Annotated in this window: 50 protein-coding genes (2 of these 50 only partly in view); 22 read left to right on the plus strand and 28 right to left on the minus strand. The window is 54.9% G+C overall.

What is annotated here, in order from left to right:
- Nucleotides 1-196: the 5' portion of a hypothetical protein gene (locus tag HCX89_RS14380; protein WP_044735148.1), read on the minus strand. The gene continues 224 nt to the left of window position 1, outside the view; only the first 196 of its 420 coding nucleotides appear in the window; the start codon lies at nt 194-196; the stop codon falls past the left edge of the window.
- Between the two features lie 509 nt (nt 197-705).
- Nucleotides 706-1,122, minus strand: a complete 417-nt coding sequence (locus HCX89_RS14385) for an organic hydroperoxide resistance protein (RefSeq protein ID WP_025008945.1) — start codon at nt 1,120-1,122, stop codon at nt 706-708.
- Nucleotides 1,123-1,235: 113 nt separating this feature from the next.
- Between HCX89_RS14385 and HCX89_RS14390 the strand changes: the two genes are divergently transcribed.
- The 3 genes from HCX89_RS14390 to rlmC all read left to right on the plus strand — a co-directional run bounded on the left by HCX89_RS14390 (nt 1,236) and on the right by rlmC (nt 4,075).
- On the plus strand, nt 1,236-1,667 hold the full coding sequence (locus HCX89_RS14390) for a MarR family winged helix-turn-helix transcriptional regulator (protein ID WP_101058621.1): 432 nt from the start codon (nt 1,236-1,238) through the stop codon (nt 1,665-1,667).
- A gap of 13 nt (nt 1,668-1,680) precedes the next feature.
- On the plus strand, nt 1,681-2,868 hold the full coding sequence (locus HCX89_RS14395) for an FAD-dependent oxidoreductase (protein WP_167716516.1): 1,188 nt from the start codon (nt 1,681-1,683) through the stop codon (nt 2,866-2,868).
- 73 nt (nt 2,869-2,941) lie between these two features.
- Nucleotides 2,942-4,075 carry a 23S rRNA (uracil(747)-C(5))-methyltransferase RlmC gene (gene rlmC, locus HCX89_RS14400; RefSeq protein WP_096140973.1) on the plus strand — a complete coding sequence of 378 codons (1,134 nt, stop codon included), beginning with the start codon at nt 2,942-2,944 and terminating at the stop codon, nt 4,073-4,075.
- A gap of 11 nt (nt 4,076-4,086) precedes the next feature.
- On the opposite strand, the gene HCX89_RS14405 is transcribed toward rlmC, so the two are convergent.
- From HCX89_RS14405 to HCX89_RS14420, 4 genes are read right to left on the minus strand one after another with little or no spacing between them, the layout of a single operon-like run.
- A complete protein-coding gene (locus HCX89_RS14405) occupies nt 4,087-5,280 on the minus strand; it encodes an ATP-binding protein (protein WP_096140972.1) in 1,194 nt (397 codons plus the stop codon).
- Nucleotides 5,277-5,987 carry a response regulator transcription factor gene (locus tag HCX89_RS14410; RefSeq protein ID WP_107005068.1) on the minus strand — a complete coding sequence of 237 codons (711 nt, stop codon included), beginning with the start codon at nt 5,985-5,987 and terminating at the stop codon, nt 5,277-5,279. Before HCX89_RS14410 ends, HCX89_RS14405 begins: the two co-directional genes overlap by 4 nt.
- Nucleotides 5,984-6,358, minus strand: a complete 375-nt coding sequence (locus HCX89_RS14415; RefSeq protein ID WP_037436155.1) for a DUF3019 domain-containing protein — start codon at nt 6,356-6,358, stop codon at nt 5,984-5,986. Before HCX89_RS14415 ends, HCX89_RS14410 begins: the two co-directional genes overlap by 4 nt.
- A 7-nt stretch (nt 6,359-6,365) precedes the next feature.
- Nucleotides 6,366-7,217, minus strand: coding sequence for a MipA/OmpV family protein (locus tag HCX89_RS14420; protein WP_167716518.1), 852 nt, complete (start codon nt 7,215-7,217; stop codon nt 6,366-6,368).
- 676 nt (nt 7,218-7,893) lie between these two features.
- On the opposite strand from HCX89_RS14420, the gene chrA reads away from it, so the two are divergent.
- The 3 genes from chrA (at nt 7,894) to HCX89_RS14435 (ending at nt 12,750) form a co-directional block, all read left to right on the plus strand.
- The gene (gene chrA / locus HCX89_RS14425; protein ID WP_144133310.1) at nt 7,894-9,042 is read left to right on the plus strand and encodes a chromate efflux transporter; all 1,149 of its coding nucleotides are present in this window, start codon (nt 7,894-7,896) and stop codon (nt 9,040-9,042) included.
- A 101-nt stretch (nt 9,043-9,143) separates the two neighbouring features.
- Nucleotides 9,144-10,802 carry a methyl-accepting chemotaxis protein gene (locus tag HCX89_RS14430; RefSeq protein WP_028779443.1) on the plus strand — a complete coding sequence of 553 codons (1,659 nt, stop codon included), beginning with the start codon at nt 9,144-9,146 and terminating at the stop codon, nt 10,800-10,802.
- A gap of 283 nt (nt 10,803-11,085) precedes the next feature.
- Nucleotides 11,086-12,750: a methyl-accepting chemotaxis protein gene (locus HCX89_RS14435; protein ID WP_044735949.1), complete on the plus strand. Its 1,665-nt coding sequence runs from the start codon at nt 11,086-11,088 to the stop codon at nt 12,748-12,750.
- Between the two features lie 87 nt (nt 12,751-12,837).
- Here HCX89_RS14435 and fdhF read toward each other — a convergent pair whose 3' ends face one another.
- Both fdhF and HCX89_RS14445 read right to left on the minus strand, forming a co-directional pair.
- A complete protein-coding gene (fdhF, locus tag HCX89_RS14440; RefSeq protein ID WP_167716519.1) occupies nt 12,838-17,091 on the minus strand; it encodes a formate dehydrogenase subunit alpha in 4,254 nt (1,417 codons plus the stop codon).
- Nucleotides 17,092-17,278: 187 nt separating this feature from the next.
- Nucleotides 17,279-18,253, minus strand: coding sequence for an ion channel (locus tag HCX89_RS14445; RefSeq protein ID WP_167716521.1), 975 nt, complete (start codon nt 18,251-18,253; stop codon nt 17,279-17,281).
- A 272-nt stretch (nt 18,254-18,525) separates the two neighbouring features.
- Between HCX89_RS14445 and prfB the strand changes: the two genes are divergently transcribed.
- Nucleotides 18,526-19,624 (plus strand): peptide chain release factor 2 gene (prfB, locus tag HCX89_RS14450; protein WP_162173410.1). Its coding sequence is split into 2 segments (ribosomal slippage): nt 18,526-18,600 and nt 18,602-19,624, totalling 1,098 coding nucleotides; the frame shifts between segments, so codons are not numbered across the junction.
- Nucleotides 19,625-19,641: 17 nt separating this feature from the next.
- Nucleotides 19,642-21,144: a lysine--tRNA ligase gene (gene lysS, locus HCX89_RS14455; RefSeq protein ID WP_025008954.1), complete on the plus strand. Its 1,503-nt coding sequence runs from the start codon at nt 19,642-19,644 to the stop codon at nt 21,142-21,144.
- Between the two features lie 77 nt (nt 21,145-21,221).
- Here the strand turns inward: lysS and HCX89_RS14460 are convergent, their stop codons facing one another.
- Nucleotides 21,222-22,151, minus strand: a complete 930-nt coding sequence (locus HCX89_RS14460; protein ID WP_025888702.1) for a sensor domain-containing diguanylate cyclase — start codon at nt 22,149-22,151, stop codon at nt 21,222-21,224.
- A gap of 136 nt (nt 22,152-22,287) precedes the next feature.
- On the opposite strand from HCX89_RS14460, the gene HCX89_RS22885 reads away from it, so the two are divergent.
- Nucleotides 22,288-22,560 carry a hypothetical protein gene (locus tag HCX89_RS22885; RefSeq protein ID WP_243756796.1) on the plus strand — a complete coding sequence of 91 codons (273 nt, stop codon included), beginning with the start codon at nt 22,288-22,290 and terminating at the stop codon, nt 22,558-22,560.
- A complete protein-coding gene (locus HCX89_RS22890; RefSeq protein ID WP_243756795.1) occupies nt 22,561-22,827 on the plus strand; it encodes a hypothetical protein in 267 nt (88 codons plus the stop codon). It abuts the gene before it with no gap.
- Nucleotides 22,828-22,863: 36 nt separating this feature from the next.
- On the opposite strand, the gene HCX89_RS14470 is transcribed toward HCX89_RS22890, so the two are convergent.
- Both HCX89_RS14470 and HCX89_RS14475 read right to left on the minus strand, forming a co-directional pair.
- Nucleotides 22,864-24,030, minus strand: a complete 1,167-nt coding sequence (locus HCX89_RS14470; protein ID WP_096140965.1) for an AAA family ATPase — start codon at nt 24,028-24,030, stop codon at nt 22,864-22,866.
- A gap of 31 nt (nt 24,031-24,061) precedes the next feature.
- Entirely contained in the window at nt 24,062-24,919 is an 858-nt protein-coding gene (locus HCX89_RS14475; protein WP_096141191.1) for a DUF72 domain-containing protein, read from the minus strand.
- 333 nt (nt 24,920-25,252) lie between these two features.
- Here HCX89_RS14475 and HCX89_RS14480 point away from each other — a divergent pair, with 333 nt between their 5' ends.
- Nucleotides 25,253-25,690: a hypothetical protein gene (locus HCX89_RS14480; RefSeq protein WP_025008957.1), complete on the plus strand. Its 438-nt coding sequence runs from the start codon at nt 25,253-25,255 to the stop codon at nt 25,688-25,690.
- 90 nt (nt 25,691-25,780) lie between these two features.
- Here HCX89_RS14480 and HCX89_RS14485 read toward each other — a convergent pair whose 3' ends face one another.
- Both HCX89_RS14485 and HCX89_RS14490 read right to left on the minus strand, forming a co-directional pair.
- Nucleotides 25,781-26,986 carry an aromatic amino acid transport family protein gene (locus HCX89_RS14485; RefSeq protein ID WP_028779434.1) on the minus strand — a complete coding sequence of 402 codons (1,206 nt, stop codon included), beginning with the start codon at nt 26,984-26,986 and terminating at the stop codon, nt 25,781-25,783.
- Between the two features lie 369 nt (nt 26,987-27,355).
- A complete protein-coding gene (locus tag HCX89_RS14490) occupies nt 27,356-28,246 on the minus strand; it encodes a LysR family transcriptional regulator (protein ID WP_044735137.1) in 891 nt (296 codons plus the stop codon).
- Nucleotides 28,247-28,345: 99 nt separating this feature from the next.
- Here HCX89_RS14490 and HCX89_RS14495 point away from each other — a divergent pair, with 99 nt between their 5' ends.
- A complete protein-coding gene (locus tag HCX89_RS14495; protein ID WP_025008958.1) occupies nt 28,346-28,813 on the plus strand; it encodes a CidA/LrgA family protein in 468 nt (155 codons plus the stop codon).
- A gap of 4 nt (nt 28,814-28,817) precedes the next feature.
- The gene (locus tag HCX89_RS14500; RefSeq protein WP_025008959.1) at nt 28,818-29,507 is read left to right on the plus strand and encodes an LrgB family protein; all 690 of its coding nucleotides are present in this window, start codon (nt 28,818-28,820) and stop codon (nt 29,505-29,507) included.
- Nucleotides 29,508-29,771: 264 nt separating this feature from the next.
- Here HCX89_RS14500 and HCX89_RS14505 read toward each other — a convergent pair whose 3' ends face one another.
- Complete coding sequence (locus tag HCX89_RS14505; RefSeq protein WP_141250868.1) at nt 29,772-29,969, minus strand: hypothetical protein; 198 nt, start codon at nt 29,967-29,969, stop codon at nt 29,772-29,774.
- 271 nt (nt 29,970-30,240) lie between these two features.
- Between HCX89_RS14505 and HCX89_RS14510 the strand changes: the two genes are divergently transcribed.
- A complete protein-coding gene (locus tag HCX89_RS14510; protein WP_167716556.1) occupies nt 30,241-31,485 on the plus strand; it encodes a dicarboxylate/amino acid:cation symporter in 1,245 nt (414 codons plus the stop codon).
- Between the two features lie 30 nt (nt 31,486-31,515).
- On the opposite strand, the gene HCX89_RS14515 is transcribed toward HCX89_RS14510, so the two are convergent.
- The 3 genes from HCX89_RS14515 to HCX89_RS14525 form a co-directional block, all read right to left on the minus strand.
- A complete protein-coding gene (locus HCX89_RS14515; RefSeq protein ID WP_045283010.1) occupies nt 31,516-31,962 on the minus strand; it encodes a hypothetical protein in 447 nt (148 codons plus the stop codon).
- 421 nt (nt 31,963-32,383) lie between these two features.
- The gene (gene ppa, locus HCX89_RS14520) at nt 32,384-32,911 is read right to left on the minus strand and encodes an inorganic diphosphatase (protein ID WP_044735135.1); all 528 of its coding nucleotides are present in this window, start codon (nt 32,909-32,911) and stop codon (nt 32,384-32,386) included.
- Nucleotides 32,912-33,118: 207 nt separating this feature from the next.
- Nucleotides 33,119-34,108, minus strand: a complete 990-nt coding sequence (locus HCX89_RS14525; protein ID WP_096140963.1) for a class 1 fructose-bisphosphatase — start codon at nt 34,106-34,108, stop codon at nt 33,119-33,121.
- 184 nt (nt 34,109-34,292) lie between these two features.
- Here HCX89_RS14525 and HCX89_RS14530 point away from each other — a divergent pair, with 184 nt between their 5' ends.
- Nucleotides 34,293-36,530, plus strand: coding sequence for a S9 family peptidase (locus tag HCX89_RS14530; protein WP_096140962.1), 2,238 nt, complete (start codon nt 34,293-34,295; stop codon nt 36,528-36,530).
- 63 nt (nt 36,531-36,593) lie between these two features.
- On the opposite strand, the gene HCX89_RS14535 is transcribed toward HCX89_RS14530, so the two are convergent.
- The gene (locus HCX89_RS14535) at nt 36,594-37,790 is read right to left on the minus strand and encodes a cation:proton antiporter (RefSeq protein ID WP_044735132.1); all 1,197 of its coding nucleotides are present in this window, start codon (nt 37,788-37,790) and stop codon (nt 36,594-36,596) included.
- 108 nt (nt 37,791-37,898) lie between these two features.
- Between HCX89_RS14535 and HCX89_RS14540 the strand changes: the two genes are divergently transcribed.
- Nucleotides 37,899-38,768 carry a universal stress protein gene (locus tag HCX89_RS14540; RefSeq protein WP_025008964.1) on the plus strand — a complete coding sequence of 290 codons (870 nt, stop codon included), beginning with the start codon at nt 37,899-37,901 and terminating at the stop codon, nt 38,766-38,768.
- Between the two features lie 12 nt (nt 38,769-38,780).
- Here the strand turns inward: HCX89_RS14540 and HCX89_RS14545 are convergent, their stop codons facing one another.
- A complete protein-coding gene (locus HCX89_RS14545) occupies nt 38,781-39,662 on the minus strand; it encodes a LysR family transcriptional regulator (RefSeq protein WP_167716523.1) in 882 nt (293 codons plus the stop codon).
- Between the two features lie 95 nt (nt 39,663-39,757).
- On the opposite strand from HCX89_RS14545, the gene HCX89_RS14550 reads away from it, so the two are divergent.
- Nucleotides 39,758-39,898 (plus strand): hypothetical protein, encoded by a 141-nt coding sequence (locus HCX89_RS14550; RefSeq protein ID WP_156018842.1) that lies wholly within the window; start codon nt 39,758-39,760, stop codon nt 39,896-39,898.
- Nucleotides 39,899-40,008: 110 nt separating this feature from the next.
- The gene (locus HCX89_RS23100; protein WP_093982325.1) at nt 40,009-41,037 is read left to right on the plus strand and encodes a GGDEF domain-containing protein; all 1,029 of its coding nucleotides are present in this window, start codon (nt 40,009-40,011) and stop codon (nt 41,035-41,037) included.
- Nucleotides 41,038-41,046: 9 nt separating this feature from the next.
- Here the strand turns inward: HCX89_RS23100 and HCX89_RS14560 are convergent, their stop codons facing one another.
- Entirely contained in the window at nt 41,047-41,307 is a 261-nt protein-coding gene (locus HCX89_RS14560; RefSeq protein ID WP_025008966.1) for a DUF5062 family protein, read from the minus strand.
- 338 nt (nt 41,308-41,645) lie between these two features.
- On the opposite strand from HCX89_RS14560, the gene acnA reads away from it, so the two are divergent.
- Nucleotides 41,646-44,318 carry an aconitate hydratase AcnA gene (gene acnA / locus HCX89_RS14565; protein ID WP_071238472.1) on the plus strand — a complete coding sequence of 891 codons (2,673 nt, stop codon included), beginning with the start codon at nt 41,646-41,648 and terminating at the stop codon, nt 44,316-44,318.
- A gap of 120 nt (nt 44,319-44,438) precedes the next feature.
- A complete protein-coding gene (locus HCX89_RS14570) occupies nt 44,439-44,912 on the plus strand; it encodes a hypothetical protein (protein WP_025889971.1) in 474 nt (157 codons plus the stop codon).
- Between the two features lie 63 nt (nt 44,913-44,975).
- Here the strand turns inward: HCX89_RS14570 and HCX89_RS14575 are convergent, their stop codons facing one another.
- On the minus strand, nt 44,976-45,908 hold the full coding sequence (locus HCX89_RS14575) for a LysR family transcriptional regulator (protein WP_028779422.1): 933 nt from the start codon (nt 45,906-45,908) through the stop codon (nt 44,976-44,978).
- Between the two features lie 96 nt (nt 45,909-46,004).
- Between HCX89_RS14575 and HCX89_RS14580 the strand changes: the two genes are divergently transcribed.
- Together HCX89_RS14580 and HCX89_RS14585 are read left to right on the plus strand one after the other, a co-directional pair.
- On the plus strand, nt 46,005-46,997 hold the full coding sequence (locus tag HCX89_RS14580; protein WP_025889972.1) for an aldo/keto reductase: 993 nt from the start codon (nt 46,005-46,007) through the stop codon (nt 46,995-46,997).
- A 968-nt stretch (nt 46,998-47,965) separates the two neighbouring features.
- A complete protein-coding gene (locus tag HCX89_RS14585; protein WP_025889973.1) occupies nt 47,966-48,601 on the plus strand; it encodes a class I SAM-dependent methyltransferase in 636 nt (211 codons plus the stop codon).
- Between the two features lie 107 nt (nt 48,602-48,708).
- Here the strand turns inward: HCX89_RS14585 and HCX89_RS14590 are convergent, their stop codons facing one another.
- The 7 genes from HCX89_RS14590 to HCX89_RS14620 form a co-directional block, all read right to left on the minus strand.
- Nucleotides 48,709-49,149: a nitrate reductase cytochrome c-type subunit gene (locus tag HCX89_RS14590; RefSeq protein ID WP_025889974.1), complete on the minus strand. Its 441-nt coding sequence runs from the start codon at nt 49,147-49,149 to the stop codon at nt 48,709-48,711.
- Nucleotides 49,146-50,084 (minus strand): quinol dehydrogenase ferredoxin subunit NapH, encoded by a 939-nt coding sequence (napH, locus tag HCX89_RS14595; RefSeq protein ID WP_025889975.1) that lies wholly within the window; start codon nt 50,082-50,084, stop codon nt 49,146-49,148. Before napH ends, HCX89_RS14590 begins: the two co-directional genes overlap by 4 nt.
- Nucleotides 50,081-50,824, minus strand: a complete 744-nt coding sequence (napG, locus tag HCX89_RS14600) for a ferredoxin-type protein NapG (protein ID WP_045283007.1) — start codon at nt 50,822-50,824, stop codon at nt 50,081-50,083. Before napG ends, napH begins: the two co-directional genes overlap by 4 nt.
- Before the next feature lie 10 nt (nt 50,825-50,834).
- Complete coding sequence (gene napA / locus HCX89_RS14605) at nt 50,835-53,318, minus strand: nitrate reductase catalytic subunit NapA (protein ID WP_045283006.1); 2,484 nt, start codon at nt 53,316-53,318, stop codon at nt 50,835-50,837.
- A complete protein-coding gene (locus HCX89_RS14610; RefSeq protein WP_025889977.1) occupies nt 53,315-53,614 on the minus strand; it encodes a chaperone NapD in 300 nt (99 codons plus the stop codon). The genes napA and HCX89_RS14610 overlap by 4 nt, the downstream gene beginning before the upstream one ends.
- A gap of 257 nt (nt 53,615-53,871) precedes the next feature.
- A complete protein-coding gene (locus HCX89_RS14615; protein ID WP_167716528.1) occupies nt 53,872-55,062 on the minus strand; it encodes a lipocalin-like domain-containing protein in 1,191 nt (396 codons plus the stop codon).
- On the minus strand, nt 55,062-57,671 hold the 3' portion of the coding sequence (locus HCX89_RS14620) for an FtsX-like permease family protein (protein WP_167716530.1). 12 nt of this gene lie beyond the right edge of the window; 2,610 of the gene's 2,622 nt are visible here — the last part of the coding sequence; its start codon lies off the right edge, out of view — the gene reads right to left on this strand; it ends in the stop codon at nt 55,062-55,064. The genes HCX89_RS14615 and HCX89_RS14620 overlap by 1 nt, the downstream gene beginning before the upstream one ends.

A 57,671-nucleotide genomic window follows, 5' to 3' on the forward strand; every position in this document is an offset into this window, starting at 1 on the left:
TATTGAATTCCAATAACAGATAGCCGCTTGAATTATCGCTATTATCAGCAACAATTTTATCCAGTTGCAAAGAATCCTGGGTACTGAAATAAGAGCTGTTCTTGGCATAATCGACATTGCCAAGCAAAACGCTTTTCTCACAGGTGGCTTGGGTCGCGCCGGTAAACAGCAGTAACCCCAGAATCAGGGCGCGCATATCATTCTCCTTTGACTATGACTTTATTATTGCTCACGTCCACTTTTGAGGCGCAAATTTAATCGATTGTCCAGGAAAAATCAATTTTATATGAATATCAACCTTTGCTGAATGATAGCGTCATAATACAGAATGAATGACGGAAAAATGTCGCAACAAATATAATTTCAATTGTTGCGACATTTATTTATATTCTTGCCAATAAATTGACTGAATATTAGGGAAGGTGCGAATAAGTCCTCGTGGCACTCTGGCTTACACAGCAATTGGCGTTCAAGGCATCTGACTGAAGGCATGCCGGGGCCTGTCGAAGTCGGATAACGCAGAGAGCCGGTTGCTGTGAAAGCCCCGAAGGGCGTGGCTTACGGGCCAGCCTGCTGTGTTGTGCTTCTTGCAAAGGACTAGAGCCATTTGCTGCGAATCACGCCTTGCATCCAGGCCTGTAAGCCGACGCAGAGCACACATGGGACTTGTTCGCACCTTCCTTAGCTCTAAATAATATCAGAGCTTCAGTTGATCTTAATATCATTCACAGTGAGCCCCACATCAAGGTTGTTGCGGGTGGCATTGGAGTAGGGGCAAACACTGTGGGCCTTGAGCACCAAGGCTTCGGCCTCGGCCTGCGCGAGCGGCAGAGTGACAGCCAGAGATACCTGCAGCGCAAACCCACCATCTTGACTGACCAAGCCGACATCGGCGGTGACAGGAGCACTGGCAAGCTTAATTTTGCCCAGGCGCGCCACATGTAAAATGGCGTTGGAGAAACAGGCGGCGTAACCGGCGGCAAACAACTGTTCCGGATTGGCCCCGGCTCCTGTCCCGCCCATCTCCTTGGGATAGCTTAGGGTCAATGACAGGGCACCGTCATGAGTGGCTACTTCGCCGTTGCGGCCGGCTTTGGCTGTGGCTTGAGTGTGATAGAGCATAGTAGTTTCCTTAATTTAAATTGTGCGCAATCTAATTGCTGGCAATGATAGATCGATATTTGTTACAAAAGCAAGTATATTGTGCGCAATTAAATTGTGTTTAGGGTTTGCATATGTCAAACGAGCCCCTGTGCCTGGAAAACCAGGTTTGCTTTTCGCTATACAGCGCTGCCAATGCTATGGTGCGGGCCTACCGGCCTGTGCTGGATGCCCTGGATCTTACCTATCCGCAATATCTGGCCATGCTGGTGCTTTGGCAACACAAGGGCATCAGTGTCAAGGCGCTGGGTGAGCGTTTGCATCTGGACTCAGGCACCTTGACCCCCTTGCTCAAACGCCTGGAAACTAAAGGCTTGCTGTTAAGAGGCCGCAGTGAACAGGACGAGCGGGTGCGAGTATTGACGCTCACCGATGCCGGGCTGGCTTTGCAAGCGCGCGCCGCCGATGTGCCCGAGCAGATGCTGTGTCGCAGCGCCATGCCGCAGGCGGAGCTGCAACAACTGAAAAGCTTGTGTGACACCCTGTGGCAGCAATTGGAACGTTAACGGAAAGAGGCTGATGGAACAGGTCGATCTGGCAATCATAGGTGGTGGCATCTCCGGCGTGGCGGTGGCGCAGTGCGCGGCGGCGGCCGGTTATTCCGTGGTGCTATTGGAAAAGTCCACTCTGGCGGCAGGTACCTCCTCCCAGTCCAGCAAACTGATCCATGGCGGCTTACGTTATCTCGAATCCGGGCAGCTGGATCTGGTGCGTGAATCGCTGCGGGCCCGGCGCGAGTTATTGCGTCTGGCGCCAACCCTGGTCAAGGCCGTCCCTTTCTTTATCCCGGTTTATCGTGACAGTCGCCGCGGCGCCTTGACCCTCAGGGCCGGCCTCAGCCTCTACGGCTTGCTGAGCGAGTTTGACCGCCTGGGGCGTTTTCGTAGCCTGCCCGCCAGGGCTTGGGGGAGCTTTCCCGGACTCAAGCTGGCGGGAATGACCCATATGTTCCAATACTGGGATGCCCAGACGGATGATGCCTTGCTGACCAAGGCGGTGGCCGACAGCGCCAGGCTGCTCGGTGCCGATATCCGCGAGGGCGCCGAGTGTTTGACAATAGAGCATGAGCCTCAGGGATGTAAGCTGAGTTACCGGGATGCGGATGGCGACAAAATGCTGCACTGCCGTTTTCTGGTCAACGCCGCCGGCGCTTTTGTCAACAAACTGCTGGCGCGGGTGACACCGCCCATAGCCCAGACGGCAATAGACTGGGTGCAGGGGAGTCATTTGCTTCTGGATATTCCAGCGCCGCCCGGGGTGCTCTATCTGGAATCCTGCTTCGATGAGCGGGTGGTATTCGTGATGCCTTGGTACGGCAAGACGCTGATAGGCACCACGGAAACCCTCTGCCAGGGACCGGTTCCGCAGATCACCCGAGAGGAGATAGCTTATCTGCTGGGGATCTATCGGCACTATTTTGGAGGCTCTGGCAGTTTCACGGGTGCTGTCACTACAGAGGCGCTTGAAGCCAAGGTATTGGCGCATTTCAGTGGCATGCGAGTGCTGCCCAAGGGCGATGGCGATGCCTTTGGTCGGCCGCGGGAGGTACAGTTGTACCAGCGTTATTCCCATCCCAGGTTGCTGACGCTCTACGGCGGCAAGTTAACCACCTTTCGTGCTACCGCCAAAGCGGTGACGGCAGAGATAAGCAAGGTGCTTGGCAAACGCAGTCCCAAAGCGGATGTCGACAAGCTGATGCTGGGATGATTTTTAGGGTGAAACAGGCTAAAGTGTGCCGCTTTTGCCGCCGGGCTGAATTGGAAACTTGGGATATATCAGAGTGAGATGTGATTTTTTTGCGCAGGGCAAGTGCCGCTCCTGTACTCACATAGAAACGCCAATGGTGCAACAACTGGCCGCCAAGAGTGAGCAGTTGGCGCAGTTGCTCAGCCCCTTTACGCCCTTTGAACTCTTGGTCCCGGTCAGCGGGCCGTCCCTGGGTTTTCGCAACAAGGCCAAGATGGTGGCTCTCGGGGCCGCCCATCAACCCATTCTGGGGATAGTTTCCCCGAGTGGTGAGGCCGTGAGCCTGTGCGATTGTCCTCTTTATCCTGCCGATATGCAGGCCTTGCTGCATCGGCTTGAGCTGTTTGTGCGTCAGGCCGGGATCCCACCCTATCGGGTAGATAAGGCCAAGGGCGAACTCAAGTTTGTGTTGTTGACCCGCGCCGAGACAAGCGGCGACTTTATGCTCAGGTTTGTGTTGCGCTCCAGGCAATCCATCGAACGGATTGAGCGTGAACTGCCAAAGCTGCTGGCCGAGTTTCCTGCCATCAAGCTGGTATCTGTGAATCTGCAGCCGATTCATATGGCCAGGCTCGAAGGTGAACAGGAGATTTTTCTCACCGAGGCGCAGCGTCTGGAGGAGTCCTTCAATGGCGTGCCTCTCTATATCCGCCCCAAGAGCTTCTTTCAAACCAACCCACAAGTGGCGGCGGCCCTTTATCAGAGCGCCAAAGACTGGGTCAGTGAGCTGAAGCCTGAGTCGATTTGGGATCTCTTCTGTGGTGTCGGCGGTTTTGGGCTGCACTGTGCCAATAAAGACACAGAGCTTACAGGGATCGAAATCGAGGCTGAAGCCATCGCCTGCGCCAAGTTATCCGCCGAAAAGCTGGGGCTTGAGCGGGTGAACTTCAAGGCGCTGGATTCGGGCAGTTTTGCCGCGGCGCAGTCGGCAGGCCAGGTACCGGATCTTATGATAGTCAATCCGCCGAGACGCGGCATAGGCGCCGAGCTTTGCCAGGCCATTTCGACCTTTGCGCCGCCGCATCTGCTCTATTCCAGCTGTAACCCTGAATCTTTGGCCAAAGATCTGGCGGCTATCAGTGGTTATCGTGTGCGCAAGGTGCAGCTGTTCGATATGTTTCCGCACACGGATCACTATGAGGTATTGGTGCTGCTGAGTCGCGGCTAAGACAGTGGCTTCTATGCTCTTGGCCAACACAGGCTGATGGCGGCGCCGCCCAGCGATTGCGAGTGGCTCAGCTCCAGCCTGCCGCCGTGCCAGATGGCAATCTTGCGCACTATATAAAGCCCCAGGCCAAAGCCGCTGCCATCACTCTGTTTGGCATCTCTGGCAAAGGCCGCCAGTAGTTTTTTGCCTTTATCTTCAAAGCCTGGGCCATCATCCTCGACTCTGAGGCAGTTATGGTTTTCACTTTGCTCGAAACTCACCTGTATCTCTTTTTCGGCAAAACGCATGGCATTTTGGATCAGGTTCTGGCAGGCCACATTCATTGCCGTCTTATCGAATTGTGCCTGGCCCGGCACAGAGTGAAATCCTATCTGGAAGTCACGGCTATAAAGGCTGTATTTCTGCTCAAGCGCCTGAATAAAGTCAGCGATGGATTGAGGCGAATGGCATAGTTCTCCCTGTTTATGTTCCAGGCGGGCAAAAGAGAGATAGTTGGCCGCCAACTGTTCTATCTCATCTATGTCCTGGGCCAGGCGCGTTGCGTATTGAGGCTCCATCTGCTGCTTGCTCAGCTCAAGGGCAAAGCGCATCCGCGCGAGCGGAGTGCGTACTTCGTGGGAGATGGTATGGGATAACTCTTTATGCATCTGGACAAAACTCACTATCTGGTGGCTCATGCTATAAAGCGCCTGAGCCAAGGGAAAGATAGCCGAGCTTTTACGTATGGTTAGCGGTTGCAGCGAAGGCTGACGGCCAAAGCGAATGGCGCTCTGTTGCAGGGTATGGAGATCGCGAAACACAGGCCAGATAAGCAAGATGGCGACCAGGGCTAGGCTGGAATAGAAACCGAGCAAGATCAAACTGGTGACATCCTCCCTGTCTTGCTTCTCTGTTACCGGGCCAAATCTGAGTAGCTCAGTGCCTGAGCCTTGCTTGTAGTAATAGAGCTCGCCGCTGGAGTGACGCAGCGCCAAGGTCTGCCCCTCATTGAGTAGCTGTCTCAGGCTAGTGGGCAGTGCCAGACTGCCGGCGGCAAGAGTTGAGAGATGCGCGCCCTGTCCCCGGGTTTGCAATAAGTCGTCCACCGAGATCAAATAGCTGGCCTCTTCGCTGCGATATTGATCTGTCAGTTGGCCAAAGCTCCACAGCAGCAGGGAGCAGGACAGCAGCAGAAACCCAAACAGTCGGTAAAACTGAAACTTCATGCCTGAATCCTGATCATGGCTTGATTGGGCTGGTAGTTGAACAGATAGCCCTTGCCGTGCACTGTGGTGATCTGGAGGCCGCTTATCTCCAGCTCATCCAGGCGTTTGCGCAGCCTGCTGACCTTGAGATCTATGGCTCTGTCCAGGCCATCATAGGCGCGGCCGATAAACTGCTCGAATAGATACTCCCGTGACAATACCCGACCGGCGTTGATCACAAACACCCACAGGAGTTCAAACTCCTTGGTGGTAAAGGCCAATGCCGAGCCCGCCAGAAGCACCTGCTGCTGATTGGGATCAAGCTGCAGATCGTGCAGACACAAAGTTTTGCGTCCGGGCCGCTGTTGCCTGTTACGAAGTTGAGTACGTATTCGTGCCAGCAGCAAGGGGGGGACCACAGGCTTGAGCAGGTAATCACAGGCGCCCAGCTCCAACCCCAGGATCTGATCGCCTTCACTGTCGCGGGCGGTGAGGAAGATAAGCGGGCAGGGATAACAGGCCGCCAAACGGGGATAGATACCAAAGCCATCTTCACCGGGCAGCATCACATCGCAGAGGATCAGGCTGAAACTGTCACTGTCCTGACGGGCAAGCGCGGCTTCGGCATTGTCCAGATGAACCAGCTCGAAGCCTTCATTGGCCAGATAAGTGCAAATAAGTTCCGCCAGCGGCAGATCATCCTCAATCAGGAGTATTTTTTCTTTCATAGCAGATCCCAACTCAGGCCCCGCCGTCTGCGACTGACGGGCTCGTAGATAGCCACTCTGAGCAAGCGGCTGGCAACTGTGCGGTTTTGCTGATCCCTGAGCTCGATAAGCGTATCCCTGACCAGGCTTAATTGCAGCTTGTAACTGAAGTCACGGCGTTGATGAAAACAGGTCAAAGGCGCTGCGCTGTTAGCCAGCCAAAGGCACAGAGAGCGAGGCTGTTGGCTGTGAAACTCGAGTTGCAGTTGCAGCTTGCATTCCGATTCCTGATTGGTCATGGCGCAGGTATCCGGCGCCAGCCAAAGCTCTTCTCCCAAGGCGCTTGCCCAGGGACTTATCAGCATGAGTAACCACAGTAGCCATCGATTCATAGAGCCCTCAAAACCGATAACTCAAGCCGATGAAACCTGAGAGATAGCCATCCTTGTCTATCATGGGACTGTTGGTGATCCCCGAGTCAAGCCAGGTGTATTCGGTTACCATCACCAGGTTGATATCCTGCCACAGTGGCAGATTAACCAGCAGGCGGGCGTGATAGTTGATACTGGCCGAGGGGGTGTAACTCAGTCTCAGCGGTCCGCTTTCTTCCGGCGTAAGCTGATAGTAGTAACGCACCAGGGATTCACTCTTGCGAATTGCGCCTAGCTCAAATCCTAAAGCACCCCAGGAGTAGAGCAGGCTCTTTTTCAATCTGAGCTGCAGCTCATTGCCGTCATGTACTCCGGAAATGTCCTGAAACAAGCCCAGATTGATATCCGTGTAGGGCGTGACCCAAGTGACGGAAACTCCGCCCAGATAGGAGATGTGACGCTGGATTTCATCAAGGATAGGTTCGCTGTTACCGTTGGGGCGTATGACCTGTCCCTTATAGGGGGAGAAGCCTATGATGTCGCTCAAAAACAATTTGTGGAGGCCATCAAACTCGAAAAAGAATCCATCTTCATTGAGCTTGGTTTGCAGATCGAATAACCAGTTGTCCGACTCATAGAGGCTGTAGCCCAGAGTAAAGTTTTCCAGATAGAAGCGTTCTGAGTAGTAGCTCCAGGATGGCAGCAGGAAGGTTTCTATGGGCTTGGCATGCACTCTGGGATTATCCAGGCGGCCATATCCCAGGGCGAGGGCAAGTCTGAACTCATCCACAGGGACAGTTTCCGTCGCATTTTCTTCAGCTGCCGCAGTCAGGGGCAACTGAAGGCCAAGCATCAATATCGCGTACCACCATAGCTTCATAGCTTACTTCTTACTTCCTGCGAACTCTCAGTGAATCTAAACAAACACTTGTTAAAAGTCTGTAAAAATTTAACCAAGTTACAAAATGCTACATAAGTATTATGTTTTTGGTTCTTTTGCGGTGATTGTATTTGATGTCTATGTGAATATCTATGCATTAAAGATTGACGGGTGTCAAAAGTGGCGATGCGTTGTTACATGGTGGGGTTCTGGTTTTTTGATGTTATTTTTGGTGGGTTTGTGTTTGTGGCTAAACTATGGTTGAGGTTTTTTTACTGCATTGGTTATTGATTATTTTGAATAAATATTAAATGTTTGAATTATGTTTCATTGAGAGGGTGGAACCTGGCATAGAGAAAGCCGCCTGGAAACCGTGGCTGATTTCGAGCGAATACACTTGCCGGTTAGTGGGTGCAGATCTGGGTTGTAGTGAGATGATTTCCCGTCAACTTGACTCTCTTTTCCGTCTCGGAATTCACTCTTGGGAAGCGACGGACTTTGGCGGCTGTTCTTGCCTCAATAGCGGCTGTTTGACAGGCGAAGATGGACTTTCAGTCGTCTGTTCATGGGTTTTTCTTATTGTGCTCCCACAGACTAAAAGCTGTTGATAATAAGATAAGTGTCACACTTATGTCATACAATGGAGCCGAACTGAACAAGGGTAGAGTGAACACAGATGTGGCAGATTTTTGTACGTTTTTTTTCCTTGGGGTTGGTGAGTTTTGGCGGCCCGGCGGCACACATAGGTTACTTTCGCAAGACTTTCGTCGAGGAGTTGGGCTGGCTCGATGACAAAGATTACGCCTCTTTGGTGGCGTTGAGTCAGTTTCTGCCCGGCCCGGGATCCAGCCAGGTCGGCTTTGCCATAGGTTACCGCCGCGGCGCCTTGCCCGGGGCAATACTGGCCTTTATCGGCTTTACCTTGCCTTCGTTTCTACTGATGTTTCTGCTGGCGGTCAGCAGCTATCAATACCTCTCCAGTGATTTATTTCAGGGGGTTATCGCCGGACTCAAGTTATTGGCTGTGGTGGTGGTCGCCGATGCTGCCTGGGGTATGTTCAAACAGTTTTGCCGCAGCCATATCACCCAGATGTTGGCCTTGCTGAGTACTGTGATTCTGCTTTTGTGGCCGGGGAATTTGACCCAATTGCTGCTGTTGCTTGCCGGTGCCATTGTCGGTCTTTATTGGCTCAATCGTGAGGCACCAGCGCCGGCCAAGCCGGGAAGCATGCAGCTAAACTGGAGTGCTTTATTGATATTTCTGTTTTTATTGCTGCTCACAGGTCCCTTACTTGCTCACCCTTTGGCTGAACTCTTTAAGCAGTTTTATCAGACTGGCGCTATGGTATTCGGCGGCGGCCATGTGGTACTGCCCTTGCTGGAGAGTCAGTTGGCAAACAGCATAGATCATGACAGGTTCCTCACCGGCTACGCCCTGGCGCAAGCCGTTCCCGGCCCCATGTTCAGTTTGGCTGCTTATCTTGGGGCTGAACTGTGGCCGCAAAATGCCCTTATTGGCGCCTTGGTGGCAACGCTGGGCATTTTTCTGCCCGGTTTCCTGTTGTTGCTGGCGGTGATCCGCGGCTGGCAGGGAATCGCCGAACGCCCGAAAATGGCCGCCATGGTGATGGGGATCAATGCCACAGTCGTTGGTTTGTTGGCGAGTGCTCTCTATCAGCCGGTATTTACCAGTGCTGTGGCCCGCCCGGTTGATATGGCCATGGTGCTGGCGGGCTTTATGTTGCTCAAGCTGTGGCGTTTGCCCCTGGTGTTTTTGGTGCTCGGATTTGCAGCAATGGGCGCTATTTCCACTCTCTTCATGTAAAACAAATGGTTAAACTTTGATCTCAGGCATTTTTTATACGAACTTAAAGTGAACAAAGTTACTATAATTTGCAGATATTCCATTCCCGGGGGGAAACCTAAGTGTCCAGTCTGAGTTTACGAAATAAGTTACTGCTGCTTGCCCTGTTGCCATTGTTGACTGTTTCTATCGTCTTGATGCTGGCGTCCTGGACAGTAGAGTCGGATGCGCTTGAAAGCGAAATTACCAATTTCAGAGAAAAGCTGCTCAACGAGCGTCGTCAGGAGTTGGTGCATGTGACCGAAGTCGCCAAAGAGATTGTCAGCTTTCAGCGCAGTCAGGGCGGAGACTATAAGGCGGCCTTGCGGGATGTTCGCTTTGGCAGCGCAGGTTATTTCTTTGTCTATGATGGCAAAGGTAAAAACCTGTTCCATGCTCTGTTGCCCAAGCTTGAAGGTACAGATCAGATAGGGATGACAGATCCCAAGGGAACCAAGATCATAGTGGGCTTGCTGAATGCAGCCCGTAGTGGTGACGGTATTCTCACCTATTACTACCAAAAACCCGGTACCAACGAGCTGGTGGAAAAGATAGGTTATGCCGCCATGGTTCCAGGCACCGACTGGATCATAGGCACCGGCGCCTATGTGGATGATATCGAAGCCTCAGTGGCCGAATATCGGCAGACCGCATTGGAAGACATGGAAGGTAAGCTGTGGCTGACGTTGATGATAGTCATAGTCATCACTCTGGTCACCGCAACGCTCATATTGTTTGCTGCTCAGCGCACTGTGACTCCTATCCGCAACATGCTGGATAACCTCAACGATATCGCTCAGGGGGAAGGGGATTTAACCAAGCGTTTGCAGGTGCACGGTGAAGATGAGATTGCCCAGCTGGGGCAGGCATTCAACCGCTTTGTCGACAAGTTGCAACACATCATCCGCGATGTGACTACCGCTACCCACGAGGTGCAGGATGCCTCTGGTTCTATTCATGCCCAGACTCAGGCGATAGCGGCGCAGTTGGCCAACCACAACAATGAAACCGATCAGGTGGTGACTGCCATCACAGAGATGTCTTCCACTGCCCAGGAAGTGGCGATGAACACCACCCAGGTGGCGGAGGCGACCCATGTGGCGAGCGATGAAGTGGCCAAGGCTCAGGAGTGCGTCGATACTTCGTTGACCGAGATCTCGACTCTGATGGCGGAAATCAACAGCGCCGCCGACCATATTCAGTCGCTCAACGAACAGTCGCAGAAGATTAACAGCGTGCTGTCTGTCATCGGCGGCATTGCCGAGCAGACCAACCTGTTGGCACTCAATGCGGCCATTGAGGCGGCTCGTGCCGGTGAGCAGGGCCGAGGTTTTGCCGTGGTGGCCGATGAAGTGCGCAGCCTGGCGAGCCGCACTCAGGCCAGCACTTTGGAGATCAACGAGATGCTCAGCGAGCTGCATCGTCTGGTGAGCCAGGCGGTGAGTGCCATGGAAGAGAGCCAGCAAAGCTGCCATCGCAGTGTCGAATCTTCTAGGCTGATTTCCGAGAGTCTGGGAGCCGTCACCAGCTCTGTCACCTCCATCAATGATATGAGTACCCAAATCGCCACCGCCGCCACAGAGCAGAGTTCGGTGACCGAAGAGATCAACCGTAATATCTACGCCATTCAGGAGATAGTCGCCGAGCTGTTGCACTCCAGCGAAGAAGCGGCCAGAGTCAGTCAAACCGTGTCTCACAGTGGTGATAATCTGGGGCAATTGGTCAATCAGTTCCGGGTTTAATCATTCAATATGAAGAAGACAGAAACAGCGCCATTTGGCGCTGTTTCTTTATCTCGACCGTCCAGCACAAGATGCCGTACCGCTTATGATGTTTCCCAGCAACCATTCCCCGCCAATCGTGGAACCTTTCGGTTGGTCGTAAGGTAAAAAAGTAATTTGTGTAACATTTTGAATCATTTGTTTGTCAATTGTTTTATTTGTAATCATATTGATATTGCATGTTGGGGCGCGGGACTATACTCAGTAAAGAGTGTCTGACAGCTACTGGGGGGAAGTTATGTCCTTGTCTGCTCTGAGCTTGAGAAGCAAATTCTTGCTGCTGGCTTTACTACCTTTAATTCTGACTTTGATATTGGTGATGGGGTATTCCTATCGTGCCGAACATCAATCACTGGAAAATTCGATCGCTTTATTCAAACAAAAGTTGGTCGATGAACGAAAACAGCAACTCAAGGATGCGACAGGGCTGGCTTTGGAAAACATCAACTATCAACTCGGTCTGGGAGACAGAGGTGATGTCAACGCGGCGTTGCGGCAACAGAGGTTTGGCAGTGCCGGATACTTCTTCATTTATGATTTCAATGGGATCAGTGTATTTCATGCGGTTAAGCCTGAGCAGGAAGGCACAGATCAAAGCGGCATGACAGACCCCAATGGCACACAAATTGTGCGCGGTCTTATCGATGCCGCCAGAAGTGGTAAAGGCTTTATCAACTACTTCCATGCCAAACCCGGAGTGACGGGCCTGGTGGAAAAGATAGCCTATGCCATCCGGGTCCCGGGGAAAGACTGGCTGGTAGGCACAGGTGTTTATGTGGATGACATAGAGGCGGCCGTTGCCGCTTATCGACAAACCGCCACCGAGGAGATGCAGGCCAAGACCATAGGGGTGCTGTTGATGTCGCTGGTGCTGACTCTGGTTACCGTGTTTGCCATTCTCTTTACTGCTCAGCGGATGATAATCCCTATCCGCAATATGCTGGATAACCTCAACGATATCGCTCAGGGGGAAGGGGACCTGACCAAGCGCCTGCAGGTGCGCGGTGAAGATGAAATTGCCCAGTTGGGGCTGGCGTTCAATCGCTTTGTCGAAAAACTGCAGCACATCATCCGCGATGTCACCACGGCCACCCATGAAGTGCAGGATGCCGCCGGTTCCATCCATTCCCAGACCCAGGCGATAGCATCCCAATTGGTGAACCACAACAATGAAACCGATCAGGTGGTGACCGCCATTACCGAGATGTCTTCCACCGCTCAGGAAGTGGCGATGAACACCACCCAGGTAGCGGAGGCGACTCATGTTGCTACCGACGAAGTGGCCAAGGCCCAGGAGTGCGTCGATACCTCGCTGACTGAGATCTCGACCCTGATGGCGGAAATCAACAGCGCCGCCAACCATATTCAGTCGCTCAGCGAGCAATCACAGCGGATCAACAGCGTGCTGTCTGTCATCGGCGGCATCGCCGAGCAGACCAACCTGTTGGCATTGAATGCTGCCATTGAAGCGGCTCGCGCCGGTGAGCAGGGCCGAGGTTTTGCCGTGGTGGCCGATGAAGTGCGTAGTCTGGCGAGTCGTACTCAGGCCAGCACTTTGGAGATCAACGAGATGCTCAGCGAGCTGCATCGTCTGGTGAGTCAGGCGGTGAGTGCCATGGAAGAGAGTCAGCAGAGTTGCCACCGCAGTGTCGAGTCGTCAAAGCTTATCTCCGAAAGCCTGGGAGCTGTGACCAGCTCAGTCACCTCCATCAATGATATGAGTACCCAAATCGCCACCGCCGCCACAGAGCAGAGTTCGGTGACTGAGGAGATTAACCGGAATATCTACGCCATTCAGGAGATAGTTGCCGAGCTGCTGCATTCCAGCGAAGATGCGGCAAGGGTCAGTCAGACTGTGTCCCACAGTGGTGATAACCTCGGCAAGTTGGTCAATCAGTTCAGAGTCTAATCTTGCTTGAGAGCTCAGTTGCAGGAATGAGCAACTAAAGAAAAATAAAACGGCGCCAATCAGGCGCCGTTTTTTATGGAACTCAGTTTAGGTTTCGGAAGCCAAAGGCGCCTCGGCGCGCTCCGCCTTGACGGCACACACCTTGAACTCAGGAATATGGGCCACGGGATCCAGCGCATTGATAGTTAGTTTGTTGGCCGCCGCCTCCACGAAATGGAATGGCAGGAACAGCACCCCAGGCTGAGCCCGGCGGCTGACAAAGGCCTGAATGAATATCTCACCACGGCGGCTTTCCAGTTTGAGCCAGTCGCCCTTGCCGACGCCCAAACGTTCGGCATCCTCAACCGAGATCATCACTCTGGGGGAGCCGAGTTCGTCCAGCCCGGCGGTTTTACGAGTCATGGTGCCGGTGTGGAACTGCTCCAGCAGGCGTCCGGTCGACAGCATCAAGGGATAGTCATCGTCCGGCAGCTCAGCCGGTAAACGATAATTGACCGGCTGCAGTCGCCCTTTGCCGTGAGTGAAACTGTTGCGGTGCAATACCCGGGTACCCGGATGTTGCTCATCTGGGCAAGGCCACTGCAACCCGGCCGGATTATCCGTGGTTCTGTGCCAACTGATCCCGGCGTAGCTGGGGGTCAGGGCCGTGACTTCCTGCCAAATTGCCTGTTCATCGCTATAGTGCCAGTCGGCGCCCATGGCATTGGCCAGCAGCTGCAGTATCTGCCAGTCCGGACGGGCACTACCTGGCGATTGCAAGGCGACTTCCAGTCGTTGAACCCGGCGCTCGGTATTGGTGAAGTGGCCGCGCTTTTCGGCAAAGGCCGCTGCCGGCAATACCACATCGGCCATTTCGGCAGTTTCGGTGAGAAAGATATCCTGCACCACCAAAAATGGCAGCTTTTTCAGCGCCTTGAGCACATGTGCCTGGTCAGGGTCGCTCAGTACCGGGTTTTCGCCCATCACAAACAGGCTCTGCAGCCGGCCATCCAAAATCGCCTGCATCATATGAGAGGCCGGAATGCCTGTCTCAGGGCTCAGCTTGTCAGTGCCCCAGGCCCGCGCCAGTTTCAGCCGCGCAGCATCGTCATCCAGACGTTGATAGCCGCTGAAATAGTTGGGCAGGGCGCCCATATCACAGGCACCCTGGACATTGCTCTGGCCGCGCAAAGGGTTGATCCCCGCGCCGTCGAGCCCGAGGTTACCCAGCAATAGCTGCAAGTTGGCAATGGCGGTGACATTGTCATGGCCTGTGGTGTGCTGGGTGATCCCCATGGCGTAGTAAAGGGCGGTCTTTTTGGCGGTGCCCAGCATCTCGGCCATGGCCGCGATTTCGCTGCAGCTGACGCCTGTCACCCTGGCGGCCTGCTCCAGGCTGTAATCCGGCCGCAACAGCTCTTCGCGCAAGGCCTCAAAGCCTGTGGTGCGGCTGCGGATATAGGCCTTGTCATGCCAGTCGTTGAGCAGTATCTGCTGCATGATGGCGTTGAGCAGCATCACATCTGTGCCGGGGCGATGACGCACAAACAGCTCGGCACTGTCGGCTATGCTGACCCGCTTGGGATCGGCGACCAGGAGCCTTGCCTTGCCGCGGCTGACGACCGACTTGATCCTCGAGGCTATGATGGGGTGGGCGCAGTCGGTATCCGAGCCCAGGATAAAGATGAGATCTGAATCCTCTATGCCGGGAATATCATTGGTCATGGCGCCGCTGCCGAGAGCATCGTAGAGCCCGGTCACTGTGGAGGCGTGGCACAGACGGGCGCAGTGATCCACACTGTTGCTGCCAATAACGGCCCTGAACAGCTTCTGCAGCAGGAAGTTCTCTTCATTGGTGGCCTTGGCGGATGCCAGGGCGCCGAATGAACTCGGACCAAACTGTTCCAATTGTTCTTGCCAGTGGGCGGCAATATAGCTGATGGCCGTTTGCCAGCTACAGGGTTCCAATTTGCCGTTACGGCGAACCAGCGGCTGGGTAAGGCGCTCTTCACTGTTGATAAAGTCAAAGCCGAAGCGGCCCTTGACGCAGAGCATGCCCTGGTTCACAGGTGAGCGCACATCGCCCTCGGCCGCAAGGATACGATTCTGGGTGGTGTCTACCTTGAAGCGGATGCGACAACCGACGCCGCAATAGGTGCAGATGGTGCTGGTCACCTTGGTGTCTGGGGCTTGTCCTTGGGTCTTGTGGCGGGCATCGACCAGGGCGCCGGTCGGGCATACCTGCAGGCAGTTGCCGCACTGAACACAATCGCTGTCGGCCATGGAAACGCTGAAACCGGCTCTGGGCGCCCGGCGTTCGCTACTGCCTCCCGGCAGCGCCGAGAATTGGTTGGCCTCAAAGCTGATGGCCTTGTGGCCACTGCGGCGGTGGCAGATGTCAACGCAGGCACCGCAGCTGATGCAGCGGTTGGCATCGAAACGGATAAAGGGCGCACTCAAGTCTTGGGCAAAGTGTCTGGCCTGCAGTGCCGATTCGCCACTGGCATCCTGCTCTAGCAAGCCCTGGCTGCTGACCTTGTATTCACTGGCGTAGTCTCGCAGGCGACAGTCCATATTGGCCTGACAGCCACATTCGAGGCAGCGTTTGGCCTCGGCTTCGGCCATTTGCGGCGTCAGTCCCAGCTCTACTTCGGCAAAGTTACTCAGGCGCTCGGCCACAGGTAACTCCGGCATCTTGACCCTGGCACTTTTCACCTGTGAAGGGAAAAGATCTTTGGGTAAATCCTGTTGGGACTTGAGCCCTATCGCCTTGCTGGCATTGAACGCCACCGGCGTCAGTGGGCAACTGAGCCCCTGATTGAACAGGGCGTTTATGGCCTCGGCGGCGCGGCGACCATCGGCGACCGCTTCCACCGCAGTGGCGGGTCCGCGGCGCACATCTCCGATAACAAACAGTTTTTCCAGCCCAGTGCTCATGCTGATGTCGCAGCCGTTGATCGTATTCCAGCGGCTGAGCGCCGGAGAGCCTTGCAGCAGACGGTTTTCAGGCTGCTGCAGAAAGGCCAGATCCGGTGATTGGGATACGGCGGCGATCAGGGTATCAAACTCGCAGTCGAAGGTTTCGCCGCTGGGCTGAGGCCGGCGGCGGCCGGAGGCATCCGGTGCGCCCAAGGACATTTTTTCCAGCGTGACTCGTGCAAGACGGCCGTCACTGCCGGCATGGTTGGCCACAGGATTGGTCAGCAGCAGGAAGTGGATCCCTTCCTGTTCAGCTTCATGAATTTCAAAGGCTTCGGCCGGCATCTCCTCTTTGGTGCGCCGGTAGATCAGTGTCACCTCGGCGCCTAGGCGTCTGGCGCTGCGGGCGCAATCGATGGCGGTATTGCCGCCGCCGACAACGGCTACTTTCTTGCCCGTGACCAGTTGGTGGTCCATTGCCAGATCTTTAAGGTAGTCGACCCCGAGATAGCAGCCGGGCAGGTCGCTGCCGGGATAGTCCAGTGGTACGGCCTTTTGCGCGCCCATCGCCAGACAGAGGGCATGATACTCCTTGGCCAGTTTCGGCAGCAGTATTTGTTCGCCTATGGTTGTGTTGGTGTGAATGCGGATGCCGTTTCGCTCCAGCAGAGCTATCTCTCTATCGAGTATCGCCTTGGGCAGGCGATACTCGGGAATGCCGTATCTTAGCCAGCCACCGGCCTTGGGAGCGGCCTCAAAGATGTCCACGTCATGGCCCTGATTGGCGAGGAAAAACCCGGCGCTGAGCCCGGCGGGACCTGCGCCGATTATGGCCACCTTCTTGCCGCTGGGGTCGGCCTTGGGCGGCTGATAGGGCTCGGTATCGGCCAAGTCCAGATCGGCGGCGTGGCGCTTGAGCTGACGTATCGCCAGTGGCTCATCGATCAGGGCGCGGCGACAGGCGCTTTCACAAAATGCCGGGCAGACCCGACCGATAGACAGAGGCAGAGGCAGGGTCTGCTTGAGGATGCGCACTGCTTCTGTATGGTTGCCCTGACCTATGTGATACAGATAAGACTGTACATCGACGCCCGCCGGGCAGGCTTGCTGGCAGGGGGCTTCGCAATCGGCGAAGTGATCTTTCAATATCCGTTTCAGCGTCTGCTGCCTATGGCTGTGCACTGCCTGGGTATGATTCTTGAGCTGCATTCCGGCAATTGCCGGAGTCGAGCAGGCCAGCAGTGGCCTGTCTGTGTCGGCCATTATCTGGTCGAGCCGGGTCAGTTGGCACAGGTGTTCATCGGCGCCTTCTGTGGTAGCCGAACCGGGGTCTGTATGGTGACACAGACAAGGAATGTCGATGCCGGCCCGCTGGGCCGCCTGCAACAGGGTCTCGCCCTCAAAGGCGCTGACGGCCTGGCCGTCGATATAGATCTCAAACATGGGCAGCCTTGTTATTTGCTCACCTTGATGGCGGTGAAGTAGGGACTAATTAAGCTGATAACCATGCAGTATATCGATCGCGGGGTTTGCTTCATTGAGCTGGAGCAGGCTTTTGCCGGGGAATTCACAAAGCCTATCGACTCTGTGCACTCATCTGAAAAATGGATTTTAGCCAGTGTGATCTGGCTCAGCGGGTCATCTTCTTGACAAACACCACCACAAACAGGGCTATGGTGAAACTGCCGGTGAAGGCTTCAATGGCGGCCACGGCGCGGGAAAAACCCACAGGGGTGAAGTCGCCGTATCCCAGGGTTGTGAAGGTTACCACTGAGTAATACAGGCAGTTGCCGAACAGTGACAGATAGTCTGTGATGGCGCGGCCCGGGGCAAACTGATGGATTCGGCCATCATAACTGACGCCGGTAAAACAGTAGATGAAGGCACAGACAAACACCAAAGCCAGCGAGAAAATCACCACCCTGAGCGGGTCTTCGCCATAACCGCAGAAGAGATCAATCAACTTGGATAACATCCTTCTGCCGCTCCATTTGGGTAGCAGATGGCGCCGCATGGTGAGCTCGCGGCGAATGTAGAGGCCGGCCATGGCAAACAGGCCTTCACGCTCGGCCGCCTTGCGCAGATCCCGGTAGATCTCTTCGGCCTGTTCAAAGTAGTCGTGGGCGATTTCACGTTCACCGACTCTTTCTGCCTGCAGCGCCATGCGTTCCTGACGCAATAGCTTGCCAGTGTAGATATTCTCGATACGGGCACCATTCCATTTGGCTCCCAGCAGATTGCAGTTGTTGAGCTTGGCGCAGTGCAGGTTGGCGTCACGCAGGTCGGCCTTCATCAGGCTGGCGTTATCCAGAGTCAGATTGAACATGTGGGCGCCTTGAAGGTTGGCCCGATACAGCTCGGCATAGCTCATGTCATAGCCGGTTTTGGAGTGATGTTTTACCAGATCGATACCGGCCAGTTCAGCACCCTTGAGGCAGATGCCTCTGAGCATGCCGCCGCGGGCGAAGGCTTCGAGCCTGGCCCTGTCTTCGGGGTGGTTTTTGACGATTCTCGGGTCGTGCCAGTAACAGAGGCCTGACTCACCGGCCGGTTCCTCACAGCAAAAGCCCTCGTCTTCCTGATAACAGCAATTTTTCTGCTCCATGGTTGCAAGTATAGCCTGTCATTGAAAGCTGCTGATCGGCATGCTCGTCTGGTTTATTTACTGATTGAGTTGGCATATTTGATTTTTTGTCACAGTTTTTTCACCGCGGAATTGGCTAGAGTGTGTCAGATGCTTTATCGGAACAGACGCGGAATACGGCGCCGACGAAAAAAAAACAAGCTTCTGCCCGCAGTGGCATAGGTTTCAGCGGCTGCTTGGGTTAAAATCCCTCGTTTGCATACGTCCTTAACACCAAAGAAAGTTGAAATCGCATGTTTGAAGTCAATCCGGTAAAAAACAAAATCAAGGAGCTTGCCGACCGCACAATGCTCCTTAGGGGGTATCTTTGACTATGACGCCAAGAAAGAGCGTCTGGAAGAAGTAAGCCGCGAGCTGGAAAGCTCCGAAGTATGGAATGAGCCAGAGCGTGCTCAGGCCCTGGGTAAAGAGCGCTCGGCGCTGGAAGTTGTGGTTAAGACCATAGACGATATGGATGCGGGCCTCGAAGATGTCGAGGGGCTGCTGGAGCTGGCCATTGAAGAGGAAGATGAAGAAACCTTCAATGATGCCAACAGTGAACTGGGCGATCTGGAAAAGCGCCTGGAAGAGCTGGAATTCCGCCGTATGTTCTCGGGTCCACAGGACGCTTCCGACTGCTATCTGGACATTCAGTCCGGTTCCGGCGGTACCGAAGCACAGGACTGGGCCAACATGGTGCTGCGCATGTATCTGCGCTGGGGTGAAGAACATGACTTCAACCCTGAACTTATCGAAGTCTCAGACGGCGATGTGGCCGGTATCAAGAGTGCCACCATCAAGTTCAGCGGTGAATATGCCTATGGCTGGCTGAGAACCGAAACCGGCGTGCATCGTCTGGTACGTAAGTCGCCCTTTGACTCGGGTGGCCGTCGCCATACTTCATTCTGTTCTGTGTTTGTTTACCCTGAGATTGACGACTCCATCGAGATCGACATCAATCCGGCCGATCTGCGTATCGACGTGTACCGCGCCTCGGGTGCCGGTGGTCAGCACGTTAACAGAACCGAATCTGCGGTGCGTATTACCCACCTTCCGACCAATACCGTGGTGCAGTGCCAGAACGACCGTTCACAGCACAAGAACAAAGACACGGCAATGAAACAGCTGAAAGCCAAGCTGTTTGAGTTGGAGATGCAAAAGCAGAACGCCGAGAAGCAGGCGGCGGAAGATGCCAAGTCGGATATCGGCTGGGGCAGTCAGATCCGCTCCTACGTGCTGGATGATTCCCGCATCAAGGATCTGCGCACCGGGGTGGAAACCCGTAATACCCAGGCCGTGTTGGACGGTGATCTGGACAGATTTATTGAAGCCAGCCTGAAGTCCGGGCTGTAACAGAGAAGAAGCGGAAAATGACTGAACAAGTATTGGATGAGAACAAGCTGATCGCGGAACGTCGCGCCAAGCTGGAACATGTACGCCAGGGCTGCCCGGCCAATGGTCACCCTAACACTTTCCGTCGCAGCCACAAGGCTGCCGAGCTGCAGGCGCAGTTCGCCGATAAGAGCAAAGAAGAGCTCGAGTCTCTGGGCTTCAAGACCGCCATTGCCGGTCGGATCATGGCCAAACGCGGCCCCTTCCTGGTTCTGCAGGACGTATCCGGCCGCATTCAGGCCTATGCCGGCAAAGAAGTACAGGCTGATCTGAAAGAACGCTATCAGGGCCTGGATATCGGCGACATAGTTGGTGTAAAAGGCACTCTGCACCTGTCCGGTAAGGGCGACCTGTACGTTAATATGGAAGAGTATCAGTTGCTGACCAAGGCGCTGCGCCCACTGCCTGAGAAGTTCCACGGTTTGACCGATCAGGAAACCCGTTACCGTCAGCGTTATGTTGACCTAATCGTCAACCAGGATTCCCGTGATGCCTTCGTCATGCGCTCCAAAGTGGTTGCCGCCATACGTAACTTCATGGTGAAAAAAGAGTTTATGGAAGTGGAAACCCCTATGATGCATGTCATCCCGGGTGGTGCTTCCGCGCGTCCGTTTATCACTCACCACAATGCGCTGGATATCGACATGTATCTGCGTATTGCGCCTGAGCTGTACCTCAAGCGTCTGGTTGTCGGTGGTTTTGAGCGAGTGTTCGAAATCAACCGTAACTTCCGTAACGAAGGTCTGTCGCCACGCCATAACCCTGAATTCACCATGATGGAATTCTATATGGCCTATGCAGATTACCGCGATCTGATGGATCTTACCGAAGAGATGCTGTCTTCCATCGCTCAGGATCTGCTGGGTGACACCAAGCTGCCTTACGGTGAGCACAGCATCGATTTCGGCGGCCCTTACGCCCGCATGAGCATGTTGGAAGCGATTCAGCACTACAACCCAGACAACGCCACTATTCAGGCCATGACCTATGAAGAGGTCAAGGATCTTGAGTTTATGCGTAAGCTGGCCAAGGATGTAGGGTTGGAAATCGAATCTTTCTGGACCTGTGGTCAACTGCTGGAAGAGATCTTCGGTGAAACCGCCGAGCCTAAACTGATGCAGCCTACCTTCATCACCGGCTACCCAGCGGACATCTCGCCACTGGCCCGTCGCAACGATGACAACGACTTCATCACCGACCGCTTCGAGTTCTTCATCGGTGGTCGTGAAGTGGCCAACGGCTTCAGCGAGCTCAATGACGCCGAAGATCAGGACAACCGCTTCAAGGCTCAGGTTGAAGCCAAGGATGCCGGTGACGATGAAGCCATGTTCTATGATGCCGACTATATTACGGCGCTGGAGCACGGCCTGCCACCGACAGCCGGTCAGGGCATAGGTATCGACCGTCTGGTGATGTTGTTTACCAACACTCACACCATTCGTGATGTGATCCTGTTCCCGGCCATGCGCCCACAGGCTTAAGTTCAGTCGCTCGAATTAGACGAGTCTATGCAATGAAGAAGTCGGCCAAGTGCCGGCTTTTTGTTTGTCCGTATTTTTTAGGGCGATTCAGTGCACTTTGGCCCCTTGGCCAGCACAATCCGGTTGCGGCCCTGTGCTTTGGCTTGGTAAAGGGCGCCATCGGCCCTGGAAACCACGGCATCTATACTGGTATCACTGCATTGAAACTCGCTGAGGCCGCCGCTGATACTGGCGCATTCAGCGGCAATCCCCAAGGCTCTGAGGCGCCGGGCACACTCGCTTCGTAGGCGCTCGGCTATGGGTAATGCCTGCTCGGCAGCAGTGTGGGGCATAAGAATGACAAATTCATCGCCGCCGTAACGGGAGGCGATATCCTGAGCTCTGAGGCTGGCCAGGCAGACCTCTCCCAGAGTAACTATCGCCTTGTCGCCCATCAGATGGCCAGAGCTGTCGTTGAGTTTCTTGAGATTATCGAGATCGAAGATCAATATGCTGGTCGGGGTTCGGTAACGCTGAAACAGGGTTAGGTTTTCTGTCAGCAGTTTGAGCAACTTACGGCGGTTGTAGAGCTGAGTGAGCGGATCGCGCTCGCATCTTTCCCTGAGCTCCTGCTCCAATTGATGGCGGCGGGTAATATTGCTGGCGACCCAGACCACGGCATCTTCACCCTCTATTTGAAAATCCAGCGCCTGTACCCGACCTTCAAACCAGATGGGCTCTGCGGGACCTTGCTCTGTGAGTCCCTTGACGTCGTTGCCGCCAAGACTGTATTCCACCACCCAGAGACGGCGGCTCAGCAAGGCTTGCGCAATCTGGCTCAGAAACCATTCGCACTTGGGCTGCTGGATGACCTGGGAGATGTATTGCCCTATCAAGGTTGTGCCGTCGTGATAGTAGCGACTGTCGGAACCTCCCAGTACCGCGGCATAGCGGCCACTGCGGGTCAGAATAAATACCGGATCCGGTAAAGCGGCGAAGATAGATAAGGTCTGGGACAGAGAAAACATTTTGTCTCCTCATGGGGTTTTGGTTTTATCTTAGTCCAATATATTGAATTTACGGGGCAAAATCGATTTTTTCTGCAGAAACTATACTGGAGATCTCGGTGTTGTTGTATCCGAGTTCAACCTGGAGGCTGATTTGATGAAAACTTCAGCTCTAATTTTGACTTTGACCCTGTCTTCCTTCGCCAGTGCCACCCATGCCGCACTCACTGAAGCACAGCAGATTATGTTGGATGACGCCCTGAATGCCGCTCCGCCCACCATACGTGCCAGTGTTACCGTTGTTGATTGGAACAAGAATGTGCTGCAACAAGGTGATGGCAGCTACACCTGCTTTCCAACTCCGCCACAGCTCAAGGGAACGGCTCCCATGTGTATGGATGGTCCCTGGATGGAATGGGCACACGCCTAGATGGAGAAAAAACCATTTCAAGCCAAAGCGATAGGTATTTCCTACATGCTGGCCGGTGATGGTGGGGCCAGCAATATCGACCCTTATGCCGAAATGGAAACCGCGGATAATCAATGGATAGTCGAAGGGCCGCACCTGATGATTCTGCTGCCGGATCCTGCCATGCTCGACAGTTTGCCGACTGACCCGGCTCAAGGTGGGCCCTATGTGATGTGGAAGGGCACGCCCTATGCCCACATAATGATCCCGGTCGGTGCCAGGAAGTAAGGATTCGAGTCACTCACCTTAGCCCGCAATCGCGGGCTAGTTATTGTGCCAGCGCCACGGCGGAGTCGAGAGCAAATCTTGCCCCTGGACACAAGTGGCCCCCAGCTGTTTATCCAGCTGCAATGTGTTGCAGTCTCCCTGGGTTTCCAGCGCATGGATTAATCTTGCGGCGTGTGACACTATCCAGAGCTGACACACAGAAGAGGCCTTGATGATTAAACGCGCCAGCGCGGGCAAGAGATCGGGATGCAGGCTGGTTTCGGGCTCGTTAAGCACCATTAACTCCGGCGGTCTGGGAGTCAGTAAAGCAGCCACCAACAGTAAGTACCTTAGAGTACCGTCGGACAATTCACTCAGCGACAGGGGTCTTAGCAGGCCTTGTTGGTGAAATGCCAGTTGCAGCATGCCGGCCCCCGTGGCCACTATGCTGATAGTGGCACCGGGAAAGGCATCTTTGATCGCATGATGGAAGGCGTCGGCATCACCTATCTCGAAAATAGTTTGAATCGCCGATACCAGATCGCGACCATCATGGTGCAGCACTGGGGTCAGGGTCGCCAGCTGCGCTCGACGGGCCGGTGCTTGTTGATCGCTGCGGAAATGATCGTAGAAACGCCAGGCTCGAATTCTATCCCTGAGGGTGAGGATCTCTGGGCTGCGTTCAGGATCGGCCAGTTGGCTGAGCATGCTGTCGCCGAGATGGAGATGGTTGTCCAGTAGTTGCCAGCCATGCTCCCCGCGTCTTTTCACCAGGGCACCGCGGCGCTCAACCAACACAGAGGCAGGCCGATAGAGGGAGCCGCACCAGATGGCTTCGCGTTTGATTTGGGGATCCAGGCCAAATAGCGTCGTAGAGTCAGGTTTGGGGAGTCCAAGTTCGATGAGATAGCTGAAGTCATCGGCGGCAAAACCCAATTTAAGGCGTTTGCTCTGGTGGCGCACGGTTCCTTCTATGTTGGCCGTACCTGCCAACATATCGCGACTGAACTTTTCCGGACCGGCCCAGAAACTGGACTCCAGGCCGCCTTCTTTTGCCAATGCCTTGACCACGCCCCCATCAGCCGTTTGCGCCAGCAGTCTCAACGCCTTGTAGAGATTGGACTTGCCACTCCCGTTGCTGCCTGTCACCAGGTTCAGGCGCTCCAGCGGCAACACCACTTCACGTAACGAGCGGTAATTTTCTATCGCCAGACAACTCAGCATAAGGACCTCGCGGATAAATAGCTTGTGCCGGTCACAGTGCCAGACCCAGCTGTTGGTTTTGGGAGTCAGCCTGTTCAGCTAGCAGAAACGCCTGAAGAGGTTGGCCGTGTTTGGCTTGCCAGCGAGCGCTCAGCAGACGCTGCAGGCTTATGGCCAGCTCAGGTGCCTGGGCATTATCCGGGGTGTGGATGAACAGATAGGGTTGGCGCTCCTCCTCCAGCCATTGGCATAGCTTGTCCAGCCAAGGCTTGAAGAAGCCCTGATTGGCCTCAAGCTCAGGGTGGCCGATAAAGCGCACTGTGGGATAGCGGCCGGTGGCTATGGCATGTACCGGTACTTTGGGTTTCTTTTCATGGGCATCGATGACGGCGGCACTGTTTGGCGGCGCGGCAAATACCGGTCGGGTGTCCATTATGATGCGGTTGACCGAGCGCTGCAGCAGCAAGCGGTTGAGTTGACGCTCGGCTTCCCCTTTGGCAAAGAAGGCCGGGTGGCGCACCTCAACCCCAAGAGGCAACTCGGTTGGCAGTTTGCCAAGAAAGGCGTCCAGTGACCCAAGGGCTTCTGGGCCAAAATAGCCGGGCAACTGAATCTTCCACAGACCTGTCTTGGCAAACAGTGGCGACATCACCTGCAGGAACTGCTTGAGCTCATCGTCACAGTGCCTCAGTTGCAACTTGTGAGTGATCTCCTGTGGCAGTTTAAAGGTAAAGCGAAAGTCCTCACCCACGGCATCGCGCCAGTTACTGACGCTGTTTGCTGACGGGGTGGCATAAAAGCTGGTGTTGCCCTCCACCGTATTGAAAACCTCGGCGTAGCGCGCCAGACGCTCGGCTTGAGGCGTCCCCTTTCCATAAAGGCTTTGCTGCCACTGGTTATGGGACCACATGGCCAGTCCCAATTTCAGCTCTGGTATCTGTTGCTGACCGCTCACCACGGGCTCCGTCAAATGAGTCTCCGGCGCTATTGTGTCTGCCGTCACTATTGGGGTCAAGTTTGCCAAGTGAGTACAGCAGGCGCTATTGCCGCCACAAAATGCACAGATTTCCAGCAGAGTTCAAATTGATAACACATTGAGTTTGCGACGCTTCTTGATGCTTGCGTATAATGAACCGGCCGTTGTGAACGGCAGTAACCACAGACATAAGGACAAGATGTCGTTAAATTGGGTTGAAGCCGACCCGCGTGTTTCAGCCCATTCCATTCAAATTAAGGATGATTTATGCCCGATCCCCAGAGTGCCTCAGCGCAGGACGAGCCGTTACCCCAGACAGTAACCCTTGCAGACTTACCCGCCGATATCCAATTGGTATTGCCGATAGACAATGCGCCGAGCGCGATAGCCAGGTTGGCCTTTGGGGTATTACTGCTGAGTGCCTCCATTCTCTGGTGGCTGCTGGATGACGCCAGTGCGCTGCAAATAGGCAATCCCATGGTGGCCAATCTGCTGGCGCTGGTTGGAGTCTTGCTTGGCGGCGCCAGTTTTATCAGTGGCAGGAGCGCAATGCAGCAAAGGCAGCAGCGGCGCCAACAGGCCCTGGAACAGCAGCTGGATCAGCGAGTCGTCATCAGTGAGCAAGAGATCCCGGAAGGGTTTGACCTGGTTTTTTCCCAGCTGTCAGCCAGTCGCTTCAGAGTATCGTTGGAACCGATAAACTGAAGGATGAACCAAAGTAAAACGCAGCCCGAGAGCTGCGTTTTACTTTAAGAATGGACGGCGGCCAGTTTGCCGACTCCATACAATCCCTTGTTAGCCTACCTTGGTCAGTATCCCGGCCATTTGCAGCAGTTGGCTGAGAATAATCACCACCCCGCACAGCGCAGCCAGCATGAGTGCCGCTTTGCCGCCGCCAACCCGGTAGCTGCCCTCGGACATTGGCTGGCTCCTTTGCTTCCAGACCATGGCGACGGGCAGGAATACTGCCAGTATCACCAAAGCTATCGAGGCATAGCCCAGGGCGGCCATAAATCCCTGAGGGTAGAAGAGGGCAAATCCCAGCGGAGGCAGGAAGGTGATGGCCGCCGTTTGCAGCCTGTGGCCGGCACTGTCGTTGCGTCGCAGAATATCGCCCATAAAATCAAATAGCCCCAGGCTGACTCCTAGGAAGGAGGTGGCCAGTGCCAGGTCGGCAAATATGGATACAGTCTGGCCTATCATGGGGTTATGCAGCAGTTGCCCCAAGCCATTGATGAATTTGGGGAGCTCCTTGGAGGCCATCAATTCACTCTGGCTCAAGGCGCCCTGACTGGCCAGTTGCCAAAGCAGGTAAACCAGCAGCGGCAGGGCCGAGCCGACAATCATGATCTTCTTCAGCGCCTTGATATCCAGCCCCACATAGCGCACCACTGAGGGGATAGAGCCGTGAAACCCAAAAGAGGTGAAGATTACCGGCAGGGCAGAGATGACCAAACCTTGCTGCAACGGCAGCTCCAGCAGGTATCCGCCTTGGGCGTGGGGCAACAGCAGCGCCAACATGATGACCAGGGCAATAATCTTCAAGGCAAATAACACCCGGTTAATCATATCGACCGAATGAGTGCCTATGGCGACCACCAGGGCTATCAGCAGGGCAAAGCCAATGGCACCCACCTGGGGGGGAAGTGTTAAATCCGCATAGCGAACCAATTTATCGTTGAGCTGGGCACCACCACCGGCAATATAGGCGGCGCACAGGGCGTACAGCAGGAACATCATCGCCAGGCTGGCCAGCAACTGCCCCTTACGGCCGAGCAACTTGTGCGCCAAGGTGTGCAGAGTGGCATGAGCCGGGGCATGTTGATGCACTTCCAGCATTAACAGCGCTGTGTAACTCATCAATCCCCAGAGTAGTAGCATCAGTATCGAGGCGACCCCGAAACCCAGGCCGGCAGAAGCCAGCGGCAGCGCCAGCATCCCGGCGCCTATCGTGGTGCCTGCAATGATCAGCATGCTACCGAAGGTTTTGTTGTTCTTCATTTTATTACATTCTCAACAAGCATTTTCGTACTGGGTCCCCAGGGTTTTGGTTTGAGGGATCCCCAAGAGAGCCGGATAACCGGTAACGAAACCTGACAACAAAGCCACAATGGCTCACAGGAGAGGGAAGTTCAGGTCATTATCCCCATCAAAGCCAATGTGGCTTGGGATAGAGATAAAGCTTGTGTATTGGCCGCATTGCGAACCTCGGGTTGTGTAAATGAACCCCGGGCCCATTGGGCCCGGAAAAGTGTGATTCACCTTAGCGGCGCGAAAAGAGGGTGTCAATGAGTTTGTACTGCTGTAACGGTACGCTGTGACTCGGTTGGCGAAAATTAACTCGGCTGCAGCACTTGAAGCGTCGGGATTTCAGCTCAGCGCCAGCCGTTGTCTGACCAGCTCGACCATGGCCTGGGCGGCAAAAGACAGTGGTTGCCCCCGGCGCCAAAACAGCGACAGCTCCCAGATCAGATCGGATGCGGCCAGAGGAATACTGATCACCCCGGCCACCGCGTGGCGCTCGGCAATAAAGCTGGGCAGTATCATGGCACCTGTGCCTGCTGCCACCAGGGCGATACCAAAGTCGGGATGACTGACCCGAGTCACATCTTTGGGGCTGAAGCCGGCTCTCTGACAGGCATTTATCACCAGCTCATGCAGGGCATATTCGGGTTCGAACAGTATCTGTGGAATATCTGCCAATGCCTTGAGGGTCAGCTCTTGGCTATTGGCCAAAGGATGTTGTCTTGGCAATACCACCACCATTGGGTCGCGGCGGATCCTGATGCCATCAAACTCATCCTCAAAGGAGATGATCCCGGTTGCCAGTTCGATTTCCCCCTTCTTGAGGGCCGCGGTTTGCTCTACGCCGCCGCGAACCAAGAGATGCATCTGCACCTTGGGATAGCGGCTGCGAAAGCGGGCGATGACAGGAGCAAAGAGTTCGGCACTGCCGAGGGGGGCCAGTCCCAGATGCAGTTCACCCGAGTTGAGACTGCGCTGCGCCGCCAGCTCTCTGAGCATGTTGCGACGTACATTCAATAGTTCCTGGCCGTGACGGTAGACGACCTCTCCGGCTGCTGTGGGACGTAACTGGCTGCCGCGTTTGCCCCTTTCCAAGAGCACAAGATCCAGATCCTGTTCCAACTGGCGAATAGACTTGGACAGCGCGGGTTGGGTCAGGTGGATCTTTTCCGCCGCTTTGGCAAATCCGCCGGCATCCACTATCTCAATAAAGTAGCGAACAACTTTCAGATCCAATTGAATAACTCTATGGAATGCAAACTATGCTTAATATTCATTTTTTTTATTGATATTGCAAGCCTAGAATAAACCCCAGTTAAGTTATTCGGTAAAGATATGCACTCCCTCAGCAAACGCCCGGCTTCTCCTCACAGAGTGGCCAAAGTCATTTGGCTCCAAGGCAAACACATAAGCGCGACCTTGCTGCAAATTGCGGCTATCTGTTTGCTTGCATGGGCCACTCATGCCTTGGCCGCCGCTTTGCATTCTCCCATTCCCGGCAGTGTGCTTGGGATGCTGGTAGTGTTGTTGGCGCTCGGGCTCAAGCTTATACCGGAAAAGGCGTTGCAACTGGGAGCGGCCTGGTTGATTGGCGATCTCTTGCTGTTTTTTATTCCACCCGTGATTTCAGTACTCAAGTATGAAACCCTGCTGGAGGAGTATGGTTTCAATATTATGCTGACCCTGGTGCTCGGCAGCGCTTCGGTATTGCTGGGAACCGGTTTCGTGGTGGATAGGGTGTTTCGCTTCGAGCGGCGCCTCAATTTGAAACGCCAACTGGCCAAACATGGAGTGCAAGGGTAACCCTATGTCTCATACCTTGCTTGCTCTCTTGAGTCTGCTGATCACTCTTATCTGTTATTACGGCGCCAAGGCTTTATATCGAAGGCATCGTAGCTGGTGGTTGGCACCGATATTTTTGGCGCCTTTGGCCGTGCTGGCCGTGGTGCTGCTGTTGGCGATCCCTCTGCCGACCTATTTTGAGTACACCCATTGGCTGATGGCATTACTGGCTCCGGCCACCATAGCTTTCGCTGTACCTATTTACCGCGAGCGCAAGTTAATCCGCCGTTATCCGATCACCATTAGCCTTGGGGTTATGGCCGGACTCATGCTGGGCCTGGTGTCATCCTGGCTGTTGGTCAAGTTGGTGCCTCTGCCCAGTGAACTGAGCCACAGCGTACTGGTACGCTCTGTGTCGACTCCATTTGCCATGGAGGCCACTGGTGCCTTCGGTGGCGTGCCGGAATTAACCGCCATGTTGGTGTTGCTCACCGGCGTGATAGGCATGCTGGTGTGTGAGCCGCTGTTTAAATTGGCGAGGATAAAAACATCTCTTGGGAAAGGGGTGGCACTCGGTGCTTCTGCCCATGGGGCCGGCGCCGCCAAAGCCAGTGAGTTTGGTCAGCAGGAAGGCGTGATTGCCAGCTTGACGATGATCTTTACCGGCATTGCCATGGTGCTCGGCGCGCCCTTATTTGCGTTGATTTTTGTTTGATTTAACCGAATTTGATTCAAGTAGGTGACCTGGCCACAAGGGTTACTGCCATTTTTGAGTCTATCCATCACCCGATGGCCTTTTCTTGTGGTGACCGCCTGCATCGTCAGGCGTTTTTCCTGAGCCTCTCAGGTAATATGTTGCTTGATTTGCCGGTGCGCCCCACCGGCTTTTTTTTGTCCATTTTTTAGCTAGATGACTATCTTTTCCGATAGCGCATTTATGCTTCCCCTGTCCCGTATTTGTGGTTTCCTCCTTCGCTGTTTATCTCGTATTTTTATGCGTGGTTTGCTCTGTGGCTGCTTTTGTGTCTGAAGCTGTGCAGGCAGGAAATTCCGGTTTGATGGCGAAATTAACAAGCAGGATCTGCAGTAAAATAGCGGCTTGGCTAATTGGCTCACTGCTAATTCCATATTTATTGGTTTTTAATGCTTCTTTATATGATTTTTTGGAGTTATTCACTGTCAAGTATTTTGTATTTGTTTGCTATTTGTTTCTGATTTGTGCTTTTGTAAACGCGCCATTCTTGAGTGAATTTATTTAATAAGTTTAAAAATTATTTAAAAACAATGTTTTCTGCATTTTATTTGACAGCTGTTGCATGTTGCCCAGGCGAGTTTTGATCATTTTGTCATTGAATTTTTGAGTAGCATGTTTCACTATCCCTTCCCAGAGCGAACAGGGAAGACAGTTGTGCATCAGGAACGATGCCGAATTGGAACGTACAATGGCGATACTCAAATCTCTTTCCGGACGGATCTTTATGGGTCTGTTCAGCGGCCTGTTGTTGGGCTCACTGGTGCAATATGGGCTGGGCCATATCGGCTTCTTTTCCGGTACCTTGGTCGAGGTAGCCACCGCGGCAGGCACCATGTTTGTCAATATGATCATGATGCTGGTGATGCCGCTGGTGTTTGTCAGCATAGTCTGTGGTGTCTGCGAATTGCAGGATCTCAAGAGCTTCGGCCGCTTGGGCGGCAAGACTTTCAGCTTCTATATCATCAATACTCTGGTCGCCATCCTGGCGGCGGTGTGTGTGTCACTATTGCTGCAGCCCGGTGTCGGGGTTGATATGAGTGGTGGCACGGATGTGGCCATTACCGCGACTGAACTGCCCAATTTGATGAGCCTGATTGTCGGCATAGTGCCAAGCAATCCTGTCGATGCCTTTATGTCGGGCAACATGTTGCAGGTGATCTTTATGGCGCTGCTGCTGGGCGGAGTTATCAAGTCGCTGGATGAAGCCGGCAGCTCAGCTGTCAGAGGCTTTCAGGTCGCCAATAGGATCATGATGAAGCTCATTATGACTGTGATGCAGTTGGCGCCATTTGGTGTGTTTGCGCTGATGTTCAAACTGGGTGCCACCCTGGAAGCCAAAGTCTTTCTCAGTGTGCTGGGTTATATGGCGATTATTCTAACCATGCTGCTGCTGTGGATTTTCATTGTTTATCCTCTGGCTGTGGCTGTGTTCACCCCGGTCAGTGCCAAGAGTTTTCGTGCCAAGACCCAAGAGCAGATCCTTTTCTCTCTGTCGACTGCCAGCTCCAATGCCACCATCCCGGTGACCATGCGAACCTTGACCGAAAAGCTCGGGGTTAACAAAGCAGTGGCAGGGTTTGGCGTGCCTCTGGGTGCCACCATGAATATGGGCGGCGTGTCGATTTATATCACTATCGCCATCTTCTTTGTCGCCAACGCCTTTGGTCAGCCTATCTCCAGTGAACAGCTGCCAACTCTGATATTCAGTATCTTTCTGCTGTCGGTGGGCGCCGGCGGGGTTCCCGGCGGCGGTATGGTGATGATAGGTGTATTGATCCATCAACTGGGCTTACCCGTGGAAGCTTTTGCGATAGTGGCGGCGCTGGACAGAATCATAGATATGGTGCTGACTTCCTGCAATGTGGTGGGCGACGCTGCAGTGCTTACCATAGTGGACCAAACAGAGAAGGTACATCAGACAGAGGCGGTTAACGCCTGATAAAGAATCCGGCCACTGGCCGGATTTCTTTTATGGCTGACAGCTGGATTTGAGCTGTGCCAGACTGGTTTGGAAATCGCTCATCTGGATAGCCGATGAGAAAGAGCCACCGGAGCGAAACGAGATAACTTCAAGCGAAATTGGCTCACTGTGAAGCGAGGTCAGTTCGGCCCAGAGATCTTCATCGGCGCGGGCCTGGGTGGTGAGTGTCGTCAACGAGCTCACGCTGGCCAGCTGCAGGATCTCACCATCGGCGGTTCTTAACACCAAGACACTGGGATCCTGACTATAGGCATAAGACTGAGGCACCCTCACTATCAATCTCGGCTGGGGTTGTTGCACTGAGCACTGTATCTGCAGTTGAGTCGCATCCTGATGGAAGGATATCTGGTGGAAATGTTCTACATCACCTCGGCAATGAAATGCCGTCAAAGCCAACGCGCTTAGCAGAGGTGCAGACAGCAGCAACTTATTCATAGTGTCTCTTGGAAAGGTTAACTAACGGCGTCAAATTAAGTACTTTTGTCAAAAGCTTGGCGATTTTATAGCAGAGGTTGTTTTTTGGGTAATTATTATTGTTTCGTTTGCTGGTAACTTCTCATTTGTATGACTTTAGGTTTACATGCCGTACTGTATATGGCTTTTGTCTATTTATCCTGTTTGAAACTCATTGCCTGTAGTCTGGAAGTTTGGCCCTGAGAGACGGTTTTAACTAATGGCTATCAATTGGACCAAAGCTGGATGGAATAGGGCTGATGACTCGGGAGCAGCGAGCCTTGATAGGCGGGGTATTCTTCCTGGTAACCAACTTAAACCTATGCACTTGAAGCTGTGAAATGCCAATAAAAAAGCCAGCAGTTGGCTGGCTTTTATGCTTATCCTCGGGTTACAGGGCCACTTAGCCTTTGTAACGCTCGGCGCTTGACAGGATTTCGGCGCGGGCGGCTTCGGCATTTTCCCAGCCATCAACTTTAACCCATTTGCCGGATTCCAGATCCTTATAGTGTTCGAAGAACTGTTTGATCTGGGCTTTCAGCAGCTCAGGCAGATCGTTCACATCCTGGATATGACCGTATTCCTTGGAGATCTTCTCGTGTGGTACGGCAACAATCTTGGCATCTTCACCCGACTCGTCGGTCATTTTCAGTACGCCAACTGGACGACAACGGATAACGCTGCCTGGCTGCAGTGGGTACTGAGTAGGAACCAGCACGTCTACCGGATCACCATCCAGGCTCAGAGTTTGGTTCACATAGCCGTAGTTGCAAGGATAGAACATAGGCGCAGTCATCATGCGATCCACAAACAAGGCACCTGTGTCCTTGTCCACTTCATACTTGATAGGGTCGTGGTTTTGTGGGATTTCGATGATCACGTAGATGTCATCTGGCAGGGATTTGCCCGCAGGCACTGCATTTAAGCTCATGGAAGTATCCTTAGACTGTGTATAAATCTATTTCAGGTCCGGCCTGAAGTTCAGTGTGGCGCGTATTATAGCGCGATTTGACGGCTTGCCAATGAAAGGCCGCGGTCTTAAGACTAATTGCCAACAGTTCATCTAAGGCTATCTGTCTTAGGCCCTGGCCCATACCGCCAATTCAAGGCTGCCGACCACGGCAGCCCCAAGCGGCGTTTAGAGTTCAGGCTCGCCGCTGTAATCCTGCTGATGGTACTCGAGGCAGGCATCGACTTCATTGGCCGAGCCCAGGATGACAGCTACCCGCTGGTGAATTTGCTCCGGCTGGATGTCGAGAATGCGCTGATAACCTGTGCTGGCCTTGCCGCCGGCCTGTTCAACCAGCAGTGCCATAGGGTTGGCTTCGTACATCAGTCTCAGCTTGTAGGGCTTATCCGGGTTCTTGTTGTCAGTTGGGTAGGTAAAGATGCCGCCGCGGCTCAATACTCTGTGCACATCGCCCACCATGGCGGCAATCCAGCGCATGTTGAACGACTTCTCTCTCGGGCCTATTTTGCCGAGCAGCAGATCGGCAATATAGGTCTGCATCGGCGCTTCCCAGAATCTCTGGTTGGACATATTGATGGCGAACTCGGCGGTGTCTTTGGGAATGTTCACTGCTTCATTGGTCAACAGATACTCGCCGCTGTCCGGGTTCAGGGTAAAGAGTTGTACCCCTTGGCCTATGGTCAGGGCCAGCATGGTCGATGGGCCGTAGAGCACATAGGCCGCCGCCAGTTGCTCGCTGCCTTTTTGCAGGAAACTCTGCTCGCTGATCTCCCCCTCGGGTGCCGGCAGTACAGAAAAAATGGTGCCCACCAGCGAGTTGATGTCTATGTTGGAAGAGCCATCCAGTGGGTCGAAACACACCAGAAATTCACCGCTGTCACCGACCTCAACAATATGATCTTCCTCTTCCGATGCCAGGGCGCGCACTGTGCTTTCGGCCTTGAGGGCATCTTTGAGCATTTCGTTGGTGATCACATCCAGTTTCTTTTGGGTTTCACCCTGAACGTTTTCCTGGGTGGTGGCGCCCAGCACACCGGCCAGTGCACCGTGTCTTACCGCCTGACTGATGGCGACTGAGCTTTGGGCCAGAGTGAGGAGCAATTGGGACAAGGCTGGGCTGACAGCCTGCTGTTTGAGGGTTTGGGCCAGAGTCTGCATCTTGTTTCCTTAAAAGAGGTCTGAGCTTTTTCTGGGACAGGATCATAACCGAGAACCGGCGATATTTCAGCGGCCAATTGCACGGGTTTGCCGATCCCTTGTCAATTGGGGCAGAATGAGGGCTGTTTTTTTGGGCTGTGGCCGGATGCCAAAGCCCCTGTATCCTACAATTCCGGAAATAATAATGAAAAAAACTTGGATGGCTTCGGCGCTTATGGCAATACCTTTGACACTGGCCTCCGGCCAGTCTTTCGCTCTGGAGGGGGGCAAAACCCCTTTGACGGTTGAGCGCCTCTATTCTTCACCGGCACTGGCCGGTGCCAGCCCCCGAGGGCTGAAACTGTCTCCCGACGGCAAGCGGGTTACTTACCTGGCGGGCCGTAAAGACAATCAGTATTTCTACGATCTTTGGCAGATGGATGTCGCCACAGGCCAGGTCAGTCTGCTGCTGGACGCCTCCAGGCTTGAAGCCGGTGAACTTTCCGATGAAGAGAAGGCCCGCCGCGAGCGGCAGCGAGTGTATGGCCAGGGGATCATGGAATACTTCTGGGCCGACGACAGCCAGGCACTGCTGATCCCGGCGGCCGGTAAACTCTACTACTTCAGCCTGGCCGATGCCAAGGTGACTCTGCTGCCCACTGGGGACGCCTTTGCCACAGATGCCAAACTGTCGCCCAAGGGCAATTTTGTCTCCTTTGTAGCCGAACAAAACCTCTATGTTCTCAAGCTGAAAGACCATAAGCTCACGGCGCTGACCCAGGATGGTGGCGGGGCCATCAAGAACGCCATGGCCGAGTTTGTGGCTCAGGAAGAGATGGACCGTATGACAGGTTACTGGTGGGCACCGGATGAATCGGCCATCGCCTATACCCGCATCGATGAGTCGGGTGTAGAGCTGGTGACCCGCAATGAGATCTATGCCGATGGCATCAAGCTGACCGAGCAGCGTTATCCCTATGCCGGCAAGCCCAATGTTGAGATTGCCCTGGGGGTAGTGTCGCTGGCGTCCGGGAAGACTCAATGGATGGATCTCGGCAGTGAGAAAGATATCTATCTGCCGCGGGTGAAATGGCTGCCGGACAGCAAGCACTTGTCGTTCCAGTGGCAGAATCGCAGTCAGCAGCAGTTGGATCTGCGCCAGGTAGACAGCCGCGAGGGCAAAGGCGCCGTGACTCTGGTTTCCGAGCGCAGCGATGCCTGGGTTAACCTCAACCACGACCTCTATTTTCTCAAGCAGCAGCCCGGCTTTATCTGGGCATCCGAGCGTGATGGCTTCAACCATATCTACCTGTTTGATAACAAGGGCAAGGTCAAACGGCAACTGACTCAGGGGAAATGGGCGGTCGATGAGATAGAACACCTAGATGAAAAGCAGGGCTGGGTTTATTTCAGTGGTCGTAAAGACAGTGTGGTCGAGCGCCATCTGTATCGGGTCAGCCTCAATGGCGGTGAGATAGAACGGATCAGCCGGCGTGGCGGCATGCACAATGCCGTGTTTGCCGACAAGGAATCTGTTTACCTCGACTACTTCAACAGTCTGTCGCAGCCTCCCCAGGTGAGTCTGCACAACCAAAGCGGTGAGCATCTGGCTTGGGTGGAAGAGAACGCCGTCAAGGCCGGACACCCTCTGTATGACTATGCTGGGCTGTGGCAGTTGCCGGAGTTTGGCACCCTCAAGGCCAAAGATGGCAAGGCGCTGCAATACCGCCTGTTCAAGCCGGTGAATTTCGATAGTCAGGCTAAATACCCCGTGGTGGTGCGGGTTTACGGTGGGCCTCACGCCCAGTTGGTGGTCAATAGCTGGAGTGAGCAGGATTACTACACCCAATATCTGTTGCAGCAGGGCTTTGCCGTGTTCCAACTGGATAACCGGGGCTCGGCGCATAGAGGCTCGGCCTTCGAGCAGGTAATCTACCGCCATCTTGGTGAGGCCGAAGTGGAAGATCAGAAGACAGGTGTCGATTTCCTGCGCACCCTTCCCTGGGTCAAGGCCGACAGCATCGCTATCTATGGCCACAGCTATGGCGGCTATATGGCGCTGATGAGCCTGTTCAAGGCGCCCGACTACTTCAAGGCGGCCATCAGTGGCGCCCCTGTAACCGACTGGGCCCTGTACGACACCCACTACACCGAGCGCTACCTCGGCCATCCTGATGACAACGCCAAGGGCTACGAGGCCAGCAGTGTCTTCCCCTATGTGAGCAAGTATGGTTCAGGCTTGCTGATGTATCACGGCATGGCCGATGACAATGTATTGTTCGAGAACAGTACCCGGGTATACAAGGCGCTGCAGGATGAAGGCAAGTTGTTCCGCATGATAGATTACCCCGGCTCCAAGCACTCGATGCGGGGCGATAAGGTGCGCACCCATCTGTACCGTTCGCTGACCGACTTCCTCGAAACAGAGCTGAAAGGCAACTAACTGAGCCGGTAAGCTGAAGTTATCTGATAGCTGAAAATGCCGCGCCTCATATGGCGCGGCTTTTTATGCTTCGCCCTCCTTGGGCAACAGGCGTCTGAGCAGCAAGGGGCCGAGCAGGGTGGTGATGGCTATTACCAACACCAATTCGGTAAATACCTTGGCCGGAATGATATCCAACTGCCGCCCCACTTCTGCAAAGACCAAACCTACTTCACCTCTGGGCACCATGGCACTGCCGACTATCAGCTTTTGCCGCCAAGTGCCGCTAACCACCAAACCGGCGGCCAGCTTGCCGATAAATGCCAGCAGTATCATCGCCAGCAAGAGTAACAGGCTGTAGGGGCTGAGGTTCAACTGGCTCAAGTCGAGGCTGATCCCCACATAGACAAAGAACACAGGCGCGAACACATCGGTCAGTGGTTGCATCGATTTTTCCAGCTTGTGGGTAAAGGGAAAGGGGTTTTGCAGATACTTCTGCCAGGGCCAGATAAACTGCCTTGATAGCGCCAAACCGGCGGCAAAACCGCCGAGCAGTGCCGGAGCGCCGAAAAGGTGTGCCAGCCAGGCAAACAGGCAGATCAGTGTCAGCATAACCACGGCTTCATAGCCGGGTGTCTGGGACTGGTAGCTGAATACCCGCAGCAGATAGACCAGCATTCTGCCAAGAGGCGGCGCCAGCAGCAGAAACAGCAGCAGTAAGCCACAGAGTTTGATAATTGCCAGCGGTGCCAACTGGCCTTCGCTGGCAAAGTTGAACAGCAAACTGAGCAGTATTACCCCGGCAATATCGTCGAATACCGCCGCTCCCAGAATCAAATGACCGGCACTGGATTGTTGCTGGCCACTGTCGCTTAGCACCCTGAGGGAGATGCCTATGCTGGTAGCTGTTAGGGTACAGCCGTAGAAGAGGGCGGCAAACAGCGACAGCTCCAGCCAGTAAAAGGCGGCCAGGCCGGTGAGCAGCAGCGGCACCACTATGCCGATAATGGCCACCGCTGCCACCTGGCGCCCGGCGCTGTAGAGACGTTTTATCGAGGTTTCGGCGCCGATGGAAAACAGCAACAGTATCACCCCGAGTTCGGCGATATTAGCCAGTACCTGGGTCGGTTCGAGCCAGCCCAGCACTGAAGGGCCAAGCAACAAGCCTGCACCTATTTCCCCCACCACCGGCGGCCAACCAATACGGTTACAGCACTCTCCCAGCACCCGGGAGAACAGCAAGATCAGGAACAAGGCGATCAACAGGCTATCTATCGACATTGAGTATCCCCCATAGGTGCAATTGTTGATCGGGATCAGTATGGTTTATTCTGCATCAGATTAGAGTCTAAAAAATAGCCGATTACCAGAAAAATCCGGAGAAAACAAATGGGTAAGCTTTTTATCATCGAACAACATGAAGAGGCTAACACTGATGCGATTGCCAAGGGACTGGAAGTAGCGGAACTACTAGGTAAGCAACCACAGGTATTTGCTTATTGCTACGAATATTTTTCCGGTGATGATTATTATAGCCCACGGCTTGCCGGGGCCGCCCAGCAGCGGCTGATGAAGGAGAAGCAAGCCGAGGTGTCGGCTCATCTCAAGGAGTTGGATGCCGAAGATGTACCGCTGCATATCATCTGGAGCAAGTATCTCTACGAGCATGTCAGCAACCATGCCGGCCGCTATGGTTTTGATATGGTGGTCAAGACAGTTCACCAGAGCGAGCACTTTCTGCCGACCGACTGGCATCTTATTCGCAGTACCAAGGTGCCCTTGATGCTGCTCAGCGACAATCCGATCAAGAAGGCGTCAAGTATTCTGATGGCGGTGGATCTCGATGCCAGAAGCCAGCAAAAACAGCGCCTCAACCAACTGGTGTTGCAACATGGCCGCCAGTTGGCCGAGGCCAGCGGTGCCAAGTTGCATCTGGCGCATATCATCCGGGTACCCAAGGTGATCCGCGATCTTGAGGTGCTCAACCTGCATGAAATGGTCAAGTCGGCCTGGCGTAAGCATCAGGCCATGCTGGACCAGACCGGGCTTCCCAAAGAGCAGATCCATATCATTGCCGGCGATCCGGATCTTTGTCTGTATCAGTTGTCCTGCAGGCTCAAGAGCGACTATCTGGTGATAGGTGCTCGTCAGCGCCAGGGCTTGATGGGGCGGGTGATAGGCAATACCGCCGAGCAGATCTTGCGGCGCGTGCGCAGCAATGTGCTGGTGATCCCAACCGATGAGGAACAGACAAGCTGATAGCTTGCCTGCTCACAAGCCCTTTTGGCTGAGGGCAACCAAGGCCTCGGCGGCCGGGGTCAAGGGTAGGTTGTTACGCCAAATCAGCCCTAGCTGCCAGGTGATTTCACTCGCCATGGGCCGATAGCTGAGGGTTTGCTCGCCGAGCTTGTCGCAGATGGGCTCCGGCAGCAGCGCCAGCCCCATTCCGGCCTGTACCATTGCGCCGAGAAAGTCCCATTGACCACTGCGAAAAGCGATATTCAACGTGACCCCGGCTTCGCGGCTCAGGCGGGTCAATAATTTTGCCAGTGAAAAGTCCTCGTTGTAGAGAATGAAAGGATACTCGGCCAGATCCCGCCATTCTATCGCCTGCTTGCTGATCAGTGGGTGACCTACCGGCAGGCAGACCTTCAGTGGATAACCCTGCAGCGGCGATGAAGATAGCTGCTCTCCATGGGTGGCCGGCAGCGCCGTGAAGGCGATGTCCAGAGTGTCGGCCAGCAGTGCCTGCTCGCAACCAAAACCACCGTATTCATGCATCTGCAACTCGACCGCCGGATAGGTGCGGCGAAACTCGGTCAACAGATCTATGGTCAGACTGCTCATCATAGGGCAGACCCCGAGGCGCAGGTGGCCGGATTTGAGGCCACTCAAGTTACTCAAGTCCTGCTCCATTCTGTGCCATTGACCTATTATCTGGCAGGCGCTGGCATGGAATATCTCTCCGGCCTGAGTGAGCTCTACCTTCTGATTGCTGCGGATCAAGAGCTGTTGATCCAGGGATTCCTCCAGACGTTGGATCATCTTGCTCAATGTCGGCTGAGTCAGGTACAACTGCTCGGCGGCGCGGGTAAAGTTGCCGGTTTCCACCAGGGTCAGAAAGCAGTGTAAGGTCTTGATAGGTACGTTCATGCTTATTTGGAATTCTCGCTATGGAATTAATTCATTTTACTAATAGTCATGGCGGCGTTAATTTGATCAGCGTCCCAAGTAAAGAGGAAAAATCGATGAAAGCCTATCAAGGTTTGTGGGTCAGCTCTCTGTGGCAAACCGCCACTGAAACTCAGGAACACAAGGCCAAGCCTGCCAAAGCCAAGTCCCAGAGTTTTTGGAAGCTGATGTTCCACAAAAAAGCCAAAGCAGTCTAAAGTTACCCGGCCCGTGCCGGGTTTCTTTTATCCCGCCAATACCCCTTCCTTTGTTTTGCCCTGTTGGCCCTTTGGGTTAGTATTTGCCTGATTAATTCAAGGGGAAGCTTGTGGATCTCAGCCAGATATGGACGGACGAATCCGAGTACCGTCGGGTTGCGCTCAAAGTCAGCGCATGGACTATTTTTTGCCTCGGGGTACTGTTCAGTGGCTTTAACTGGTATATGGGGTTGCCATTACTGTCTTTGATGGAACTGGCCATGGCCGGTTTCTGTCTGTTGTTGCTCTACCGTTTGCCCACAACCTCCAGGCTGAAAGAGTGGTCGTTATGCTTTCTATCTTTGCTCTTTTTCATCGTGCTGCTGGGAATTTGGCAGGCGCGCTTGAGCTCAATTCTCTATAGCTGGTTATTTATCTTTCCGCTGCTTTCTTATCTGCTGCTGGGTAAACGTTGGGGCGTGGGTTTCAACGCGGTATTTATCTTTGGTGGTATGAGTCTATTGCTGCTGCGGCTGGTTATGCTGGAGTCGGAGCTGCATTTTTCCCTATTCATCAATGTGGGTCTGTGTCTGTCTACTTTGTGGATCATGAGTCATGTGTTTGAGAGCAAGCGGGCCGAAATGGTTGAACGTTTGCAACTGATGGCGGCGCTGGATCCACTGACCTCTGTCTACAACCGTTTGCATCTTGAACCGGTATTCAATCTACTGCAGCAACAGATAACAGGGCGTTTGGCACTCTTGCTGGTGGATGTCGATCATTTCAAGCAGATTAACGACAATTTGGGCCACGATGCCGGCGACAGGGTGTTGCAGCAGTTGGCGCGGCTACTGCAGGAGTTTGTGCCGTCCCCTGAGCATGTTTTTCGCGTCGGCGGTGAAGAGTTTTGTCTCTTGCTGCCGGTGGCGGACATGGCCGAGGCGCAGAGGCTGGCGGAGTCTGTCAGAGCGGCGGCTGAGTCTCTGCCCCTGGACTTGGCCACAGCGCAGGGCCTAAGCGTCAGTATTGGCATAGCCTTGTCACCAGAGCCGAGCTCCAGGCCAAAACCTGAGCTGCGCCAGGTGTATCGTCAGGCCGATGAGCGCCTGTATCAGGCCAAGCTCAATGGCCGTAACCGAATCGAACCGCCGCAGTCCTGAGTATTGCGGCTACTGCAGCAGTGGATGCTCCTTGGGCAACTTGCCGCTGATCCACATTACCAACCTATGTTTCATATTGGGGCCATCTTCCTTGTCCGATGGCAATGGCCCTATCAGTTTATCCTGCACCAAGAGGCGATAGACGCACTCGACTTTCTCTTTCTCCGGCACCTTGTCCCCAAGCGGGGCAAAGCCACGCTTGAGCGAGTATCCCAAACCTATCTCCAACGCCAGTTTCAACAGAGCCGCTTCATTCTTGTGTTTCTTCATCTGTATCGCTCCCAGCTTGTGCCTGCTCCTAAGCTAACGCAAAGTGACTGAGATTACACTTAAAAATCCTTCGACAGCCTCAGGTGCCCTTGTACCTTATTTGAGCATACTTTAAGCTGGTCGTTGGAACGACAAGGATTAATACCATTCCCGATAGAAGGTGGATTTTCCAACAAGCTTCCCTGAGGCGTGTTGAAAAGGTGCTTGTACGGTGCAGGCCAATGTCGATTTATCCCGATGAACTTTCCATTGTCCTACTTGCCTCCATACCTTTTCATTCTCGCTCGGTGAGCCAGCTTCTGCACGGAATGGCGTACCTCAACGTAGGGAGAGAAGTGATGTCCAAAGTCAAATATCAAGCCAAGGCGCAACGTACCTTGACCGTCAAAAACACCTCATTCCAATACTACAGCCTCAATGAAGGGCCCTTGGCGGAAATTGCCGAGGTTGCCGCATTACCCAAGAGTTGCAAGGTGCTACTGGAAAACATTCTGCGGCATCTGGATACCGACCATTGTGATATCGACGATCTGCAGGCGCTTGCCAAGGGGCGCGGCCGCGGCAGCCAGCAGGAGATCGCCTATCATCCGGCGCGGGTATTAATGCAGGACTTTACCGGCGTCCCGGCGATAGTCGACCTGGCCGCCATGCGGGCGGCGCTGGTGGCCAAAGGGCGCGATCCGCAAAAGATCAATCCTCTCTCCAAGGTGGATCTGGTGATTGACCACTCGGTCAGCATCGACAAGTTCGCCAATCCGGATGCCTATCGGGACAATGTGGCGATTGAGATGCAGCGCAACTTCGAGCGTTATCAATTTCTTAAGTGGGGCCAGGGCGCCTTCGATAACTTCTCCGTGGTGCCACCGGGTACCGGCATTTGCCATCAGGTAAACCTCGAGTATCTGGCCAAAGGTGTCTGGCAGGGGCTTGGCGAAGAAGGAGCCACTTGGGTCTATCCAGATACACTGGTGGGCACTGACAGCCACACCACTATGATCAACGCCTTGGGGGTACTTGGCTGGGGTGTCGGGGGTATCGAAGCCGAAGCGGCCATGTTGGGGCAACCCATCTCAATGCAGATCCCGGATGTGGTGGGGTTCGAGCTCAAGGGGCAGCTCAGTGAGGGCATTACAGCCACCGACCTGGTGCTCAGAGTCGTGGAGATGCTGCGCCGCCAGGGGGTAGTGGGTAAATTTGTCGAATTCTATGGTGATGGCTTGGATCAGTTGCCGCTGGCCGACCGAGCCACCATTGCCAATATGGCACCGGAATATGGTGCGACCTGTGGCTTCTTCCCGGTGGATGCGCAGACACTGGAGTATCTGCGCCTCAGTGGCCGAGATGAACAGACGGTTGCCTTAGTGGAGGCTTACACCAAGGCGCAAGGGCTGTGGCGAGAGACTGGCGATAGCGCCCCCGAGTTTGCCGATACCCTGAGCCTGGATCTTGCCAGTGTTGAACCCAGCCTGGCCGGGCCCAAGCGGCCCCAGGACAGAGTCGCCGTCAGTCAGCTCAAGCAGGCGGCCGAAGATGCCATTCGTCTCTCGGGGCGCAGCGAGCTTGAGCAGGCGTTTGTACTCGAAGGCAGCGAGCTTGCCATGCACCATGGCGATTTGGTGATTGCCGCCATTACCAGTTGTACCAATACTTCCAACCCGGCGGTGATGCTGGCCGCCGGGTTGCTGGCACAAAAGGCGGTGGAGCTGGGGTTGGAGCGCAAGCCCTGGGTCAAGACTTCGTTGGCCCCAGGCTCCAAGGTGGTGACCCAGTATCTGCAACAGGCCGGACTGCAAACGGCACTCGATAGCCTGGGCTTTAACCTGGTGGGGTATGGTTGCACCACCTGTATAGGTAACTCTGGTCCCTTGCCGGAGGCGGTCACCAAGGCGGTCAGCGAACAGAAGATCCATGTGGGTTCAGTGCTTTCCGGTAACCGTAACTTCGAAGGGCGGATCCACCCCTTGGTGGAGTCCAACTGGCTTTGCTCGCCTCCTCTGGTGGTCGCCTATGCGTTGGCGGGAACCAGCCGTATCGATCTCAGTCGCGATCCCATAGGCCAAGGCCGCGATGGTAAAGCGGTTTTCCTCAAGGACATTTGGCCCAGCAACGCCGAGATAGCCGCCGTAATGGGCAAGGTGAGTCGCAGCCTGTTCCAGCAGCAGTATGCCGATGTGTTTCATGGCGATGATGCCTGGCGCGCCATCGACTCGGGCTCGGGCAAAACCTATGCCTTCGATCCCGCCTCCACCTATATTCAGTTACCGCCCTTCTTCGAAGCCGAATACGGCGGTAATGCGGACGACATTAAGGGGGCCGCGATTCTGGCGCTATTGGGAGACTCTGTCACCACAGATCATATCTCCCCGGCCGGGGTGATCCCCAAAAACAGTCCGGCAGCCGATTATCTGCGCGGTCATGGTGTAGCCGACAAGGACTTCAACTCCTACGGTTCACGCCGCGGGAATCACGAGGTGATGATGCGCGGTACCTTCGGTAATATCCGTATCCGCAATGAGATGGTGCCCGGGCATGAAGGTGGTGTTACCCGGATGCAGGGCGAATCTGAGGTGCGCTTTATCTATGACGCTGCCATGGCCTATCGCGCCAGAAAGCAGGCGAGTGTGGTTATTGCCGGTAAAGAATATGGTACAGGTTCCAGCCGTGACTGGGCCGCCAAGGGTACGCTGCTGCTCGGGGTCAAGGCGGTCATAGTGGAGAGCTTTGAGCGTATTCACCGCTCCAACTTGGTGGGTATGGGCGTGCTGCCATTGCAGTTTCTGCCCGGGGAAACCCGTCAGACTCTGGGCCTGACTGGTGATGAGACAGTGGATATTCTCGGCTTGGATGGCGAGCTTAAGCCAAACCAGAAGCTGCAGGCGCAGATCCATTATCCCAATGGAGAGTCCAAAACCATAGCGCTGCTCAGCCGCCTGGATACCGGCATGGAGGTTGCCTACTACCGTGCCGGCGGTGTGCTGACGTATGTGCTGGAGCGTTTGGCCGCCGAATAGCCCAGCTGCTTCAGGCAAAAACCGCGCCTTTGGGTGCGGTTTTTTATTGGGAAAAGCCAAGTGGTGCCACAGCGCTCCATGTTTTAAAATGCCGCATAATCTCAAGTGGCAGGAGCGCCCATGTACCAAAACAAACAAGCCGTAGCCCTCGGCAGCCTGGCTCTGATGACAGCCGTTGCCATACTGCTGATCTTACTGGCCTTTTGGGCCTGGCCTAAATACAAGGTCTATAAGCTGGAGCTGGACGGCATCGCCGCTTTGAAGGAAGCAGAGTGGAGCAAGCAGATCCTGATTGAGGAAGCCAAGGCTCGGGAACAGGCGGCCCTGATGCAGGCCAAGGCCAAAGTCACCCTGGCTGAAGCGGAAGGACGGGCAATGATCGCCAGAGCCAAGGCCGAAGGGCAGGCCGATATCGAGCGTGCCAAGGCGGCTGCCGAAGCCAACAAGATTATCGGCGAGTCACTCAAGGGCAATGAAGCCTATCTGCGTTACGTGTGGATCAAGGGGCTGCAGGAAGGCAAGGGCGAGCGCATCTATATTCCAACTGAGGCCGGCTTGCCTTTGCTGGAAGCGGGAAAAGCCCCCGGGAAATAGCCTGTTGCCCGGCAAGCCGCTCGTTACTTGAGTCTGAGTGCGGTTTAGCTGAACTGAGGCAAGTCAGTTGTCCCAGGTTAGCGGTACCGAGTCGGCCTCATGTGGTAACTTGTCGCCGAAGCGTTGCACCAGCCAGTCGATAAACAGCTTCAGTCTGTGGCTGGGGTGGCGTTTGCGTGGATAGATAAGCGACAGTGGCATGGCTTGCGGCGGATACTGCTGTAACACTGGCACCAGAGCGCCACTTTGCAAATGTGGCGCTATACCATAAGTGGGTACCTGGATAAGACCAAAGCCTGCCAATCCGGCGGCAATATAGGCATCTGTACCATTGGTTCTTATGCTTTGGGGCAAGGTGTATTGATGGTATTTCCCCTCTTGCCTGAACTCCAGCGGCTCGATACGACCACTTGCGGGTAACAGATAGCCCACCATCTTGTGGTTACTGAGTTGCGAAGGCGTTTGCGGAACTCCGAAGCGCGCCAGATAATCCGGGCTTGCCAGCGTGACTATCTCAAAGCATCCCAAACTTCTGGCAATAAGGTTGCTGTCCTCCAGTGTGCCGGCCCGCAGTGCCAGATCGACCCCTTCACCTATGATATCGATGCGCGGATCCGAAACGCCAAGCTCCAGCTCTATGTCCGGATAACATTGATGAAATTCCGGTAATGCCGGCAAGATAAGCAATCGGGCGAGTCTGGCGGGCATGTTGATCCTAAGCAGCCCCGCCGGGCAGCTTTCTTTGGCAAATAGGCCCTGAAGATCGTCCCAGTCTGCCAGCAGCGCCGAGGCCTTATCCAACACCTGTTCGCCCTGCTCGGTCAACCTGACCTGTCGTGTGGTGCGTACCAGCAACTGTACCTTGAGTTGCTGCTCCAACCGCTGCACCGCCTGGGTTACGGTCGAGCGTGGTAGATTGAGTAAAATGGCGGCCTTGGTGAAACTTCGCGTCTCGGCGACCCGGCGAAAGATATTCAGGGTTTGCAGTCTATCCATGATTGTTCGTGATTTTGGAATACACTGGCTGTTATAGCGTTATTTATCCCAAAGGTAAAAACAAAGATGCTGTTGGCAGTTCAATGGAGGTAACAGATGAAAACACGAAAACTGGGTAGCAAGGGACCGGAAGTATCGGCGCTGGCGCTGGGATGCATGGGCATGAGTGAGTTTTACGGTCCGGCCAGTGATGCAGAGTCCTTGGCAACGCTGGATCTGGCGCTGGAGCGCGGCGTCAACTTTTGGGATACCGCCGATGTTTACGGACCTTTTCGCAATGAAGAACTGTTGGCACAAGCGCTCAAAGGCCGTAGGCAGCAGATCTTTCTTGCCAGTAAATTTGGCATAGTCAGGGATGAAGCAGATGTGCACAAGCGCGGCGTCAACGGTCGCCCCGAGTATGTCCGCCGCTCTGTGGAAGCCAGCCTCAAGCGTTTGGGGACAGATTATATCGATCTCTATTACCAGCACAGAATGGATCCCGAGGTACCGATAGAGGAAACTGTCGGTGCCATGGCCGAGTTGGTGCAGCAGGGCAAGGTGCGCTATCTGGGTTTGAGTGAAGTGGACAGCGACAGGCTGCGCCGCGCCCACAAGGTGCATCCCATTACAGCGGTGCAGAGCGAATATTCTCTCTGGAGCCGGGATCCTGAAAGCAAGGTATTGCCGCTTTGCCAAGAGCTGGGAATAGGTTTTGTTGCCTACAGCCCTCTGGGGAGAGGTTTTCTCAGCGGTGCTATTCGCAGCATAGACGACTTTGCTGCCGATGATTTCAGGCGCTCTCATCCCAGATTTCAGGGGGAGAACTTTGAACGTAATCTGGCGCTGGTGGATGCCATCAAGGCACTGGCTGAAAGCCGAGGTTGCAGTTCGTCACAGCTGGCGCTGGCATGGCTGCTCAGCCGCAATGAGCATCTGATCCCTCTGTTTGGCACCAAACGGCGGCGTTATCTTGAGGATAATATTCAGGCTTGCACTTTGACTCTTGGCCGAGAGGAGTTGGCGGCCATTGAAGAGGCGTTTCCCATCACAGCAGTAGCTGGGAGCCGTTATGGCGCACAGATGATGCCGTTGTTACCCAATGAGTAGTGGTACTGGGGTTGGCTAATCCCCATTACTTGGGGGTGAGCTTTACACAAGTTCAATTGTGCCTAACCCCTAACCCTAACAATAGGCCATTGCAAATACCAAGGAATATGCTTTGGAGTAGTCGCAGGACGTTGATGATAATAGTGTAGCGAGGCATGGATGCCGGGGTTAGAAGGTCGAGCAAGGCGAATGTTACTAAGCAACAAGTCTATGAGTGTGAGCCAAGGTGGCCGTTGTGCATGGAGGCATTTACACCTTAACTTTCTGCCGCAGGCACAGCGGCTATCATAGCTTTCAGCCCCAAATTGTATCTAACTGCCAACTAAGCGGCAGCCAATCACCTGCGGTGCGGATAGGCAGGAAGCCTGAATGCCGTGAAGGACAGGACGTCCGAGAACGGCCTCTCACACAGGCGATCCTGTGACACGCTGTAAACCCATTCCTGGGCGCTCGACGAAAACATCCCTGTTTTCGACGGTCACAGTTCCGCCTGTACCTGGATAAAGGTGTACATCTTAAACTGCGAAGTTGTATTGACGGTGATTTAGCCTACGACACCTGAATCCAGGTCCTGATGGATTTGAGGCCCACTCTGGCAGGGATGCCAGAGTGGCGCCATCAGGGATGATTTTATGGCATGCCGAAAAGTCGCCAGGACGAAAGCCCGCGGCAGCTGTGGGGTGAAACTCTACGACTTTTGCCTGAATCTTGGGAACAGTGGTTGTTGCGTCTTGCCGATTAAGCTCTAGGAGCCGGGGTTGGGGTTTGTTAGAGTAGGCGCAGTTTTTGGCGTCGGCTGATGCGGACAAGCGAGAAGGCTTCAGCATGATAGCCAACCGCCGAGTCAAAGTATTGAGCCAGGCCCCGAGTTAAAGCTCTGAGTTAAAGTCTTTAGGCCAAGGCTGTAAAACCAAAGCCGTTAAACCAAAGTCGTTAAACCAAAGCCGTTAAAGTGAACCGAGTCATAGATGAATCCATGCCCCTTGTGTGCCAACACCCAACCTAAACAGACAGTTCCCGCCAGGGTTGCCAGACGTTATTTTCTCTGCCCAGAGTGTCGGCTCATCTTTCTCGACCCTGCGCATTTTCTGCCCTTGAATGAGGAGCAGCAGTTTTACGATACCCACGAGAACAGCATTGACGACCCCGGCTATGTGGGCTTTTTGCAGCGCCTGTTGACGCCGGCGATGACCTTTCTGCGCCCGGGTATGCAGGGACTGGACTTTGGCTGTGGCCCTGGGCCGACACTATCAAAACTCCTTGCCAGGGAAGGGATAGCGTGTGACGATTTCGACCCGCTGTTTTTCCCCAATCCATTGCAGGCGCAGTATGACTTTATTCTCTCCAGCGAGTGTTTCGAGCACTTGCACAGGCCTGCCGCCGAGATAAGCGCGCTGCTGGCACGTCTGGTTCCTGGGGGCTATTTAGGCATAATGACAGACCGCTGGCAGAGTGAAGCCCAGTTTTATGACTGGCACTATACCCGGGATCCTACCCATTGCAGTTTTTTCCATCGCGCAACATTGGACTGGCTCTGTGAGACGTTTGCTTTGAGCTTATGTTTTGTCGATGAGCGGCGGATTGCCATCTTTCAAAAAAATTGAGGCATCAAAGTGAAGGGCTGGGAAGGGCAGGCAAGCCCCAATCCCTTTGGGGCTGTACCTTGAAACCGGGGCGCCTCCAGGAAGCAGCGACCCGGTTTTTTTCGCTATCAGTTGGCAGCGCCAGTGCTGAAGTTATTTTCCACCAGCGGCTGCTTGTTATCGGCCTGAGGCACATGGCACTGGGTACAGAAATAGTTCTGTCCATTGAGGGTGCCCTTGTCGTCGATAACATGGGACTTGGCCACAGGCGTTGCCTTCATGCGCTTGGCCTTGCTCCAGTCATGGCAGTTCATGCAGCTGTTTTTCTTCAGGCTGATGGGGTAGTCGGCCTTGTGAGGAATGAGCGGCGGCTGCTCGGCGTAGTTGCGCTCTATGGCATTGCCACGCATTGGATAGGAAGGCATGGCATCGGCCGGGCGTACAGAGCTAATCTCTGCATCGCCACCGCCAAGAGAACTGACGTTAACCGGCTGAGCCGTTTCTGCCTGCTGTCCTGAGCAGGCGCTGAGTGCCAGCAGCATCGCGGCTGCGCTGAGTGTTTTTTTCATTGCTTGTTCTCCGCCTTGGTGGCAATTCGGTTGCAATCTATTTTGTTGGATTTGTCTTTGGCTTCACCCTTGGGCGAGAGCCGGGTTAATGGCGTATCAAACTCAAAGACCTTCTTGGCACAGACATCGATACAGCGGCCGCAGAGGGTGCAATCGGTACTGGTTATCGTAGGGTTGCTTCCCTTGAGGGCGGGTTTGAGCACCTGCCGTTCGGGACACACGGTAAAACAGTCCATACAGTTGTTGCAGTCGTTGGCTCTTACCGCCTCGATATTGACCAGTCGCAGCTTGCCCAGCAGACTGTAGAGGGCACCACTTGGGCACAGGTGGCTGCACCAGGCGCGCTCGCTGACGAACAGATCCAGTAGCAGTATCGCCAGCAGCAGCCACAGGCCACTGAAACCACCGAACAACAAGGCTCGGTAGGCCACGGGAACCGGGTTGAGCCACTCCCAGGCCAACAGGCCGGTCAGTGGGGGCAAGAGCAACACCAATACCAGCAGATAGTAGCGCAGCGACCTTGGCAGCTCGGGCAATCTGGGCAGGCCCAACTTGCGTCTGAGCCAGGCAGCCGTATCTGTCACCATATTGACCGGGCAGACCCAGCTGCAGAACACCCGTCCACCCAGCAGGCCATAACCCAGGGCGACAATGGCGGCGCCGAGCAGCAGGCTCAGCTCCGGCAGATGGCCACTGGCCAGGCTCTGCAGCGTCACCAGCGGATCGGCCAGCGGCACTGTGTCCAGTAGCAGGCTGGCCGACAGGTTGCCTTTCAGTAGCCAGAGGCCAAACAATGGCCCTATGGCAAACAACAGCAAAACGCTCAGTTGTGACAAGCGTCTGAGTAGCAGGAACCTGTGTGCCGTCCACCAACCCAGGGTGGCGATGGCATCGGCGGCAAAGGTGTCTGAGCTTTGATGTTTTCTCCGACTCATATTGCCCCTCCGTTACCCAGTCCGGGCAGCCCTTGATTGAGCATCTCCAGGGTGGTCTTTTCCGTGTCTATGTAAGTGTCGTGCTCGGCGGTCTTGCCGCTGGCGAGTTTCTGCGGCAGCACCTTGATCGCCGGTTCTTCCAAAACGCAGGCATGTTCACACTTGCCGCAGCCGGTACAGATATCGGCATGCACGGTAGGAATAAACATGGCGTGGTGGCCACTGCGCTCATTGCGGGCACGCTCAAGGGTGATGGCCTCATCGATGAGCGGGCAGACACGGTAGCAGACATCACATCTCAGGCCTTTGAAGTTAAGGCAGTTTTTCTCATCGATCAGTACGGCTGTGCCCATTCTGGCATCCTCGATTTTCTCGAGGCCGGTATCCAGTGCCCCACTGGGACAGGCGCGGGTACAGGGTATGTCCTCGCACATCTCGCAGGGGATACTGCGGGCGCTGAAGAAGGGCGTGCCTGTGGCTGCCCCTTCAAACCAACGCGCCAGTTTCAGGGTGTCATAGGGACAGGCCTCGACACAGAGGCCACAGCGAACGCAGGCCGAGAGAAAGGCGTCTTCGGCTAGGGCGCCCGGGGGACGTATCGCCTGGGGCGCCAGCGACTGGGACTTGGCCAGCGCTGATATCCCCAGCCCGGCCAACCCCATCACACAGCCGGCTTTGGCCGTGGTCGCCAGAAACTGGCGACGATTGATGTTATTGACACTATTGCGTTTGTCACCCATTACTGCTGCCTCAGGCCTTCATCACTTTGACCGGACACTTCTTGAAGTCTGTCTCTTTGGACAGAGGGTCGGTGGCGTCCAGTACCAGCTTGTTGACCAATTGACGGGCATCGAAGAAGGGCATGAACACCACGCCTTTGGGTGGCTTGTTACGGCCCTTGGTTTCAACCCGGGTCTTCACTTCGCCGCGAGGCGAGGCGACGATGACTTCATCACCACGCTTGAGACCACGGCTCTTGGCATCATCAGGGTGCATGAAGATCTGCGCATCCGGATAGGCGCGGTACAACTCGGGTACCCTGGCGGTCATTGAACCTGTGTGCCAGTGCTCCAGCACCCGGCCTGTGCTCATCCACAGATCGTATTCACTGTTGGGCTCTTCGGCGGCCGGTTCGTAGGGCAGGGCGAAGATCACCGCCTTGCCATCTGGCTTACCGTAGAACTGATAGCCTGAACCCGGTTTAACGTAAGGGTCAGAACCTTCAACGAAGCGGCGCAGGGTTTCCTTGCCATCCACTACCGGCCAACGCAGACCGCGGGTTTCGTGGTAGCGGTCGAACTGAGCCAGATCGTGACCATGGCCGCGACCGAAGGCGGCGTATTCTTCGAAGATCCCCTTCTGCACATAGAAGCCGAAGTGTTCAGATTCATCGTTGAGTTCGGCCTGACAGTCGCTGGCGGGGAACTTGTTGATCACGCCGTTGGCGAACAGCACTTCATAGAGGTTCTTGCCGGCGTATTCAGGTTTCTTGGCAATCAGCTCGGCGGGCCAGACTTCCTCTACCTTGAAGCGCTTGGCGAACTCCATCAGCTGCCACAGATCCGACTTGGCGCCTTCGGGGGCTTTCACCTGCTGGTGCCACATATGGGTGCGGCGCTCGGCGTTACCATAGGCACCTTCTTTCTCGACCCACATGGCGGTAGGCAGGATCAGGTCGGCCGCCATGGCGGTGACTGTTGGGTATGGATCTGACACCACGATAAAGTTTTCCGGGTTACGGAAACCGGGATAGATTTCATCGTTGATATTGGGGCCGGCCTGCATATTGTTGGTACACATGGTCCAGTAGCAGTTGAGCTTGCCGTCTTTCAGCATCCGGCTCTGCAACACGGCGTGGAAACCGGGCTTGGGCGGAATAGTGCCTTCAGGCAGCTGCCAGGCCTTTTCTGTGATGGCGCGATGCTTGTCGTTGTTGACCACCATATCGGCGGGCAGACGGTGGGCAAAGGTGCCGACTTCACGGGCGGTACCACAGGCAGAGGGCTGGCCTGTGAGAGAGAAGGGGCTGTTACCCGGAGTGGCAATCTTGCCGGTCAACAGGTGCAGGTTATAGAGCATGTTGTTGGCCCAAACTCCACGCACGTGTTGGTTGATACCCATGGTCCACAGGCTCATTACCTTGACCTTGGGATCGGCATAGGCCTTGGCCAGCTCCAGCAGGCGCTCTTTCTCCACGCCGCTCATCTCGCTGGCGTATTCCAGAGTGTAGCGGCTGACAAACTTGGCGTACTCATCGAAGCTGATATCGCTGAACTTACCGTTACCTGGGTTCTTGGCTTTTTTCTCCAGCGGATGATCCGGACGCAGGCCATAACCTATGTCATCCACACCCAGGGCAAACTTGGTGTGCTTGTTGACGAAGTCCTTGTTGACCGCGCCGTTTTGGATGATGTAGTTGGCGATATAGTTGAGGATAACCAGGTCGGACTGAGGCTTGAACACTATCGGGTTGTCGGCCAAATCGAACGAGCGGTTCTCGAAGGTAGACAGTACATGCACCTTACCGTCGGGGTGGCTCAGACGGCGATCCGACAGGCGGGCCCAGAGGATGGGGTGCATCTCGGCCATGTTGGCGCCCCAGAGCACAAAGTGATCGGCGGCTTCCAGGTCGTCATAACAACCCATGGGTTCATCGATACCAAAGGTACGCATAAAGCCGACCACGGCCGAGGCCATACAGTGGCGGGCATTGGGGTCGATATTATTGGTGCGGAAACCTGCCTTGTGCAGCTTGGAGGCGGCGTAGCCTTCCCAAATGGTCCACTGGCCTGAGCCGAACATGCCCACAGAAGTCGGGCCCTTGGTGTTGAGCGAGTGCTTCCACTTTTCTGCCATCACATCGAAGGCCTTGTCCCAGCTCACGGGGATGAACTCACCGTCTTTGGCATACTGGCCGTCTTTCATCCGCAGCAGTGGAGTGGTCAGACGGTCTTTTCCGTACATGATTTTCGACAGGAAGTAGCCCTTGATGCAGTTCAGGCCCTTGTTGACCGGGCTCTCAGGATCGCCCTTGGTGGCGACGACCTTGCCCTCTTTTGTGCCTACCAGCACAGAGCAGCCGACACCGCAGAATCGGCAGGGGGCCTTATCCCATTTGATATTGTCTTTCTGCTCAGCGGCTTCGACGACTTTCACTGGCAGAGTGACTCCAACGGCCGTGGCGGCGGCAACGGCGGCGTTGGCTTTAAGAAACTCGCGGCGGCTTATGCTCATGGTGTTTCCTCACTCTTTATTTCTTTTGTTTGACTGACAGGCTCAGAATCGACCTGATGATAGATAAGACTGCTGGACAGTATCCCGGGCAGACGGTTGATTGCTTCGACGTTATCCAGGATCTCGCCCTGGCTTTCGCCTTCGAGGGTGACTACCAATTTGCCTTCTGGACTGCTGGCGTGGACTTCGGCGCCTTCAAGGGCCTGGATGGCAGTGGTCACCGCCTCCAGGGTTCCCGGAGCGGCATGCACCACCAGACTGGTGACATGGTATTCCATCTCTGTTTGTTGCTTCATTGAGGCTCGCCTCGACAGGTAAGGGCGACTGGCACGGCATGGGCCGAGTCACCGGAACTGAATCAAAGTCTAGACCTCATTAAAAATGTGGGTATACCTCTTGAGAGGTAATGAAGGCGATTGGCGATCCGGATCAACATTTTCAATGTGATCTGAATCCAAGTTTGAAATTTAAACAGATTAGCCGCTTGACTCCTGCAATATTAATGCAATGCCATTTTGAGAATAGTTCTTGTTTACTACCTAAAGTGGGTTATTCAATAGCCGGTCAGCTCCATATAACCCACGCCGGTTTGTGTGCCCTTGATGGTGATTGGCCCTTCCCAGTAGGGGATAGACAGGTTCATGGCGGCATTGGGATTGAGGGCTTCCAGAGTCAGAGACAGAGACTCTCCCGGCAGCTCCAGTTGCCAGGCTATAGGGTAGCGACCGCTGGCCGTTTGTTGCCAGTCCTTGACGCTGAGGCTGATATCATCGAGCGCCAGCGGGTGGCCACTGCCGTCGGGATACATGCGCTTGCCGCTGAAAAAGGCTTTATTTTCCTGCTCTCTGAGCTGAAACAGCATCAGGGCCGAACCGTCATCGAGCCGCAAGGCGAACCAGTCCCAGCCCTGTTGGCCGCGACTGAGAAATTCTGAGCTCCACTCCCTATCGAGCCAGGCATTGCCGGATACCTGCAGCCATTGCTCCTTGTGGCGCACTTTGCCTTTGACCCGAATAAAAGGCTGGCTGTAGTAGTAAGAGGCTACAGTGCCGGCGGCATTTTTACGGCTGAAACCCTTTTCTCCCTGAATCTGCAGCTCGGCTTGGCTATCGAGTTGCAACTCGAAGGCAAAGTCCTCTTCGCTGACCTGTAAACTGGCGGGAAACAGCCCGCTATTGGGGCCGCTTGCCGCCTGGCTTTGCCAGCGCCAGTTATCGAGCCAGACCCTGAGCGGCAAGCCCATGGCTCCGGCTTGAGTTTTGTCCTGGGCTCCCTGGGGATGGGCTGCTTTGCCTTGGGGGGCGGCAAGCGCGCCCCTGGCCCAGCGCTCGGCGCTTTGGTGACTATGTTGAAAACTGAGTGCGCTGTGAGCCATATAAAGCTGATTTGTCGCCCAAGGAGAGCTGGATTCAGGTTCATCCGGGGAGAGGGCGATACGAAACTGAGTCCATTGCAGTCCGAGGGGCTCACCGCTTTGCGTGGTCAGATTGGCGGTCAGATACCACCACTCCTGACGAAACCTGGGGTGGGGCAGGTGATCTTCCGGAAACTGCAGCGCCGCACCGGGCTCGACTTTGGCATAGCCTTCGCTCGCAGTACCCATCACCCGGCTCATGGCCCGTGAGTCTTGCTGCTGAGCCTGATCTTGATGAGCCTTATCGCAGCCACTCAGCACAGCGCCGCCCAGCAGTAGACCCGCTAACAAGGGCGCTACGGCACGCCACCGCATTGTAATCAATCGCATTAGAGCACCTCCTGTTGCAGGCTGGAGACCAGAGAGCGGCGGCTCTGCCAATAGAGGGGAACTATCACCGCCAGGATGCAGCACAGCAGCGACAAAAGCACCACCCGGCCATAGGCCAGCCAGTCCCACTGCATGGCTATGGTCCAGCCGAAGGCCTGCAGCGTCACCTTATGGATAAGCAGGTAACCGAGAATCGCCCCCATGGGCAGGGCCAACAGACAGGTGAGCAGCACCACCAGCAGCATCTGCAATAGCAACATAGACAAAAGCCGGCCACGGGTAAGCCCAAGTGAGCGTAACATGGCGAGGCTCGCCTGGCGGGACTGGGTCAGCATCAGCACGGCACTGAAAAGCCCCACGGCGGCCACCAGTAAGGTCAGGGTGTTGAGTACCAGGGTAATGCTGAAGGTTTTGTTGAAGACCCGAATCGCCTCATCGCGAATTTTTTGCTGGCTGTAGACCTGTACCGGACTGAGTCCAAGCTCTTGAATGAGGGCGCGCTCGAGGGCGGCAATGCTTGTGAGTCCTGCCCCCTTGGCCCTTTCTGCACTTGTTGCTATGCCACTCACCGCCAGGCTGACGGCTTCAGTTGGCAGCTTAAGCTCTTGCCAGAGGGATTGCGCCAGCATGACCTCCCCCTTGGGATTGCCATAGTCGTAATAGATGGCGCTGATGGGCAGGGTCAGTGGTGTCTTACATTCCTTATCCGGACAGAGGCTGAGCTTGTCGCCCGGCGCCAGCCCCAGCGTCAGGGCCAAGGGCTCGCTGATAGCCAGAGCCTGGCCCTGGATCACAGTCTGCAGAGCTTGCTGTTGCTGGTTTTGGACTCCCTGCACCTGTTCCCTGGAAGCAACTTGTTCCTGGAAAGTAACTTGTTTCCGGGAAGCAACTAGGGCCGGGGTTTTCAGCGCCGTGGTGCGCGCGATAGAGTCGGCGTCCCGGCTGATAAGGTTTATCTCCAGCGTATTGCCGCTCCCCTTGGCATAGAAGGGCGCCTGCCATTGGTAGAAGTGAGCCAGTCCGGGGGCTTGCTGCTCAAGAAAATGCTCCAGATTCGCCATATTGCCGGCGCCCGGGCGGATATAAAGCTCGGCATGCAGGCGGGTGTCGAGCCAGCTTCTGAGGGTCTTGTCAAAGCTGCCTACCAGGGTATTCATAGCGATATTGGCACACAGGGCCAGTAGCAGCGCCATCATGGCCAGCGCCAGCGGTGCCACCAGCTCTCGGGTATCGGCGATGGCGTACTTGCTGAGTCCGGACGGAAACAGCCGCGCCAATAGCCCGAGCAAAGACTGCAACAGTTGCGGCAACAGCAGCGGGATAGCCAGGGTCAAGAGCCCCATCAAGCCCAGGCTGTGTTGGTGGGTTTGGCTCAAGGGATAAAGCAGCGCCGTCAGGGCAAGCAGCGCAACCCCAATGAGAAACAGGCGTTTGTGCATGCTTCTGTGTCTGTGTGCATGCCATTGGCTCTGGGTATTTTGTGCCAGGCTCTGATGACACAGCTCAAGATACAGGGGCACGCAGGCCAGCAGTGCGGCGATAAGTGTCAGACCGGCGCCTTCGGCCAACCATTGCCAGCGCCAATTCCCCGGCAGCAGAGTCGCACCATAGAGCTGCTCCAAGGTCAGCGCCACCATGGGCTGCAGCCACTGGCTGAGCTGCAGCGCCAGAATAAAGCCGCTGGCCGAGCCGATGAACACCAGCAACAACAACTCCAGCAGCAGCGCCAGCATCAGGGCGCGCCGTCCTAGGCCCTGCTTGAGCAACAAGAGCAACAAACGGCGGCGTTTCATCAGGCTGTAGCGTACGCCGTTGTAGGCGATAAACAGCCCCACCACGAAGGCCAACATCCCCATGGCGTTGAGGTTCAAATGAAAACTGCGGGTGAGCGCGGTCAGGGCGGCGCCCTTGTCCTGCTCGCTGATATTCAGCTTACCCAGCGGCACTCCGCTTTGCTTGAGTCGCTCTTTGAGTCTTTGCGGCTCGCCAAAGAGGGCGATATAGCTGAGGGTGCCTTCGCGCTTTAATAGCTGCTGGGCCAGCGAGATATCCAGATAGAGGCGGTTACCGAGCTGCTGTGAGTCGGCGAGCGCCAGCACTTCGAGCGTACGCCCACCGAGGGACAGGGTTGGCAGCGCCTTGAGTCCTTGATGCAGGCTGTCACTCATGACAATGATGGGCTCACCGGCGAGCAGTCTATTCAAGGGCAGATGGTTGCGGCCATTGCCCCTTTGCTCGAAGGTGCCGAGGGCGGCAATGATATCGCTGCCTTCCACTTGCCACTGGCGGCCCTGAGCGTCGTCAAGGACGCCGCTGATCACCGGCAGTGCCTGGATGCCGCTTTGGCGTAGCTGAAAATAGAGCGCTTCATCGAGGCTGGCCCCGCGGGCCTTGGGGGTGATAAAAAGGCTGGCCTGTTGTCCCAGGGCTTCGCCCGCCTCACGGTAGCTGTTGATGGCGTTGTCGTTGGTGGCCTTGACGCCAATCAGCAGAGTCACCGCCAACACCACTCCCAGCAGTATGGCGCCAGCCTGCAGCGGCGCCTTGCGATAGTGGGCCAGGGTGACTTTCAGGGCCTGCCAGGCCAACTTGATTGTGGTCAGCGCCCC

The organism is Shewanella sp. Iso12 (assembly GCF_012030025.1).
Taxonomy (GTDB): domain Bacteria; phylum Pseudomonadota; class Gammaproteobacteria; order Enterobacterales; family Shewanellaceae; genus Shewanella; species Shewanella algae.

Bases quoted from the DNA above. Each gene is read 5' to 3' on its own strand.
- HCX89_RS14410 (WP_107005068.1), bottom strand. From the start codon at position 5,987: ATGAAAGAAAAAATACTCCTGATTGAGGATGATCTGCCGCTGGCGGAA.
- HCX89_RS14580 (WP_025889972.1), top strand. From the start codon at position 46,005: ATGAAAACACGAAAACTGGGTAGCAAGGGACCGGAAGTATCGGCGCTG.
- HCX89_RS14415 (WP_037436155.1), bottom strand. From the start codon at position 6,358: ATGAATCGATGGCTACTGTGGTTACTCATGCTGATAAGTCCCTGGGCA.
- HCX89_RS14515 (WP_045283010.1), bottom strand. From the start codon at position 31,962: ATGAATAAGTTGCTGCTGTCTGCACCTCTGCTAAGCGCGTTGGCTTTG.
- HCX89_RS14585 (WP_025889973.1), top strand. From the start codon at position 47,966: ATGAATCCATGCCCCTTGTGTGCCAACACCCAACCTAAACAGACAGTT.
- HCX89_RS14535 (WP_044735132.1), bottom strand. From the start codon at position 37,790: ATGTCGATAGATAGCCTGTTGATCGCCTTGTTCCTGATCTTGCTGTTC.
- napA (WP_045283006.1), bottom strand. From the start codon at position 53,318: ATGAGCATAAGCCGCCGCGAGTTTCTTAAAGCCAACGCCGCCGTTGCC.
- HCX89_RS14420 (WP_167716518.1), bottom strand. From the start codon at position 7,217: ATGAAGCTATGGTGGTACGCGATATTGATGCTTGGCCTTCAGTTGCCC.
- lysS (WP_025008954.1), top strand. From the start codon at position 19,642: ATGACTGAACAAGTATTGGATGAGAACAAGCTGATCGCGGAACGTCGC.
- HCX89_RS14500 (WP_025008959.1), top strand. From the start codon at position 28,818: ATGTCTCATACCTTGCTTGCTCTCTTGAGTCTGCTGATCACTCTTATC.
- HCX89_RS14495 (WP_025008958.1), top strand. From the start codon at position 28,346: ATGCACTCCCTCAGCAAACGCCCGGCTTCTCCTCACAGAGTGGCCAAA.
- HCX89_RS14385 (WP_025008945.1), bottom strand. From the start codon at position 1,122: ATGCTCTATCACACTCAAGCCACAGCCAAAGCCGGCCGCAACGGCGAA.
- HCX89_RS14615 (WP_167716528.1), bottom strand. From the start codon at position 55,062: ATGCGATTGATTACAATGCGGTGGCGTGCCGTAGCGCCCTTGTTAGCG.
- HCX89_RS14530 (WP_096140962.1), top strand. From the start codon at position 34,293: ATGAAAAAAACTTGGATGGCTTCGGCGCTTATGGCAATACCTTTGACA.
- HCX89_RS14475 (WP_096141191.1), bottom strand. From the start codon at position 24,919: ATGTGGTCCCATAACCAGTGGCAGCAAAGCCTTTATGGAAAGGGGACG.
- HCX89_RS14485 (WP_028779434.1), bottom strand. From the start codon at position 26,986: ATGAAGAACAACAAAACCTTCGGTAGCATGCTGATCATTGCAGGCACC.
- HCX89_RS22885 (WP_243756796.1), top strand. From the start codon at position 22,288: ATGAAAACTTCAGCTCTAATTTTGACTTTGACCCTGTCTTCCTTCGCC.
- napG (WP_045283007.1), bottom strand. From the start codon at position 50,824: ATGGGTGACAAACGCAATAGTGTCAATAACATCAATCGTCGCCAGTTT.
- HCX89_RS14540 (WP_025008964.1), top strand. From the start codon at position 37,899: ATGGGTAAGCTTTTTATCATCGAACAACATGAAGAGGCTAACACTGAT.
- napH (WP_025889975.1), bottom strand. From the start codon at position 50,084: ATGAGTCGGAGAAAACATCAAAGCTCAGACACCTTTGCCGCCGATGCC.
- ppa (WP_044735135.1), bottom strand. From the start codon at position 32,911: ATGAGCTTAAATGCAGTGCCTGCGGGCAAATCCCTGCCAGATGACATC.
- chrA (WP_144133310.1), top strand. From the start codon at position 7,894: ATGTGGCAGATTTTTGTACGTTTTTTTTCCTTGGGGTTGGTGAGTTTT.
- HCX89_RS22890 (WP_243756795.1), top strand. From the start codon at position 22,561: ATGGAGAAAAAACCATTTCAAGCCAAAGCGATAGGTATTTCCTACATG.
- HCX89_RS14460 (WP_025888702.1), bottom strand. From the start codon at position 22,151: ATGTTTTCTCTGTCCCAGACCTTATCTATCTTCGCCGCTTTACCGGAT.
- HCX89_RS14480 (WP_025008957.1), top strand. From the start codon at position 25,253: ATGCCCGATCCCCAGAGTGCCTCAGCGCAGGACGAGCCGTTACCCCAG.
- HCX89_RS14575 (WP_028779422.1), bottom strand. From the start codon at position 45,908: ATGGATAGACTGCAAACCCTGAATATCTTTCGCCGGGTCGCCGAGACG.
- fdhF (WP_167716519.1), bottom strand. From the start codon at position 17,091: ATGTTTGAGATCTATATCGACGGCCAGGCCGTCAGCGCCTTTGAGGGC.
- HCX89_RS14590 (WP_025889974.1), bottom strand. From the start codon at position 49,149: ATGAAAAAAACACTCAGCGCAGCCGCGATGCTGCTGGCACTCAGCGCC.
- HCX89_RS14560 (WP_025008966.1), bottom strand. From the start codon at position 41,307: ATGAAGAAACACAAGAATGAAGCGGCTCTGTTGAAACTGGCGTTGGAG.
- HCX89_RS14610 (WP_025889977.1), bottom strand. From the start codon at position 53,614: ATGAAGCAACAAACAGAGATGGAATACCATGTCACCAGTCTGGTGGTG.
- HCX89_RS14550 (WP_156018842.1), top strand. From the start codon at position 39,758: ATGAAAGCCTATCAAGGTTTGTGGGTCAGCTCTCTGTGGCAAACCGCC.
- HCX89_RS14405 (WP_096140972.1), bottom strand. From the start codon at position 5,280: ATGAAGTTTCAGTTTTACCGACTGTTTGGGTTTCTGCTGCTGTCCTGC.
- HCX89_RS14470 (WP_096140965.1), bottom strand. From the start codon at position 24,030: ATGCTGAGTTGTCTGGCGATAGAAAATTACCGCTCGTTACGTGAAGTG.
- HCX89_RS14545 (WP_167716523.1), bottom strand. From the start codon at position 39,662: ATGAACGTACCTATCAAGACCTTACACTGCTTTCTGACCCTGGTGGAA.
- HCX89_RS14390 (WP_101058621.1), top strand. From the start codon at position 1,236: ATGTCAAACGAGCCCCTGTGCCTGGAAAACCAGGTTTGCTTTTCGCTA.
- HCX89_RS14570 (WP_025889971.1), top strand. From the start codon at position 44,439: ATGTACCAAAACAAACAAGCCGTAGCCCTCGGCAGCCTGGCTCTGATG.
- HCX89_RS14525 (WP_096140963.1), bottom strand. From the start codon at position 34,108: ATGCAGACTCTGGCCCAAACCCTCAAACAGCAGGCTGTCAGCCCAGCC.
- HCX89_RS14395 (WP_167716516.1), top strand. From the start codon at position 1,681: ATGGAACAGGTCGATCTGGCAATCATAGGTGGTGGCATCTCCGGCGTG.
- acnA (WP_071238472.1), top strand. From the start codon at position 41,646: ATGTCCAAAGTCAAATATCAAGCCAAGGCGCAACGTACCTTGACCGTC.
- HCX89_RS14445 (WP_167716521.1), bottom strand. From the start codon at position 18,253: ATGGAGCAGAAAAATTGCTGTTATCAGGAAGACGAGGGCTTTTGCTGT.